51 protein-coding genes and 2 pseudogenes (1 of these 53 cut by a window edge) are annotated in these 56098 nt (G+C 65.8%); 27 read left to right on the top strand and 26 right to left on the bottom strand.

Going from position 1 to position 56098, the window contains the following annotated elements:
• From AC6CH3_RS21280 to AC6CH3_RS21265, 4 genes are all read left to right on the top strand, one after another.
• Positions 1–450: the 3' portion of a GntR family transcriptional regulator gene (locus AC6CH3_RS21280; RefSeq protein ID WP_498134309.1), read on the top strand. 207 nt of this gene lie to the left of the window's left edge; 450 of the gene's 657 nt are visible here — the last part of the coding sequence; its start codon lies beyond the left edge, outside the window; it ends in the stop codon at positions 448–450.
• 53 nt (positions 451–503) lie between these two features.
• On the top strand, positions 504–3485 hold the full coding sequence (locus AC6CH3_RS21275; RefSeq protein ID WP_498134308.1) for an FAD-binding and (Fe-S)-binding domain-containing protein: 2982 nt from the start codon (positions 504–506) through the stop codon (positions 3483–3485).
• 203 nt (positions 3486–3688) lie between these two features.
• Positions 3689–5287: a serine hydrolase domain-containing protein gene (locus AC6CH3_RS21270; protein ID WP_498134307.1), complete on the top strand. Its 1599-nt coding sequence runs from the start codon at positions 3689–3691 to the stop codon at positions 5285–5287.
• 78 nt (positions 5288–5365) lie between these two features.
• The gene (locus AC6CH3_RS21265) at positions 5366–5692 is read left to right on the top strand and encodes a DUF6457 domain-containing protein (protein WP_498134306.1); all 327 of its coding nucleotides are present in this window, start codon (positions 5366–5368) and stop codon (positions 5690–5692) included.
• Here the strand turns inward: AC6CH3_RS21265 and AC6CH3_RS21260 are convergent.
• A complete protein-coding gene (locus AC6CH3_RS21260; protein ID WP_498134305.1) occupies positions 5588–6394 on the bottom strand; it encodes a YncE family protein in 807 nt (268 codons plus the stop codon). The genes AC6CH3_RS21265 and AC6CH3_RS21260 overlap by 105 nt on opposite strands.
• Before the next feature lie 90 nt (positions 6395–6484).
• Here AC6CH3_RS21260 and AC6CH3_RS21255 point away from each other — a divergent pair, with 90 nt between their 5' ends.
• A complete protein-coding gene (locus tag AC6CH3_RS21255) occupies positions 6485–7570 on the top strand; it encodes a glycerophosphodiester phosphodiesterase family protein (RefSeq protein WP_498134304.1) in 1086 nt (361 codons plus the stop codon).
• 119 nt (positions 7571–7689) lie between these two features.
• Here the strand turns inward: AC6CH3_RS21255 and AC6CH3_RS21250 are convergent.
• The 6 genes and pseudogenes from AC6CH3_RS21250 to AC6CH3_RS21225 form a co-directional block, all read right to left on the bottom strand.
• Positions 7690–8004, bottom strand: a pseudogene (locus tag AC6CH3_RS21250) (ester cyclase); the annotation flags it as partial.
• Positions 8005–8031: 27 nt separating this feature from the next.
• Positions 8032–8790, bottom strand: coding sequence for a DUF2182 domain-containing protein (locus AC6CH3_RS21245; protein WP_498134303.1), 759 nt, complete (start codon positions 8788–8790; stop codon positions 8032–8034).
• Between the two features lie 127 nt (positions 8791–8917).
• Entirely contained in the window at positions 8918–9526 is a 609-nt protein-coding gene (locus tag AC6CH3_RS21240) for a DUF1326 domain-containing protein (RefSeq protein WP_498134316.1), read from the bottom strand.
• Between the two features lie 143 nt (positions 9527–9669).
• Positions 9670–10014, bottom strand: coding sequence for a DUF6176 family protein (locus AC6CH3_RS21235; protein WP_498134302.1), 345 nt, complete (start codon positions 10012–10014; stop codon positions 9670–9672).
• A gap of 373 nt (positions 10015–10387) precedes the next feature.
• Positions 10388–10903: a hypothetical protein gene (locus AC6CH3_RS21230; RefSeq protein ID WP_498134301.1), complete on the bottom strand. Its 516-nt coding sequence runs from the start codon at positions 10901–10903 to the stop codon at positions 10388–10390.
• Positions 10900–12189, bottom strand: a complete 1290-nt coding sequence (locus AC6CH3_RS21225) for a serine/threonine-protein kinase (RefSeq protein WP_498134300.1) — start codon at positions 12187–12189, stop codon at positions 10900–10902. Before AC6CH3_RS21225 ends, AC6CH3_RS21230 begins: the two co-directional genes overlap by 4 nt.
• 136 nt (positions 12190–12325) lie before the next feature.
• Here AC6CH3_RS21225 and AC6CH3_RS21220 point away from each other — a divergent pair, with 136 nt between their 5' ends.
• Positions 12326–13012: a haloacid dehalogenase type II gene (locus AC6CH3_RS21220; RefSeq protein ID WP_498134299.1), complete on the top strand. Its 687-nt coding sequence runs from the start codon at positions 12326–12328 to the stop codon at positions 13010–13012.
• 108 nt (positions 13013–13120) lie between these two features.
• On the opposite strand, the gene AC6CH3_RS21215 is transcribed toward AC6CH3_RS21220, so the two are convergent.
• Together AC6CH3_RS21215 and AC6CH3_RS21210 are read right to left on the bottom strand one after the other, a co-directional pair.
• On the bottom strand, positions 13121–14218 hold the full coding sequence (locus tag AC6CH3_RS21215) for a TM2 domain-containing protein (RefSeq protein WP_498134298.1): 1098 nt from the start codon (positions 14216–14218) through the stop codon (positions 13121–13123).
• Positions 14219–14609: 391 nt separating this feature from the next.
• Positions 14610–14945, bottom strand: a complete 336-nt coding sequence (locus AC6CH3_RS21210) for a cupin domain-containing protein (protein WP_400580796.1) — start codon at positions 14943–14945, stop codon at positions 14610–14612.
• A 131-nt stretch (positions 14946–15076) separates the two neighbouring features.
• Between AC6CH3_RS21210 and AC6CH3_RS21205 the strand changes: the two genes are divergently transcribed.
• The 4 genes from AC6CH3_RS21205 (at position 15077) to AC6CH3_RS21190 (ending at position 18718) form a co-directional block, all read left to right on the top strand.
• On the top strand, positions 15077–15367 hold the full coding sequence (locus tag AC6CH3_RS21205; RefSeq protein ID WP_498134297.1) for a YegP family protein: 291 nt from the start codon (positions 15077–15079) through the stop codon (positions 15365–15367).
• Positions 15368–15434: 67 nt separating this feature from the next.
• Positions 15435–17144 (top strand): RecQ family ATP-dependent DNA helicase, encoded by a 1710-nt coding sequence (locus AC6CH3_RS21200; RefSeq protein WP_498134296.1) that lies wholly within the window; start codon positions 15435–15437, stop codon positions 17142–17144.
• Positions 17145–17221: 77 nt separating this feature from the next.
• Positions 17222–17932 carry a FadR/GntR family transcriptional regulator gene (locus tag AC6CH3_RS21195; protein WP_498134295.1) on the top strand — a complete coding sequence of 237 codons (711 nt, stop codon included), beginning with the start codon at positions 17222–17224 and terminating at the stop codon, positions 17930–17932.
• 474 nt (positions 17933–18406) lie between these two features.
• Positions 18407–18718, top strand: coding sequence for a FaeA/PapI family transcriptional regulator (locus AC6CH3_RS21190; RefSeq protein WP_498134294.1), 312 nt, complete (start codon positions 18407–18409; stop codon positions 18716–18718).
• On the opposite strand, the gene AC6CH3_RS21185 is transcribed toward AC6CH3_RS21190, so the two are convergent.
• On the bottom strand, positions 18711–19298 hold the full coding sequence (locus AC6CH3_RS21185) for a dihydrofolate reductase family protein (RefSeq protein ID WP_498134293.1): 588 nt from the start codon (positions 19296–19298) through the stop codon (positions 18711–18713). The genes AC6CH3_RS21190 and AC6CH3_RS21185 overlap by 8 nt on opposite strands.
• Positions 19299–19366: 68 nt before the next feature.
• Complete coding sequence (locus AC6CH3_RS21180) at positions 19367–20284, bottom strand: proline iminopeptidase-family hydrolase (protein ID WP_498134292.1); 918 nt, start codon at positions 20282–20284, stop codon at positions 19367–19369.
• A gap of 145 nt (positions 20285–20429) precedes the next feature.
• On the opposite strand from AC6CH3_RS21180, the gene AC6CH3_RS21175 reads away from it, so the two are divergent.
• Together AC6CH3_RS21175 and AC6CH3_RS21170 are read left to right on the top strand one after the other, a co-directional pair.
• A complete protein-coding gene (locus tag AC6CH3_RS21175) occupies positions 20430–21179 on the top strand; it encodes an ArsR/SmtB family transcription factor (RefSeq protein WP_498134291.1) in 750 nt (249 codons plus the stop codon).
• A gap of 155 nt (positions 21180–21334) precedes the next feature.
• On the top strand, positions 21335–22531 hold the full coding sequence (locus AC6CH3_RS21170; RefSeq protein WP_498134290.1) for a TerC family protein: 1197 nt from the start codon (positions 21335–21337) through the stop codon (positions 22529–22531).
• Between the two features lie 565 nt (positions 22532–23096).
• Here AC6CH3_RS21170 and eda read toward each other — a convergent pair.
• The 6 genes from eda to AC6CH3_RS21140 all read right to left on the bottom strand — a co-directional run bounded on the left by eda (position 23097) and on the right by AC6CH3_RS21140 (position 29855).
• Positions 23097–23723, bottom strand: coding sequence for a bifunctional 4-hydroxy-2-oxoglutarate aldolase/2-dehydro-3-deoxy-phosphogluconate aldolase (eda, locus tag AC6CH3_RS21165; RefSeq protein ID WP_498134289.1), 627 nt, complete (start codon positions 23721–23723; stop codon positions 23097–23099).
• Positions 23716–25095: a mannitol dehydrogenase family protein gene (locus tag AC6CH3_RS21160; protein ID WP_498134315.1), complete on the bottom strand. Its 1380-nt coding sequence runs from the start codon at positions 25093–25095 to the stop codon at positions 23716–23718. The genes eda and AC6CH3_RS21160 overlap by 8 nt, the downstream gene beginning before the upstream one ends.
• A gap of 77 nt (positions 25096–25172) precedes the next feature.
• The gene (locus AC6CH3_RS21155) at positions 25173–26108 is read right to left on the bottom strand and encodes a PfkB family carbohydrate kinase (RefSeq protein ID WP_498134314.1); all 936 of its coding nucleotides are present in this window, start codon (positions 26106–26108) and stop codon (positions 25173–25175) included.
• A gap of 44 nt (positions 26109–26152) precedes the next feature.
• Positions 26153–27364, bottom strand: a complete 1212-nt coding sequence (gene manD, locus AC6CH3_RS21150) for a D-mannonate dehydratase ManD (protein WP_498134288.1) — start codon at positions 27362–27364, stop codon at positions 26153–26155.
• Between the two features lie 62 nt (positions 27365–27426).
• Positions 27427–28452, bottom strand: a complete 1026-nt coding sequence (locus tag AC6CH3_RS21145; protein WP_498134287.1) for an L-idonate 5-dehydrogenase — start codon at positions 28450–28452, stop codon at positions 27427–27429.
• A complete protein-coding gene (locus AC6CH3_RS21140) occupies positions 28449–29855 on the bottom strand; it encodes an MFS transporter (RefSeq protein WP_498134286.1) in 1407 nt (468 codons plus the stop codon). Before AC6CH3_RS21140 ends, AC6CH3_RS21145 begins: the two co-directional genes overlap by 4 nt.
• A 177-nt stretch (positions 29856–30032) precedes the next feature.
• On the opposite strand from AC6CH3_RS21140, the gene AC6CH3_RS21135 reads away from it, so the two are divergent.
• Positions 30033–30764, top strand: a complete 732-nt coding sequence (locus tag AC6CH3_RS21135) for a GntR family transcriptional regulator (RefSeq protein ID WP_498134285.1) — start codon at positions 30033–30035, stop codon at positions 30762–30764.
• A gap of 61 nt (positions 30765–30825) precedes the next feature.
• Here AC6CH3_RS21135 and AC6CH3_RS21130 read toward each other — a convergent pair whose 3' ends face one another.
• A complete protein-coding gene (locus AC6CH3_RS21130) occupies positions 30826–31422 on the bottom strand; it encodes a YceI family protein (protein WP_498134284.1) in 597 nt (198 codons plus the stop codon).
• A 411-nt stretch (positions 31423–31833) separates the two neighbouring features.
• On the opposite strand from AC6CH3_RS21130, the gene AC6CH3_RS21125 reads away from it, so the two are divergent.
• Complete coding sequence (locus tag AC6CH3_RS21125; RefSeq protein ID WP_498134283.1) at positions 31834–32886, top strand: GmrSD restriction endonuclease domain-containing protein; 1053 nt, start codon at positions 31834–31836, stop codon at positions 32884–32886.
• A gap of 14 nt (positions 32887–32900) precedes the next feature.
• Here AC6CH3_RS21125 and AC6CH3_RS21120 read toward each other — a convergent pair whose 3' ends face one another.
• Positions 32901–33170 (bottom strand): Rv3202a family protein, encoded by a 270-nt coding sequence (locus AC6CH3_RS21120; protein ID WP_498134282.1) that lies wholly within the window; start codon positions 33168–33170, stop codon positions 32901–32903.
• 290 nt (positions 33171–33460) lie between these two features.
• On the opposite strand from AC6CH3_RS21120, the gene AC6CH3_RS21115 reads away from it, so the two are divergent.
• Positions 33461–33745, top strand: a complete 285-nt coding sequence (locus tag AC6CH3_RS21115; protein WP_498134281.1) for a DUF1540 domain-containing protein — start codon at positions 33461–33463, stop codon at positions 33743–33745.
• Positions 33746–33939: 194 nt separating this feature from the next.
• Positions 33940–37620, top strand: a complete 3681-nt coding sequence (locus AC6CH3_RS21110) for a TM0106 family RecB-like putative nuclease (protein ID WP_498134280.1) — start codon at positions 33940–33942, stop codon at positions 37618–37620.
• Between the two features lie 24 nt (positions 37621–37644).
• Here AC6CH3_RS21110 and AC6CH3_RS21105 read toward each other — a convergent pair whose 3' ends face one another.
• From AC6CH3_RS21105 to AC6CH3_RS21095, 3 genes are all read right to left on the bottom strand, one after another.
• Entirely contained in the window at positions 37645–37947 is a 303-nt protein-coding gene (locus AC6CH3_RS21105; protein ID WP_498134279.1) for an acylphosphatase, read from the bottom strand.
• 88 nt (positions 37948–38035) lie between these two features.
• Positions 38036–38728 (bottom strand): hypothetical protein, encoded by a 693-nt coding sequence (locus tag AC6CH3_RS21100; RefSeq protein WP_498134278.1) that lies wholly within the window; start codon positions 38726–38728, stop codon positions 38036–38038.
• Between the two features lie 210 nt (positions 38729–38938).
• Positions 38939–39802, bottom strand: a complete 864-nt coding sequence (locus tag AC6CH3_RS21095; protein WP_498134277.1) for a pullulanase X25 domain-containing protein — start codon at positions 39800–39802, stop codon at positions 38939–38941.
• A 265-nt stretch (positions 39803–40067) separates the two neighbouring features.
• Here AC6CH3_RS21095 and AC6CH3_RS21090 point away from each other — a divergent pair, with 265 nt between their 5' ends.
• Together AC6CH3_RS21090 and AC6CH3_RS21085 are read left to right on the top strand one after the other, a co-directional pair.
• Entirely contained in the window at positions 40068–40373 is a 306-nt protein-coding gene (locus AC6CH3_RS21090) for a hypothetical protein (RefSeq protein WP_498134276.1), read from the top strand.
• Between the two features lie 88 nt (positions 40374–40461).
• Complete coding sequence (locus AC6CH3_RS21085) at positions 40462–41355, top strand: glucose 1-dehydrogenase (RefSeq protein ID WP_498134275.1); 894 nt, start codon at positions 40462–40464, stop codon at positions 41353–41355.
• Positions 41356–41596: 241 nt separating this feature from the next.
• On the opposite strand, the gene AC6CH3_RS21080 is transcribed toward AC6CH3_RS21085, so the two are convergent.
• Entirely contained in the window at positions 41597–43894 is a 2298-nt protein-coding gene (locus tag AC6CH3_RS21080) for an FdhF/YdeP family oxidoreductase (RefSeq protein ID WP_498134274.1), read from the bottom strand.
• A 204-nt stretch (positions 43895–44098) separates the two neighbouring features.
• On the opposite strand from AC6CH3_RS21080, the gene AC6CH3_RS21075 reads away from it, so the two are divergent.
• Complete coding sequence (locus tag AC6CH3_RS21075) at positions 44099–44575, top strand: CPBP family intramembrane glutamic endopeptidase (RefSeq protein ID WP_498134273.1); 477 nt, start codon at positions 44099–44101, stop codon at positions 44573–44575.
• Positions 44576–44600: 25 nt separating this feature from the next.
• A complete protein-coding gene (locus tag AC6CH3_RS21070) occupies positions 44601–45200 on the top strand; it encodes a hypothetical protein (protein WP_498134272.1) in 600 nt (199 codons plus the stop codon).
• On the opposite strand, the gene AC6CH3_RS21065 is transcribed toward AC6CH3_RS21070, so the two are convergent.
• The gene (locus AC6CH3_RS21065) at positions 45189–45839 is read right to left on the bottom strand and encodes a hypothetical protein (RefSeq protein ID WP_498134271.1); all 651 of its coding nucleotides are present in this window, start codon (positions 45837–45839) and stop codon (positions 45189–45191) included. The two genes, AC6CH3_RS21070 and AC6CH3_RS21065, sit on opposite strands and share 12 nt — an antisense overlap.
• Positions 45840–46105: 266 nt before the next feature.
• Entirely contained in the window at positions 46106–47158 is a 1053-nt protein-coding gene (locus AC6CH3_RS21060; RefSeq protein WP_498134270.1) for an adenosine deaminase, read from the bottom strand.
• 99 nt (positions 47159–47257) lie between these two features.
• Between AC6CH3_RS21060 and AC6CH3_RS21055 the strand changes: the two genes are divergently transcribed.
• Both AC6CH3_RS21055 and AC6CH3_RS21050 read left to right on the top strand, forming a co-directional pair.
• Entirely contained in the window at positions 47258–50002 is a 2745-nt protein-coding gene (locus AC6CH3_RS21055) for an excinuclease ABC subunit UvrA (protein WP_498134313.1), read from the top strand.
• A gap of 260 nt (positions 50003–50262) precedes the next feature.
• Complete coding sequence (locus AC6CH3_RS21050) at positions 50263–50961, top strand: transglycosylase family protein (RefSeq protein ID WP_498134269.1); 699 nt, start codon at positions 50263–50265, stop codon at positions 50959–50961.
• A gap of 347 nt (positions 50962–51308) precedes the next feature.
• Here AC6CH3_RS21050 and AC6CH3_RS21045 read toward each other — a convergent pair whose 3' ends face one another.
• Complete coding sequence (locus AC6CH3_RS21045) at positions 51309–51836, bottom strand: hypothetical protein (RefSeq protein ID WP_498134312.1); 528 nt, start codon at positions 51834–51836, stop codon at positions 51309–51311.
• A 269-nt stretch (positions 51837–52105) separates the two neighbouring features.
• Here AC6CH3_RS21045 and AC6CH3_RS21040 point away from each other — a divergent pair, with 269 nt between their 5' ends.
• The 5 genes and pseudogenes from AC6CH3_RS21040 to AC6CH3_RS21020 form a co-directional block, all read left to right on the top strand.
• Entirely contained in the window at positions 52106–53020 is a 915-nt protein-coding gene (locus tag AC6CH3_RS21040) for an MSMEG_6728 family protein (protein WP_498134268.1), read from the top strand.
• A 101-nt stretch (positions 53021–53121) separates the two neighbouring features.
• Positions 53122–54009, top strand: a complete 888-nt coding sequence (locus AC6CH3_RS21035) for a nuclease-related domain-containing protein (protein WP_498134267.1) — start codon at positions 53122–53124, stop codon at positions 54007–54009.
• Positions 54010–54075: 66 nt separating this feature from the next.
• Positions 54076–54936: an NAD-dependent epimerase/dehydratase family protein gene (locus AC6CH3_RS21030; protein ID WP_498134266.1), complete on the top strand. Its 861-nt coding sequence runs from the start codon at positions 54076–54078 to the stop codon at positions 54934–54936.
• A gap of 105 nt (positions 54937–55041) precedes the next feature.
• Complete coding sequence (locus AC6CH3_RS21025; RefSeq protein WP_498134311.1) at positions 55042–55464, top strand: DUF1622 domain-containing protein; 423 nt, start codon at positions 55042–55044, stop codon at positions 55462–55464.
• Positions 55465–55554: 90 nt separating this feature from the next.
• Positions 55555–56098, top strand: a pseudogene (locus tag AC6CH3_RS21020) (HNH endonuclease signature motif containing protein); the annotation flags it as partial.

Below are 56098 nucleotides of genomic sequence, written 5' to 3'. Positions count from 1 at the left end.
GTCCGTCGCTTCTCCGTCCAGGACGTCGCCGACATATTTCTGGTACGCCGACTCATCGAATTCGAGGCAGTCCGCGCGGTCTGTCACGGTGGTGACACGGGACCCATCCGGGAATCGCTGGCGAGGTTTTCAGAGGTCAGCGATGACCAGGACTGGGAAACTGCGGCACAGGCTGACATGGGCTTTCATTCGGCGGTCGTGGGGGCTGCCGACTCGCCACGGCTCAGCAGGCTTTTTCAGACGATTTCCACAGAGATCCGCCTCCTGATGGCACTCCTTCGCCCCAGGTACTTGCATGTATCCACGCTTCACGATGAACACACTGAGCTCCTGAATGCGCTGGTCGCCGGCAACGCGGAGAAGGCATTGAAGCTTTGGGCCGCCCATTTGGACGACGCCGAAGCGTTCCTCAGCACGAGAACCCAGGAAGAACTCTCCCGGGAGCACTAGTACGGCAACACAACTCGAAACCGTTCCATGACACTCCAAGTGGAAAGCGCAGCATGCATTCAAAGATCACAGCCCCGGAACGTGCATCGATTCTGGCAAAGCTTCAGGCCGCGGGCGTGCCCGTGGAAGCCTCGGGTCACCGGCTGGCCGCATACTCCTATGACGCGTCCAACTACCGGGTCCCGCCTCTCGGCGTTGTGTTCCCGCGCAGCGTCGACGACGTCCGCGCGGTCATGGCGGCATGCCGGGAAACCGGAACTGCCCTGATCAGCCGGGGCGGGGGGACGTCCATGGCTGGAAACGCGATCGGCCCGGGAATTGTGCTGGACTTCTCGCGCCATATGAACCGGATCATCACCGTCGATGAGGCGGCAGGAACGGCGGACGTCGAGGCCGGCGTCGTGCTTGCCCAGCTCACCCGCGAAACTGAACGGGCAACCGGCGGGAGCCTCACGTTCGCCCCCGACCCGTCCTCAAAAAACCGTGCCACCATCGGCGGCGCCATCGGCAACGACGCCTGCGGCAACCATTCGGTGCGTTATGGACGGACCTCCGATCACGTCCACGAGATCGACGTCGTCACCTCCGACGGCGCCCTGCTCACCGCATCGGACAGCGGCGTCCGGGCCACCGACCCGTCTGACGCTTACTCCGTTTCCCGCGCGTTCCAGTTGGGCGAAGACCTCAAGAAGCTCGCCCAGGACAATCTGTCTGCTTTCCGCCTTGAACTCGGCCGCATTCAGCGCCAGGTTTCCGGCTACCACCTTGCCAATCTCCTGCCGGAAAACGGCCTGCACGTTGCCAGGGCACTGGTCGGTACCGAAGGAACCTGCGCCGTCGTCGTCCGCGCGCGCATGAAACTCGTCCCCAAGCCATCCAGTGCACTGCTGGTTTGCCTCGGCTATGCCGACGTGGTCGATGCCGCGAAGGACATCGAGACCATCCTTGACTTCTCCCCGGCAGCGGTCGAAGGCATCGACGAGGCCATCGTTGACACCATGCGGCTGCGCCGCGGAGACGACTCCGTCCTGGGGCTGCCCCAGGGCAAGGCGTTCCTGTATGTGGACCTCGACGGCGACGACCCGGACGAAGTCGCCCGGCAGGCCGCCCTGCTGCTGGAGCGGCTCGCCGCGAACGGCCGCCTGGTCGATGGGTGTGCCGTTCCGGACTCTGCTGAACGCGCTACGTTGTGGCGGGTCAGGGAAGACGGCGCGGGCCTGTCATCGAGGCCCGCCGGTGGCGGAGAATCCCAGGCCGGCTGGGAGGACTCCGCCGTCGCCCCGCAGAACCTTGCAGCCTACCTGGCGGACTTCCGGACGCTCCTGGACGACTATGGACTGACCGGAATCATGTACGGGCACTTCGGGGCCGGATGCATGCACATCCGGATCACGTACGACCTGCGCAGCGAAGAGGGCCGCAGCGTCTTCCGCAAGTTCACGCAGGCCGCCGCCGAACTTGTTGTCCGCCATGGAGGCTCCCTGTCCGGGGAACACGGCGACGGGCGTGCCCGCTCAGCACTGCTTTCGCACATGTATTCCCCCGGCATGCTCGCCGCGTTCGAGGAATACCGCACGCTGTGGGATGGGGCAGGGATCCTGAATCCGGGGTCGATTACCGATCCGGATCCGTTTGACGACAATTTGGCCCTCGAGGGCGTCCCCGAGCGTGAGTGGAGGACGCACTTCGAGCTCCGGCCCGTAGAGGCCGCCGCGGCCGGAGCCGACCCCTGGGTGCATGCCGTCCAGGCCTGCATCGGCGTCGGCAGGTGCCGTTCGGACTCCGGCGGAGTGATGTGCCCGAGCTACCGGGCCACAGGGGACGAGAAAGACTCGACGCGCGGACGGTCCAGGGTGCTCCAGGACATGGTCCGGGGCGCGCGGACCGTCGACGAAGGCTGGAAGTCGGAAGACGTCCGCGAGGCGTTGGACCTCTGCCTGTCCTGCAAAGCCTGTTCCAACGACTGTCCCGCCGGCGTGGACATGGCGAGCTACAAGTCGGAGTTCTTCTCCCACTACTACGAGGGCAGGCTCCGGCCGATGTCGCACTTCTCGCTCGGGTGGCTGCCCAGGTGGCTGAAGCTCACGTCCCGCATCAGCCCGCTGGTCAATGCAGTCCTGGCAAGCCCGCTTGGGAAGGTGGTGGCAGCAGCAGGTGGTCTCACCACCAAGCGGGCCATGCCGAAATTCGCCTCCGGAAAGATGCTCAGCGATGCCCTCGCAGATTTCGCAAAGACGCCGGCTGCCGCGGACACGGTGCTCTTCGTCGACTCCTTCACCAAGGGTTTCCGACCGGAGGTGGCCGGAGCCGCTGCACGGGTCATCGAAGGGACCGGAAGGCAGGTCTCCTGCGAGACAGACGCTTGCTGCGGCCTGACCTGGATCTCAACGGGGCAGCTCGACGCAGCCAAGAAGATGTTGGGCAAGACCGTCGCCAAACTGGATGACGGCAGCGATGCCCCCATCGTCGTCATCGAACCCAGCTGTGCAGCAGCCCTGAAAAAGGACGGCCCCGAGCTTCTCGGCACCGAAGCCGCCGAACGCGTCTCACACCGGATCCAGAGCTTTGCCGAAGCCGTTAAGCAATGGGTGGACGGCGGCTGGACGCCCCCGGCCGTGCCGTCCGCGGTAACAGTGCAGACACATTGCCACGAGTACTCCACCTTTGGGGCGACGGTACAGCGGAAGGCACTGGCGGCCCTGGGAGTAGCCAATGTCGCGGAGGCCACAGGTTGCTGCGGAGTCGCGGGAAACTTCGGGTTCGAAGCCAACCACTACGACATCTCCATGAAGGTGGCACAGCAGGCACTGGCTCCTGCCCTTGAAAGCACTGCGGCAGAGACACCGGTCCTTGCCGACGGCTTCAGCTGTGCAATGCAGGTCAAGCAGCTGGAACCGGAGCGCAAGAGCCTCCATCTGGCCGAACTCCTTGATCCCCGGAACACCATCCCGGAGAACACCGTCCCGAAGGACACCCCGGAGAACGCCCAGGGACCGGAAGGACCCGCCTCACGGCGCGGGCGTCGGCGCGCCTGAACAAGGCTGCGTTACGCATAGACCGCGGACCGTGCCGGCCAGACAGGACTCCAAGTACGGGCCGGCACGGTTCGCATTTCCCCGGCAGATGATCCGGCGGGCCCGGTCCATTCACGTGCAGCCAACGCGCCCGGGATGATGCATTGTTTTCCCGCCTGCCCGGTCCTACCGTGGAGGGACGGTAGGGCGAAGCAGGTGCGGGCATGCGAGAAATTTCCTGGTCATCGCGCTGGATTCTGTCATGCTTCCTGGTGGCTGGCGTTCTCTGCGGGTTCACCACCCCGGCCACTGCCGCCGTCGGCACCCAGCCGCCTGCCGCCGTCGAAAGGCCAGCTGCCGGACCTGCCATCCCCGATGAGACATTTGAGGCGGTGGACGCCTTCATGCGGGAGCAGATTAGCGCGATTGGGCTTCCGGGAGCCGCCATCGTCGTCGTCAAGGATGGCGTCCAGGTGCATTCCGCCGCGTTTGGCCGTGCCGACAGCTCGGGGCGCCCCATGACGCCCCAGACTCCGGTGCTGCTGGCGTCCACCACTAAGTCCCTCACGGCCATTGCCGTGATGCAGCAGGTCGAGGCCGGCAGGCTCCGGCTGGATGAGCCCGTGCGGTCCTACCTGCCCTGGTTCACTCTGCGGGACAGCCGCTCATCGGAGATCACCGTCCGACATTTGCTCCACCAGGCCAGCGGCATGGCGGCCAAGGACACGGCCTTCGAAGGCTATGACGCGCAGGGCCCGGAGGCCATCGAAGAAGGTGTGCGCGCCCTGTCAGGCTCGCCACTGGCCGGGGTTCCGGGGGAAGCATTCGGGTACGCCAATGCCAACTTCAACATCCTGGGCCTTCTGGTGCAGACGGTCTCCGGCCAGCCGTTCGGGGATTACATGCAGCAGCACCTGTTCGAGCCCCTGGAGATGCTCCACAGCCATCCCACGCGCGCCTCCGCCCGCACAGACAGTGCAGCCGCCGGACATTCCCTGTGGTTCGGCACGTTCTGGCAGCAAACCGAGGTGCCCGCACCCACCACCGGCATGCCGTCCACCACCATGTACGCCTCCGCGGAGGACAAGAGCCACGAACTGATCGCCCTGCTGAACAACGGCCTGTACCGTGACCAGCGCATTCTCCGGCCCGACAGCGTGAAGGCCCTGCTCGAGCCCCGGGTCCGGGTGGACGAGTCCAAGGGCTACGCCATGGGCTGGTTCACCCGTCCGCTCGTGGAATCCGCCGCCCCTGGCGAACCGCCCCGCCCGGATACCTTGCCGCTGCTCGCGGAGCATCAGGGGGAATGGGGGAATTCGCACACCTACCAGGCGTTGGTTCCCAGCTCCGGCCTCGGCGTCGCCATGGTCATCAACGCGAATGACACCTCGGCCCCGTCACGGCTCAAAGCCATCGACACTAACATCCTGCGGATCCTCCACGGCCAGCCGCCGGCGCCGGCGGTGGTGCAGGAGGACTGGCTTCAGCGCTACAGCTGGGCCGTCTCGCTGGCACTGCTGCTCGCGGAACTGCTGAGCCTGTGGCTGGCGCTCTCCGCCCTCCGGCGAAGCCGCGCCGCGGCCGGCAGGCGGTGGGCGCTGTGGGCTGTGGGCCTCGCAGCGCTCGCCCTCGACGGGTTCGCGCTGTGGCTGTGCCTCATCTACGCACCCGCCAAGTTCGACACCAACCTGGCCGTCATCGTCCGCCAGTTCCCCGACGTCGGCGTCATGCTGGTGCCCGTGCTCGCGCTGGCCATCATCTGGCCGGTCCCCCGCACTTGGCTGCTCGTCAGGATGCGGGCACGTCCAGACATTCACCGGTGACTTACGCCGGAAAGCCTTGTAGTGTCGTGGCCACCGGGCGGGAGGCACCGCCACAATGGCCGCTATCAAGGAGAGAACATGGCTGTCGACGACGACGAGGCACAGATCCTGGCGCAGTGGAGCAACCGGCTGGCGCAGGCCCTGCAGCTCCTGGACCTCGAATTCGACCAGGAAATGGTTCTGGACCTCGCCAGGAAATCGGCGCGGTCAGTGACCCACGCCGCCGCGCCGATCACCTCGCTCATGGTGGGCTATGCCGCCGGACTCGCTGCCGGCAGCGGCAGTGAAGGCTCCAAGGCCTCAGCAGCGGCGATCGCGCAGGCCGCCGGGGTCGCGGCGCAGCTCTGTGAGGACGGGGCCTACGGCGGTCCGGCTAACCAAGGCTGGGCGGACACCGCCCAGTAAGACGACGGCGCTTACGCTGCCTTGCGCCTGGCTCTTTGGCGGAGCCAGAATCCGACACCCACGAGGACACCAAAAAAAGACCGCTCCACCGGCAACGAAGAAGCTCACTTCGGCTTTGTTGGAGCTGTCCTGAAAGGTCTCCGGTCCCGCCGCCGGTCCCGCCTGAGGCGTCGCCGATCCCGCCTTCACAGGGGTTGCTTCCGGCGAGAGGACCGAAACGGAGTTGGCCGCACGGTTTGCCACGTAGACGGTGCCGTCCGGGGTCGCAGCGAGACGTCCCGGCTCCTTTCCCACGGGGACGGTCCGTGTGACCTCGGATTCTCCTGGTCCGATCACAGAGACCGTGCGGTCCACATTATTGGTGACGTAGATGGAGCCGTCCGGGCCGGCTGAGACTTCCTGCGGGGAACGGCCTACAGGAATTCGCCGTGCCACGGCCGACGTCTTCGGCTCGATGACCACGACTTCGTCCGTGAGGACGTTGGTGATGTACACCGTGCCGTCAGGGGCGGCGGCAATTCCGTGAGGATTCGACTTGCGGCCGACGTCAATCGTTCCGGAGGCACTGCTCGAACCCGCAGGGATGACTGAGACCGTGCCGGAATGCTCGTTGGTGACGAATGCAGTTGCCGGCAGCAAGCGTCCCGACGGGTTGAAGTCTGCCGGCGGGCGAGGCCGCAGCCGCAGCTGTTCACCTCCCATCCAACTCCCCACACACAGCCGTCCATCTGGCCTTCCTATGGTGAACGGGTCGGCGGCTCAGCGCCGACCACCGACCACCCGGGAGGAACCATGACCATGCGCACAGTCCTGACCGCCGCGGCCGCCGCCGCGCTCATCGCCGCAATGGCGAGCCCTGCCGTCGCCGCCCCGACCGCGGACGCCGGCACGCCGTCGTCGAACGCTGCCGGAACCGCACCGTCGCCAGACACCAACCTGGTTAAAACCCGGGAACGCAACGGTTCCTTTGACCTGCAGTCCCACCGCGGGGGCCGCGGGGAATGGACCGAGGAATCCCTGGCAGCGTTCGCTAAGTCATTGGAGCTTGGCGTGACCACGCTGGAGCTGGACACCCATCTGACCGAGGACGGCAGCGTCGTCGTCTGGCACGACGACTCCATCCAGGCGAACAAGTGCCGCGACACCGCCCCCGCCATCCCCGGCGACGCCGAATTCCCGTACGTGGGCGACCGCGTCGCGGACCTGACCCTCGACCAGGTCAAGACCCTGGACTGCGGCTTCGTGCAGTTGCCCGGCTACCCGGAGCAGGAGGTGATCGACGGCAACAGGATCGCCGAACTCAAGGACGTCTTTGAGCTGGCAGCCAGCTTCAACGCCCGGAAGGTCCGCTTCAACGTCGAGACCAAAGTGGAGGACGGCAAGGCCGGCAGCGAGGGCATGGAGGCGCTCACCAAGGCCGTGGTCATCGAGATCTACAAGGCCGGCATGTCCCACCGCACCACGCTGCAGTCCTTCGACTGGTCCTCGCTGAACTACACCAGGAAGATCGCCCCGCAGCTCCCGCTCGTGGCCCTCTCCAGCGGCGACGACTGGCTCGAAGTCGGCCAGCCCGGCGCCAGCCCGAACCTGGGCGGGATCGATATCGACGACTACAACGGATCCCTCGCCAAAGCCGCCAAAGCCCAGGGGTACGACGTCATCTCCCCCGCCTTCCGCTCCGTCACCCCGCAGATGATCACCGAAGCCCACGAGTTCGGCCTACCCGTCATCCCGTGGACCGTCAACACCACCGCGGACATGGCCCGCCTGATGGACCTTGGCGTGGACGGCATCATCACCGACTACCCCACCCGCCTGCGCACCCTCATGGACCAGCGCGGCCTCAAGCTCCCGAAGCCGTACACGCTGAACAGCTGATCCTCACCTTTAGAAAGTACGACGGCGGCCGTCCCCACTTTGGGGGCGGCCGCCGCGCCGTTGAGCTACCGCCCTTTTGGACGGCTGCCGCAGACAACGCTTCGGTATTCAGCTCGGCGCTATCCGGGAATTGCGCCAATCTGCTGCATGAGCCTCAGGTTGTCGGTGGTACCCCAGTGCTCGGCCACCTTGCCGCCCTCGACACGGATGATGTCAGTCCCGCCGAATTCGACACTCTTACCACTTGCCGGCATGCCGGCCAGTTCCCCACGGTGGGTACCCGTGAGGGTGACGTGGCACGCCTCCATGTTCCCGTCCGAAAATGACGGCTCGAGCGACTTGACCCTGACATCCGGGAACGCCGTCCGCAGCGCATTCACGAAGAAACGGACGCCCTCCTTTCCTGGCGGCTGTCCGGGAAGAGCCTCCTCGTGATCCGTGTAGTCGTAACAAACGCCCTGCTACATCGTCATCCCGTCCGTCGCCGCGGGCGACAGGGCAATGGCCAGCGCAATCACAGCCAGCGCCACCGCAACGGACAGGTTTGCGAGCCGCTTCCATGGGAGCATCTTCTCGCCGGCGATGAATGCCCCGATCACCGCCATCCACCCGATGCTCATCACACCGAGCGCGAACAGTGCCGTCATCAGCGCCCAGCAGCACGCAACGCACCACGCGCCGTGCTCGACTCCCATCCGCAGCGCACCGCCGTACCCGTGCCGCATGCGGTGCAGGATGAAATCCATGGGCGTCCGGCATTTCATCAGACTGACGTTCTTGGCCGGCGTCAGTTGGTAAACGGCCGCCACCATAATCACTCCGGCGGCCAGATAACGGCCTCCCTGGTCAGAGGCGAAGAGTCCCGGAGACTGCGCCGCGACCAGCGCGTACAGCGAGTAGGCCACCAGGCCGAAGGCCGTCCACGAGATCAGGTAACCGGCCACGAAAACAGCGGTGCTCCCCGGCGGGGCGTGGCGTCCCATCCGGCGGCGGTGATGATGTATCCGGTCGTAGGCAACCACCATCGGCGCGACCGACGGGAACATCATGGCCGCCAGCATCACCACCCAGGTGGAGACGAAGAAGCCCAGCGGGCCAGGGTCGGTCCAGCGGCCCATGTCCATCCCGCTCATCTGTGCTGAATTGAACACCCAACTCGCAGCCGCGAGCCCGAGCAGGACCGCGATGAGGCCGGCCTCGCTTGCATCGATCCTGGACAAGGATGGACGCGGAAGAGACGCTGCGCCCGAAGAGCCGGACGGCGCGGCAGCAGAAACGGCGGCGCGCACAGGGCCGTGCGTGCCGCCTCTCGTGAAGAGCTTCCTGAGCAGCATGAGCTGCCGGCGCTCAGACCCGGCCCCTGGGGGCGTCCTCGGCCATCTCGCTGGCGAAGGTGAAGTCCGCGGTCTCGCCGTAGAAGCCCTCGAACTCCATCCCGAAGAGGTCCGAGTGTCCGGGCGCCTTGCCGATCCGGAATTCCGGGGCGAAGCCGAACATCGCGTTCTTGACAGTGGTCACGCCGCTGCCCCCGATTCCGGGAAGCGGCTCGAAGGTGAAGCTCGCCTTCCCTGCTACTGAGGCGGACGGATTGTCACCGTCCGAGAACGTGACGCTGCCACGCTCCACGCCCAGCCATTCCCCATACAAGGCCGCAAACTCCTCGAACGGCCCACCGGCCTCGCCGTGAAGGATGCTTTCCAGGGCCTTGGCCTGCGCATCCGAGGCGCCTACGTCCACGACGACTCCCACCTTCCAGCCGCCTGCGGTGAGGTTCGAAGGGAACCAGTTGCAGAAGGCGAAGTCGACGCCCGACAGATCGGTACTGTCGAGCCGTCCATTCGCGATATGGAAGACATTCACGCCGCGGCATTGGCCGTCCCGTCCGGTGGGCACTCCGTCGACCGGGCACGGACAAATCAACTGGCAACTGCAGTTGCCAACATACGATCCGGACATTTCCCAAGACATGAGGACTCCTTGCAGGCGCCCTCGCCAAGCAGAAGCGGCCCAGTGCTGACGCCGAGATACTTAGAAACGGGGCGGAAAACCCCGTTAAGGCAGACGGTATTCCCGGGTGATCCGCCTGTCAATATGTCGAATTATCGCTCGTCGCTACGGTAGTCGACGGTGACGATCGCCGGCGGGGGTCCCTGCAACATTTCCAGTGTCAGTCCATGGATCTCTTTGATTTTCTCCCGGAACCACACGTCGTAGGGATCGTCCGACTCGGAGACCACCTGGAAGGCCTTGGCCAAATCCTTTGCCTCTTGAAAGATGCACGCGAAGTCCCCTTCCGGGGTCTGCATCAGTGATACAACTTCCCGAACCACTCCCATGCGCTTCCGGGAGCGGTCATATTCCTCCCCCTTCGTGTTCTCGGCGAATGCCTTCCACGCCTCCAGCTTGCCGGGCAGAATCGGGACGGACCAAACGATGCACTCCATGACAGTTTCCTTCCGTGCCGTAAGTTACGGCCCGATCCTAGTTCTTACGGGGGACGCGGTAAATGGCACATTGCATCGCCGATGAATCCGCCCCCGGACGTCTGTGACAGTTTCGGCTAGGACTGCTCTGCCGGCTGTTCTTGCGCCACCCACTTAGCCACGGCCTCAGTTGGGTCGGGTTCTTGACTTGCATGCCTGAAGGTCAAGTCGTAGCTGCCCCCAGGAAGTTCTATCGGGAACTCCGATAATTCCCGAAGCTCAGACTTACTGTCCTTGTCTCCACCTTGGTAGGTTACGTGCAGCCTCATAGCCGCAACCCTAGAACAACTGCTGGCTCTTAGAAAGGCCTGGCGCAGACGCCAAGCAGCGGTTATCAACCGTCGCCTTTGTCATGTTCTCTGTCGTGGTCTTTGTCCTGGTCTTTCTTCTTTTTTTCGGCGTCCTTCTTCACCTCCTCCTGCTGCTTCTCGGCCTCCTTTTTCGCCTCCTCCTGCTGCTTCTCGGCCTCCTTTTTCGCGTCTTCGTCCTGCTCCTCTCCGTTCTTGCTGTCCGAAGGATCAGCCGTAGGAGTCGTTGGGAGCGGTGGCGGCGTGGGTGTCATGGCTGCTTCAAGGTCGTCCTTGATTGTGCTGATGGCGGCCTCGATCCGGGCTTTTCGCTGCTGTGACACCTGGCGCTGCTCTGCAGCCGTTGCCACGTCCTGGCCAAGCTGTTCGAGCTCAGCCAGCGCTGCGGGGAAGTTCTGCTGCGCGGCGAATTGTTTCGCTTCGACCACACGGGCCTGCAGTTTCTCTGCGACTCCGGCGTCCAGCTCGGGCGCAGCCGAGCACGCAGTCACCAGTGAAAGGCCGAAGCAGGCGGCCAGAACAGAGGTAAGCAGTTGATTCATGGTGTGACGCTTTCTTCCAGTTCTTTAAAGTGTTCGCCCATCTGCCCAGGGATAACCGGCGACGGTGTTTCCACCGGTGCCGGAGCCGGCCGCTGGATGGATGTCAGCAGCACCCCCACCAGGACCACGGCGAGAGCTGCGACGGCAACCAAGACCCAAAGCCGGCGGCCCCGGATGCTTCTGAGTTTCTTCCAGGAACGCTGCGGGGCCGGTTTTGGCTCCGCGGAGGCCGGTTGGCGCGCCGGCATCTCCGGGGCACGGTGCCACGAGGTGGCGTTGGTTACCTCGCTGGCCGAGAGGGCAGGCAGCCGGGCACCGCCCTGCGGCCCTGCCCTGCCTTCGGACTGACGAATCCTGGGACCGCCCGCGCTCAGCACCCGGGTTGCCGGGGGAAGTGCTTCCGCCGCGGTTTTCGCCTCACGTGGATATTTGGCTGGCACGGTCCATTCACCGGCCAGGCCCAGTGTTGTTGCGATACTTACGGCGTCCGGCCGGTCTTGTGGATCCCGGGCAGTCATCGCAGCAAGCAGGGATTTCCACTGCGGGCCCAGGGCATCCGGGATGTCCGGAACCCGGGAGAGACGGGCCACCGCGGATTCCATCGGAGGTCCGGGGAAAGCCACGGTCCCGGTGAGAGCCTCCAGCAGCACCAGGCCCAGCGAGTAGATGTCTGCCGGCGGTCCCACGTTTTCTCCGCTGGCCTGCTCCGGGCTCAGGTAGGCCGCTGTCCCGGGAATCATGTTGGTTGCGGTGAGCCGGGCCCCATCGAGCATTCGTGCGATTCCAAAGTCCGCGAGCTTAGGCCTAAGCGGGGAATCCTCCGCATAACGGGTCAGCAGGATGTTGGCCGGCTTTACATCGCGGTGCACCACGCCGCGATCGTGGATGTAGTGCAGGGCTTCAGCCAGTTCTGCTCCTAGCCGGGCCGTTTCGGCCGAAGTCAGCGGCCCGACTGCGAGGTGGCGGCGAAGATCAGTTCCACTGACAAGTTCCATGACCAGAAAGGGCACTTCCCTTTGGCCGCGGAGCAGAGTCCCGGTGTCGAAGAGCGTGACCAAGCCGTGGTGGTTCAGCCTGGCCAGCGTCCGGGCTTCTGTCTGCTGCCTCGCCAGTTCCTCCGGGTCGGTGATGTCGGCACGGAAGATCTTCAGGGCGACGTCCCGGTTGAGGACCAGGTCAGTTCCCCGGTAGACGCTTCCCATGCCGCCCTGGCCAAGCACTTCTTCGACCCTGTAACGCTCCCGCAGGACCGTTCCAGCCATCCCGGTTTCCGTGTCTTCGGTCATGGGCACCTGCCTTCCACTTATTTCCACTCTAGCCATGTCACCGCCGCCCCGCCCGCCCCTGCGTACCGGGATCTACCGCTCAGGCTCTCCGCGCGGAAGACTGGGCATGACCAGCCGCTGGAGAAGGAGCCATTCCGTGAGAACCGCCCCGTCCGTCATCGTCTTCGACGTCAACGAAACCCTGTCCGACATGTCCCCCCTGGCTGACCGTTTCGCGGAGACCGGTGCGCCGGCGTCGCTCGCCAAACTGTGGTTCACCACCCTGCTGCGCGACGGTTTCGCCCTCACAGCGGCCGGAGACAACAGCGCCTTTGCCGAGATCGGGGCGGAGGCACTGCGCGGGCTGCTCACCGGCCTGGACCTGAGGATGGGGGCGGACGCGGCCGTGGAACACATCATGCAAGGCATGGCCGGGCTGGAACTCCATGCCGACGTGCCGGACGGTGTCGCGTCCCTTAAGGCGGCCGGCTACCGGCTTGCCACGCTGACGAACGGCTCCACCGACGTCGCGGAGAATCTCTTCACCACCGCCGGGATCCGGGACAGCTTCGATCTCCTGCTGTCCGTCGACGACGCCCCCGCCTGGAAGCCCGCCCGCGGGGCCTACGACTTTGCGGCCGCGGCCTGCGGAACCGACCCGGAACAGATGCTCCTGGTGGCGGTCCACCCCTGGGACATCCACGGCGCCGCGCGTGCGGGCCTCGGCACCGCATGGATCAACCGTTCCGGAGCCCCCTATCCGGCTTATTTCGCGGAACCCGAGTACACGGTGCCATCACTGCCTGAGCTGGCGCGCACGCTTGCAGGTGCCCGACCTGACTAAAGCACTCAAACAGCGCTTAAACAGACGGCCCCGCCGGACGCTACGTCCGGCGGGGCCGTCTGCCAGTCAGTGCGGTAGCCACCCCAGGCAACCTCCCACCCAAGGCTCCTACTTCGCGGTCAGCGTCCAGTCACCGTCGGACTTGACCTGCACAAAGCCGGGCGTCAGCCGGACCGTGCTGCTGTAGGTGCCCTCCTCGTCGACGGGCAGTTCCGGAATCTCGGACCCGAAGCCCTCCACCAGGAACTGCCCCTCGCCATTGTTGGTGATGGCAGCCTGGTCGCTCGGAGCATCCCAGTAAATAACGGCGTCGCCATGTCCGCGGGCCTTGCCGGCTGCCGTGGGTACAGCGTCAACATCCTCCACCTTCAGGGTCCAGGCCGCATCGGCACTGATGCTGAACTGGGACGTGACAGAACCGGTGCTGGTGTCCACAAGGTGGGAGCCGGCGTAGCCGCCAACGGTGTTGACCAGCATGATCTCTGCACCGTCGGTCTCCAACACCGTTTCGCCGGTGCACGCCTTGCAGGTGAAGGTCACCAGCGCAGGCAGGCCCTGCAGGTCCACCGACTTGATCGCGTCGCCGGTTCCTGTGAAGGACCGGGCGGCCAGGCGCGGGCGGTCGTCACCGGCTATCGCTTCCTGGGACGCGGCGGGTGCCGATTCGGACGGTGCCGAAGCAATGGGCTCCTCCGTGAGGGGTGCGGCGGAGACGATCGGCGACGTGGCCGCGCTTTGGATGGCCAAGGCAGCCGCGGCCCCGGTGACCGCGCCAACAATCATTCCGCCCACCACGAGCACGGCCGAGACCGCGATCGCGAGCACCCTGTGCTGCACATACCCCGCCAGCGGCCGGCCGCTCTTGTCCGTCTGCTTTCCCGCCAGGGTGATGATCAGGTCCACAAGCGCCCAGACGCCGAGACCGCCAAGGGTAAGCAGCTTGGCGATGCCCGTACCGATCTTGCCGAGGTAGAAGCGGTCCACGCCGAGGCTTCCGAGGAACAGTGAGAACAGCCAGGTGGCCAGGAAGGACTTCTGTGGAGCCACGCCGAACTGCCAGCCCGAGTCAGGCTGCTGGCCTGCGACATAAGGGCTCACGCCATATTGCGGGCCTGAGCCATAGTGCTGCCCGGGAAACCCTGGCGCGCCGTAGGTGGTGTAGTCGGCCGGCGGGGGTGGTGGCGGGGTTTGGCCGGGCTGGCTCATGGCGGTCCTTTCGGGCTGGTGACGGCAGGGGTCACCGAGGAGGGCTGGGATGGCGGGGGTGCGTCGATTTGACGCGGGTGGGTGCAGAGCCGTTGGGGCGACCACTGGCTCGGCGGGAAGGGCAGGCTACAGGTAGCGCTGGGAAACTGTCCGGTTTCCGGCCTTGAGGGCTGGCGATTCCGGAGGGCACGGTAAGTTCACACGGGTGGTCTCACAGAGCGATCCCACATGAGTGATTTCATGGCTGATTTCACACAGCTTTTATCGCTTGCACATGCCTGATATCCCCCAGTTTGACGCTGCGGCGTCGCCGCCTCCTGAAGGGATAGTACACGTGCCCGGACAGTCAAAACAGCACTGTCCATCCCGGTGCGGCGAAGGTCACCGCCGGCTACGATGTGATCTTCGCCACCGTCATCAGAAAGGCCGAATCCTCCTCCGCATCCAGGCTGTGCAGTCCGTCTGGAATGATCAGCAAATCCCCGGATTTGCCCTGCCAGGATTCCCCTCCGGCGCGCAGCCAGAGCGAGCCGCGGAGCACAAAAATGGTTGCCTCCCCCGGGTTTCGGTGCTCGCTGAGACTGGTGCCGGCTTTCAGCGCCATGACTGTTTGACGCATCACCTTCTCGTGCCCACCGAATACTGTGTCGGCAGCGCGCCCGCTGCCGACCGAACGCGCAGCCTCGAGTTGCTGCGTTGCCAGTGCCTCAATCGAAATCTTCTGCATGTGGTCACCGTACCCATCCGCGGAGCGCAATGAAACGGGCCCGGGGAAACCGCCGCCGCGCCACCAGGGCCGAAAAGGCGCAAAATAGAATTGGGACATACGAAGACGCATCATGAACGGAGGGATTTGTCATGGCTGGACACTTTGAACTCATCGACGCTCCGGAGGGTGGCTTCCGCGTTCGGCTCCTGGACGGGATGGGACGCCTGGTGGCGACCTCGGTGCCCTACCCGTCGAAGCAGGCAGCCGTCGCGGGGATTTCCGTAACCAGGGAGATTGCCGGAACCGGCCTCATCCGCGACATGAGCCGTGGAGGCCACGGGGAAGTCATCATCCCCAAGTCCAGGCCCGCCCAGGCCACCATGAGGATTCACACCCCCACGCGGTTCCCGGGCGCAGACCGGGGCCTGCACTCCATCTGACCGGCAGGTAGGCTAGAATCCACGGCTGAAGACACCCGGCCATCGGACCGCCCCACGGAGCTGCCCCATGACCGAGGCCCTCGCCCCATCAGCCGCCGACACCAGCACAGATCCCGACGCCGGCCTCCGACGGCTCGCAGCCGGAACCTTGGGTCTCTCTAATCTCCGGGACGGCCAGCTTTCCGGCATGCGTGCCCTGGTGCAGGGCCGCGACGTGTTAGCCGTCATGCCCACGGGCTATGGCAAATCGGCCATCTACCAGGTGGCCGCCCTGTACCTGCACCGGCACGCTGACAGCGCACGGCGCGGTCCCGCCGTCGTCGTTTCCCCGCTGATAGCACTGCAGGAGGACCAGCTCGACGGTCTGCTGGAGGACCTCGGCGGGGAGGCCGCCGTCGCCATCAACTCCGGCCGCAGCGATGCGGATGTGGACGACGCGTGGGCAGCGGCCGAACGCGGTGACGCCGTCTTCCTCTTCCTGGCGCCAGAGCAGCTTGCCAAGGCGGAGACCATGGAGCGGCTCGCCGCCCTGGATGTCGTGCTGTTCGTGGTGGATGAGGCCCACTGCGTCTCCTCGTGGGGCCACGACTTCCGCCCTGACTATTTGCGCCTGGGCGAGGTCCGCGGGCAGCTGGGAAACCCGCCGGTCGTCGGCCTCACCGCGACGGCCTCTCCCCCGGTCCGCGACGAAATCCAGCAGCGTCTGCGCATGCGGGACCCGCTGGTCCTGGTCCACGGATTCGACCGTGCCAACATCCGGCTCGACGTGGTCCGCCACCTCGAGGACAGGGACAAGCGCCGCGCCGTGGTGGAGCAGATTGCCGCGATCAAAGGTCCGGGCCTGCTTTACGCCGCCACCCGCAAGGACACCGAAACGTATGCCGCTGAACTCGCCGAAGGCGGCCTGAGGGCCGAGGCGTACCACGCCGGCCGGAAGCAGCCCGAGCGGGACAGCGTCCACGACCGGTTCCTCGACGACGAGCTTGACGTCGTCGTCGCCACCACCGCGTTCGGCATGGGCATCGACAAACCCAACGTCCGCTTCGTCATCCACGCCGACATCCCCGAGTCCCTGGACGCCTACTACCAGGAGATCGGCCGCTCCGGGCGCGACGGCCAGCCTGCCGCAGCCGTTCTCCACTACCGGCCCGAGGACCTTGGGCTGCGCAGGTTCTTCGGCACGCACGCCCCGGATGAGGAGTCGCTGCTGGCTGTCCTCACAGCCCTGCGGGCGGCCGACGGCCCGCTCACGCAGAAAGCGCTCGCCGGGCAGACCGGCATGTCCCCGCGCAGGCTGACCGGGCTGCTGAACCAGCTGCAGGAAACCCGCGCGGTCAAGGCCGGCAAGCGCGGCATCCGGCTGGAAGCGGGCGCCGAACTGCCCACTGTGGTGGAACGCGCCGTCGAACTCGCCGAAGCACGACAGCGCGTGGACCGCTCGCGCATCGAGATGATGCGCGGCTACGCCGAGACGGACGCCTGCCGCCGGCAGTTCCTGCTCGGTTACTTCGGCGAGGACATGCCCGAGCCATGCGGCAACTGCGATACCTGCACCGACGGTTCGGCCCAGGAGGAGGATTACGACGGCGGCGCCGCGGCCGCCGCGGGCGGGGAACCTTTCCCGCTCCAGGCCGCCGTGGTGCACAAGGAATGGGGCCCCGGCATCGTGATGCGGCACGAGGAGGACGTGATCACCGTGCTGTTCGAGCAGGAGGGCTACAAGACCCTGTCCCGCCAGGCCGTAACCGAGGGAAAGCTGCTCACGCTCGCGACGTGACCGGCCGGCCGGCAGGCCGGCCGGCTGGCCGGCCGTAACACGTTGACAGGGCGAGTGACCCATGTCATATTTACTGCATGGACAACCTGTTGGACAGCTGGACAGCTGGACAAGATAAAGTGATACGGGTCGGCGCCGCCGAAGCCGTATTCGCGTCCCTTCGAAACGCCATCGAAGCAGGCAAGATCCCCATGGGTGCACGGCTGGATTCGGAGGCATCGCTGGCCCAGCAGTACGGCGTCAGCCGGTCGATGGTCCGGGAAGCGCTGAAGTCTTGCAACGCCCTTGGTCTGACGGCTACCTTCACCGGCAAGGGAACCTTCGTCATCGCGGACCGTGTTGCCCAGGATCTGAAGCTCGGCAAGTATTCGGCCCGTGACCTGGTGGAGGCACGCCCGCACATCGAGGTGCCCGCCGCTGCCCTTGCCGCCGAGCGCCGGACTGTTGAAGACGTGGAGGCGCTTCGCGAAATTCTCGAGGCAATGTCCGATGAGGATGACCTCCAGCAGTGGATCCTTCTGAATGCTGAATTTCACGCCGCCATCGCCCGGTGCAGCGGCAACGGGGTGTTTGTGGGGGTTCTGACGGACATCCGCGAGGCCATGGGTGATCAGTCGAACACCCTGAACCTCGTAGCTGATCGGCGGAAGGAATCCGACCGCGAGCATGCCCGAATTTTCGCTGCCATTGAACGCGGGTCCGCTCAAGAAGCGTCCAGAGCCATGAGACGCCACCTGCACGGGGTGGAGTGTGCTTTGGGCAGCCTCGTGCCCGGAGGAGGGAACTGACTACGATCCTGCCTCTCTGATACATCCCGGCTGCCCAACCGGATACCAGCCGCCCCCGGTTCAGCCTGCCCACTAACGGCCGCCCACCTGTCGCCGCCCCCATGCCCGGCCAGCCTGCAACGCGAACAATGGTGTTCGCCCCTTTGCACACGGCAGGCATCAGGCCGATCCGTCTAACCCACTCCCGTCAACGAAGCCGTGAGGACCCCCTTTGACCATCATCAGCACAGACCCGGACGTCCGGTCCGAGCGCCTGGCCAACCTCAGCAAGTAAATCCCACCGCGGGTTGAGCCTGCCCAACCAGGCCTCTCCAACCCAACCGGCACCACCGCCCTGCCCGCAACGTGTTCAGGGCTGCGCCGTCATGCCCTGGCCGCCCGGCTACAGAGCACCCGATTCGCTAGAGGCTGCCCGAGAGCAGGACGTGCAGGAGGCCACGGCCTCATAGCCGCCCCGATTGAAAGGAAATTATTGTGACTGAAGTAGTTAGCCCAAACAGACAAGTGGCGAGCGCCGCGGGTAATCGCCGGCACAAAGTTCGGCCCAACCAGATCAGGTCGCGGATCGTCGAATTTCTGGGGACCAACGGGGCAAGCAAGGTGGCCGACATCAGCACCGCTCTTGGCTTTTCCAGAGACGTCGTCCGCTACCACCTCACGTCCCTTGAGGCGGCGTCGATCGTCCGGTCCGATATGTCCCCCGGGATGAGGGCCAGGTTCACCCCCTTCTATTCACTCGTCCCTGCAGACACCCGCCGAATGCAGCTCCTCACGGCTGCTAAGTAGCAGCCCGCCGCGCCCGGAGTCCGTAAACGAGCTCGGTCAGCCCTTGGTCATACGTTGTTGCGCTGAGAAGATTCAGCACGTTCGGATCCTGCCCTGCGGGAAACACGCCCCGCCCCTCGCCCAAGGCGATGGGCATCACGAGGAGCCTCACCTGGTCCACCTCGCCTGCGGCCAGGAGCGTCCCGGCCAGGGTGAGGCTGCCCCAGAGCACTATGTCGCCGTCGGTCTCCCGCTTGATCCTCCGGATCGCCCCGATGGCGTCACCGGATTCGATGGCCGCCTCCGGCAGCTCTCCCCAGGGGGCCGTCGTGAGGTGGCGGGAGAAAATGACGCGGCGGAGCCCGTTGAGTGCGGGTGCAATGATTTCATCCTTTGATGCCGGCGTTGGCCAGTACTCGACGAACATCCGGTAGGTGTTTGCGCCGAGGACCATCGTGTCGACGGTGTCCAGCCACCTCAACTGGCTGCGGTCGAACTCGGCCGTGCCCCCGTCCAGCAGTTCATAGAAGGTGAATTCGTTGTTGGCGTCCGCCGCGAACCCGTCGGCGCTTACGAACTCCTGGACCACCAGTTGCCCCATGGTGCGCTCCTCGCTCCCTGTGATTTCGAAGGACTCACAGGCCCTCCCGCTTACCGAAACTTTCCCGCTCAGGACCCTGCAGAACCAGCGCCGCCCGTGGAAGCGGTCTCCTCGGCCCGCTGCAGGAAGTCCCGGAGCACCTGCAGGTAGGGGCCAGGTTCCTCAAGGTGCGGAACGTGGCTGCTTTCTTCGAAGATCACCAGTTCCGATCCCGGTGTCATGGAGTGGTAGAGCGTGGTTTCCTCGGGCCGCGTTTCACCGTGGCGGCCGCAGATGAAGAGCGTGGGAACGCCGATTTCTCCAAGGCTGCCGGTGATGTCGTAGTCCTTGTGGATGCCGGTAATCACGAACTCGTTGGGGCCTTGCATCCGCTCGTAGATGGTCCCGTTCAGCTGGCCGAAGGAGCGCATCAGGGGCTCGGGCCACGGGTCCAGACGGCAGACGTGACGCCTGTAGAACTCCATCGCCGCGTCCTGGTACTCCTCGGAATCCAAGGTGCCGGCCTCCTCATGGCGGTCCAGCACCTCACGAACCGCTTCGGGAAGTGCGGCACGCAGGGCGGCGGTGCCAGCGGCGAAGAGTGGCATGCTGAGCAGTGGGTCCGACAGAACGAGGCTGGCCACCCGTCCAGGGGCCCGCAGCGCGAACTCGGCGGCAATCATGGTTCCCCAGGACTGGCCGAGCAGATGGACCCGGTCAAGCCCAGCGGCGTCGAGGACAGGTTGCAACTCGTCGACCAAGCGGTCATTCGTCCAAAGCCCGACGTCGTCGGGTGCGTCCGACTTGCCGGCACCGAGCTGGTCATAAAAGAGGACCGGCCGGTCGGTGGCCAGCGCTTCCAGCGGCTCCAGATAGTCGTGCGTGGCACCGGGGCCGCCGTGGACGGTGACGAGCGGCATGGCAGGTCCATTGCCAACGATCCGGTACCAGACCCGCCCGCCAGTGACGTCTGCATGGCCCTCGTTCACTGCTAAATCCGGCGCCATTGCCATCCTCCGGTCTGTTCGTCGAGGTGGAGAGGAGACCTCGATGTTCCGATTAGACTGCGGGGACTGCGAGGGGTCAATGCCGGTTGGACGCGGCCTCTTCCAGCCCTTTACATGTGACCAAATGGTCACCTATTCTGAACGTGTGGACGCCGTATTCAAGGCCCTGGCCGACCCTATCCGCAGGGAACTGCTGGACGGGCTTTTCCGCGAAGACGGCCAGACGCTCAGCGCCCTCGAGGCACGCTTCGACATCACCCGCTTCGGTGTCATGAAGCACCTGAAAATCCTGGAAGAGGCGGGCCTCGTGGTCACACGGCGCCGCGGCCGCGAGAAGCTGCACTTCCTGAATCCGGTGCCCATCAGGCTCGTCCACGACCGCTGGGTGAGCAAATATGCAGAACCATGGGCCGCTGTGCTCAGCGACCTCAAATCCCGATTGGAAAGCCCCATGGAAAAGATCTTCGAAATCTACATCAAGACCACGCCTGAACGGCTCTGGGAAGCCATCACGGACAGCGAGATCCGCAGCAAATACCAGTTCGGCGTGCGCATCACCTCGGACTGGACGCCGGGGTCGCGGTTCGAGATGGCGCCCGACGGCGGGGATCCCCTCGGCGAAGGCGAGAACCTGGAAGTCGATCCGCCCCGCCGCCTCGTCCAGACCATGCGGGCGCTCTGGGGCGACGACGTCAAGGCCGAGGGCACGTCCCGGATCACCTGGGAGATTGAACCGGTGGCCGATTCCTGCCGGCTGACCGTCACGCACGACCAGCTCCGCGAAGGCGCCAACGAGCAGCTCTACGGCGGCTGGCCGATGATCCTCTCCGGCCTGAAGACATGGCTGGAGACCGGTCAGACCCTCACCACGCCCGGCTCCCTGATGTACACCTGAACGGCCCCGGTCCCGAGGCCGGGGCCGTTCAGGTGAGACGCGCCCGCACACCGTTCGGTAGGGTAATTCCTAGACCGATGCGGCGTTGCGGGTTCCGTCAAACCGGCTGAGCCCTCTCACTGCATGCGACTTTCACTTGGGAAGAGGCACGCAGCATGGAAGTCCCCCTCATAGTCTGGATCGCGACCGTAGCCGGGATCCTGGGCCTGCTGGCCTTCGACTTCTTTTTCCATGTCCGGAAGGCCCACACCCCCAAGCTCAAGGAATCCGCGTTCTGGTCCGCCCTTTATGTCGGCATCGCGCTCCTGTTCGGCCTGGGCGTCTGGATGTTCGGCGGCTCCACCATGGGCACGGAGTACTTCGCCGGCTACGTGACCGAAAAGGCGCTGTCGGTGGACAACCTGTTTGTCTTCCTGATCATCATGGCCAGCTTCAGGGTGCCCCGCAAAGACCAGCAAAAAGTGCTGCTGTTCGGCATCGTCTTCTCGCTGATCGCCCGCACCGGCTTCATCTTCCTCGGCGCCGCCCTCATCAACAGCTTCGCCTGGGTGTTCTACATCTTCGGTCTCATCCTGCTGATCACGGCCGGGAACCTGCTCCGGCCCGATTCGCACGACGAGGAGAGAGAAGGACTGGTGGTCCGGCTGGCCAGGAAGTTCCTGCCGGCCACCGAGCACTACGACGGCGACAAGCTCTTCACAACTGTGGACGGCAAACGGGTCCTTACCCCGATGCTCCTGGTGATGGTGGCCATCGGCGGAACTGACATCCTGTTCGCCCTCGACTCCATTCCGGCCATCTTCGGCCTGACCCAGAACGTATTCATCGTCTTCACCGCAACAGTCTTTTCATTGCTGGGTCTGCGCCAACTGTTCTTCCTCATCGACGAACTGCTTGACCGCCTCATTTACCTCTCCTTCGGCCTTGCCGCCATCCTCGGTTTCATCGGCGTCAAGCTGTTCCTGCACGCCCTGCATGAGAACACCCTGCCGTTCATCAACGACGGCGAGCACGTGAACGTTGTCGAAATCAGCACCGGAATCTCACTTACGGTCATCCTCGGCGTCCTGATCGTCACGATCCTTGGCTCGATCTACAGCCCCAAGGGCAAGGCCAAGAACATGGTCTCCGGCGCCAAGCGCCACGCCACCGAATACGTGGACCTCAACTACGAAACGGACATCGCCGAGCGCGAGGTGATCTTCAACAAGATGCTCCGCGAGGAAGCCGCACTCAAGAGACTGCCGGAAAAGTACAAGCGGCTCATCCGCAACGAAACCGAGTTCATGAACCTCCTCCGGCAGGCCCACGCCGAGCACGACGAGGCTCTCCAGCGGGCCAACGGGCACTGATCCCGGCACGCCCCCTGGAACAGCCCCTGCGGGCTGCGCCGTTCCCGATGTGACCCGTTCCCATGCAGCAGCCCGGTGATCCCTTTCGAGACGGATCCGATCTCATAATCGGCGTCGAGCGGCGCGCCGATGCTGGCCACTGAAAGCTCCCCGGGCAAAACGGTGGCGGCGGCAACCAATGGTTGCCGCCGCCCTGGACCGCTCTGCAGCAGAGATCCCAGCGTTGCGTCGCCGTGAACCTCCGCGTACAGGTCAGTGCCTCCTCAGGAAGCTGCGGATCCTGTCGCCGATGTGGCCGGTAGCTCCATGGCCTGCGCCGGTAGCCCGGGGCCGGGCAGGGCGTGCGGGTCCGCCGGCAGCGTGGGTCCTCCCACTTAGACGTTCTGCGGCATTCCTGATCTTATGTCCCAAGTTCATGGTGAACTCCTCAGTTCAGATTGCGGCTATTCAGTCAGTGACCGTTAGTCCGGTCCTTCCCGACTCTACGCGCGTCTGCGGGCCACGGCTACGGGGTTCTGCACCATTGCGTTCACGCAGCGGGCGAGGCTCAGGCTGCCGGCATGGGTCAGGCAGCGAGCACCGCCGCTTCCCGCGCAAGCCGTGTGATCTGTGCCCAGTCCCTGTCCCCCACCGCACGTCGGGGAGTGAGCCAGCTGCCGCCGATGCACGAGACGTTCGGGAGCTTCAGGTAATCCGGGGCTGTTGCGAGGCTGATGCCGCCGGTGGGGCAGAAGTGTACGTTCGGGATGGGGGCGCCGATGGCCGCCAGGTACGTGGGGCCCCCGGCAGGACCTGCCGGGAAGAACTTCATCGCTTCCAGCCCGCTTTCCAGGACCGCCATCACCTCGCCCACTGTGGCCACGCCCGGCAGGACCGGGACGTTGAGCGCCAGCATGTGGCCCAGCAGGGACGGCGTCACGCCGGGACTGACCAGGAACTGGGCGCCTGCCGTCACGGCCGCATCGGCCTGGCCGGGCCTGAGGATGGTGCCGGCGCCTACCAGGATGTCCGGCACCTCGTTGGCGATGAGCTTCAGGGAGGTGAGGGCAGTCTCGGTCCGCAGCGTGAGCTCGATGATCCGGATGCCGCCGTCGGCCAGTGCCTGCGCCACCGGAACCGCATCCTGCGGGTCATCGATGGTGACCACCGGGATGACCGGGGAAACGTTCAGGACGCTCGTTGCGTCAGCCATGGTTGATCTCTTTTCTCAGGCCGTCCAGCCCGTGGGTGTCGATGATGCGGTACCAGTGCGTGAGCAGCCCGGCAAAGCGGGTGTCCGCCGCCAGCCCGGCGTCGAAGATGCTGCGGCAGCCCAGCAGCGCCGGAACCACGGATTCAGCGCTGCGCGCCGCGGGAAGGGCCGCGTGGAGTTCCCCGGCAAGGGGATCGTTCAGCTCTGCGGCTGGCGTGGAGGCCACGTGGCGCATCCAAGCGGCGACCGCCAGTGCGGCCCAGCGCGGCTCGCGGCCGGCAGCCAGGGTGCTGCGGATCGTGCTCAGCAGCCGCAGCCCGATCTTCTGCGATCCGTCGCTTCCCACCTTGGCCGTGGTGTGGCCCAGGGCGGGATTCGCGAACCGGCTGAGTACCTGGGCGCAGTACGCTTCCCCGTCCAGCCCCTCGGGCAGGCTGATGGTGGGCAGGGCATCCTCGGCCATCATGCGCCGGCACGCGGTGAGGAACGCGCCCTCCTCCACGGCGTCGCTGATGGTCGCCTTGCCCGCGGCCAGCCCCAGATACGCCAGCATGGAGTGGCTCGCGTTGAGCAGGCGCAGCTTGGCATCCTCCCACGCGGCGACGTCGGTGCTGAACAGCGCCCCGGCCTCCTCCCAGCGCGGCCGGCCCGCCGCGAAATTGTCCTCGATCACCCACTGCATGAACGGCTCGGCCACCACGGCGGCCTCGTCACGCAGCCCCAGCTCACGTTCGACGGCGTCCAGGTCACCTGCCGCGGTGGCCGGCACCATCCGGTCCACCATCGTGTTGGGGAACGTGACATTCGCAGCGAGCCAGGCCAGCAGCGGCTCGGCCTCCCCGGCCGGGAGTGCGGCGGCGAAGGCGCGCACGAGTTCCCTGGTCAGTTCGCCATTGCCCGGCAGGTTGTCGCACGAGACTACGGTGATCGGTCCGGCATCGGTTTGTGACCGCTGCTGGAGGCCACGGGTGATCTGCCCGATCGCCGTCTGCGGCGCCTGCCCGGCAAGGTCGGCCCGCACCTGTTCATCGTCCATGTTGAGCGACCCGGTATGCGGATCGATCCGGTACCCCTTCTCCGTGACGGTGAGCGTCACCACCTTGGTCGCGTCCGCGGCGATCCGGTCCACCACCGTCGCAGGGTTGTCCCGTCCCGAGATGGCCTCCACGACGCTGGAGACCACACGCAGCGGTGCGGCGCCCTCGCCCCGTTCTGCCACCGTGAACAGTCCGTCCTGCGGCGCGAGCTGCCGGGCTACCGTGTCCGAACGCTGGGTGACTCCGACGATCCCCCAATGTGAATCGCCGGAGGCCAGCATCGCGTTTTCGGTGTACACGGCGGTATGCGCCCGGGCGAAGGCGCCCAGGCCCAGATGGACTATTCCGGGCTGCAGCCTTCCCCGCTGCAGCAGGGCCCGGTGGTCTCCGCTGGCAGCCAGTGAAGCTTCGCTTAGGCGTGCGATGACACTGCTCCTTCCGGTTCGGCGTGCGCCCGGGTCTGTTCGAAGGTGGGGATGAAGCCGGTCCCGCCTTTGCCGCCCACCACCAGCGATGCCGCGGCCGCGCCGTACCGGGCCGCCACAGGAAGGCTGTCGCCCAGCACCATCCGGGCGGTCAGCGTGCCCACGAAGGCGTCGCCGGCGCCGGTCTGGTCCACCACCGAGGGCGCCGGAACCGAGTCGATCCAGGCGGAGTCCGCAGAAGCGTCCAGCCCTTCTCCGTCGAGCTGGATTCCGTCCGCCCCGCATGTCACGGCGACGTTCACGGCACCGAGGCCGCGGAGCTTCGCGGCGGCCTCCTTGGGTGTCGGGCATCCGAGGAGGGCGGATGTTTCGCCGGGGTAGGACGGGGTGATCAGGAAGGCCTGCGGCGCCAGTTCGGTGAGGGCCGCCATCGCGTACTCCACCGAGGTGAGCCGGGGCCGGAAGTTGGGGTCGAACACGAAGCGTCCGGCGAGCGCAGCGGCCTTGAGGACGGCGGCCCGGGACGAGCCGGAGATTGCACAGGCGATCCCGCCGGCAACGACGGCACCGGCCGCCGAGAAGACGGCGGGGTCGACGTCGTCCGGTCCGAGCGTGGAGCCCACGCTGCCGCTGCGGGCGTAGGAAAATTCGCGCTGCCCGTCGGGGTCGCAGTGCACCAGGTACACGCCCTGCTGCCCGGTCCGGAACTTCAGCAGGTCCGTGGATATGCCGAGTTCCCGGATCCTGGCGGCGATCGCCTTGCCGAGGTCATCGTCGGTCAGGACGGACAGCAGCCCCACGCGGGCACCGGCCGCCGCGGCAGCCGCCGCGACGTTCAGCGCGTCGCCGGAGATCCCCAGCTGGGCCGGCACGCCGTGCCCGAACGCGACGTCGGTGGCCACCTCAACGAGGATCTCCCCCATCACCACGACGTCGAAAGGGGTCTGGTTGTGTTTGGTTGGGTTGCTCACCAGTCATGCACCGATCCGTCGAGCCGCCGGTTGATGGGCAGGTACTTCGGGTCGAACGGGAACGCGGCGGCCGCCTCCTCGTTGAACTCCACGCCGAGGCCCGGGGCATCGCCGGGATGCATGTAACCGTCCGTGAAGGTGTACGACGTCCTGAAGACCTCGCCGGCAGGTTCACGGTGGCCCATGTACTCCTGGACCCCGAAGTTGGGGATGCTCATGTCCACATGCAGCGCCGCCGCGAAGGACACCGGGGAAAGGTCACCCGCGCCGTGCGAACCGGACCGGACCCCGTACAGATCCGCCAGCGAGAAGATGCGGCGCAGGTGCGTGATGCCGCCCGAGTGCGACACGGAGGTGCGGATGTAGTCGATCAGACGCTCGGTGATCAGCTGCTGGCAGTCCCAGATCGAGTTGAACACCTCCCCCACCGCAATGGGCGTGGTGGTGTGCTGCCGGATCAGGCGGAACGCGGACTGGTCCTCCGCCGGCGTGGGGTCCTCGATCCAGAACGGCCGGAACGGTTCGAGGGACGCCCCAAGCCGCCCGGCCTCGATCGGGGTCAGCCGGTGGTGGACATCGTGAAGGACGTGAACGCCATAGCCGAACTGTTCGCGCACATGTGCCATCATCTTCGGTGCGAAGTGCAGGTAGGATGTGGTCTCCCACATGTCCTCCTGCGGGACGTTGCCGCTGGCCGGCTCATACGTCCGGCCGTCCACCGGCCCGATCCCGTAGGTCTTCTCGAGCCCCGGAACAGCTGCCTGCGCCCGGATGGCCTTGTAGCCAAGGTCCAGGTGGTGCTGGAAGTCTGCGCTGAGGTCCTCGAGAGTGGAGCCGCTCGCGTGGCCGTAGACCATGACACCCTCTCGGGCTGCGCCGCCCAGGAGCTCGTACACGGGCATGCCGGCCGCCTTGCCCTTGATGTCCCAAAGCGCGACGTCGATCGCGGCGATCGCGGTCATGGTCACCGGCCCGCGGCGCCAGTACGCGCCCTTGTAGAAGTACTGCCAGGTGTCCTCGATCCGGCGGGCATCGCGGCCGATCAGCAGCGGGCACAGGTGCTCGGACAGGTAGGACGCCACGGCCAGCTCGCGGCCGTTGAGGGTGGCGTCGCCGATGCCGGTGATGCCGTCCTCGGTTTCAATAACGAGCGTCACGTAATTCCGTCCGGGCGACGAAACCACTACCCGTGCGTCGGTGATCTTCACTGGTGGGTCCTTTGAATGTTGAATGTCTTGAAAGGGTGCGGGGCTTGGTGGTTTGACGTGCCTCAGCTGAGGCGGAGCATGACCTTGCTGCTGCCGGAGCCGGGATCAGCCGCGACGCTCATGGCTTCCGCAGCCTCGTCGATGCCGAACTTGTGGGTGATGACCGGGGAAACGTCGAGGCCTTCGGCCATGGCGCGGAGGGCGTCGGTGATCTCGTCCGCGAACCGGTACGAGCCGATCCACGTAATTTCCCGGGTCACCAGGTCACCCAGGGCTGCCGGGGCCGGAGCGCCGGGCAGGTTCCCCACTTGGACGATGGTTCCGCCGCGTGCCGTCGCCCGCAGGACGCCGCCGAGTACCGCGGGGATACCGGTGGCTTCGAACACCAGTTCCATGTCCTCCGGGAGGCTGCCACCGTTGGAGACGTTCACGAGCTCGTCGGCGCCCATGGCCTTGGCGATCCGCAGCGACGCATCATTGATGTCCGTGGCGATCACGGTCCTGGCGCCGGCGTACTTTGCCGCCGCGACCACCAGGGAGCCGATCGGACCAGCGCCGTTGACCAGCACGTCCCGGCCGGCGAGCGAACCCGCCCGGCTCACGGCGTGCATGGCGACGGCGAGCGGTTCCGCGAGCGCCCCGTGAAGCGTGTCCACTCCTGCGGGCAGCGGCCGGATCTGCGAGGCCCTGGCGAGCTTGCGTTCGCTGAAGCCGCCGTCCGTGTGGGGAGTGAAGGCTGCCGAACCGAAGTACCGGATGTGCGGGTAGAGGTTCGTCCTCCCCTTGAGCCGTTCCGGCATCACGCCGTCCCCCACCAGTTCCGCAGGGTGCACGGTCACCGGCTGGCCGACGTCGAGATTTTCGACGCCGGCACCCAACTGGGCGATCCGGCCGGCAACCTCGTGGCCGAGGACGAGCGGCGACTTCAACGCCGCCGTCCCCGAGGCGCCGTGGCGCCAGTACGAAAGATCGGATCCGCAGATGCCGCCCCATTCGACGTCGAGCACTACCTCGCCGGGGCCGGCAACGGGCTCGGGGCGTTCGTCGATGCGCAGGTCGTTGGCGCCGTGGACGACTACGGCTTTCATACTGCGTCCTCCAGGCGGACCATGTCGCGGCCACGGACCTCGGGTCCCACAGCGGCAGAAATGAGGGTGATCAGCGAGTAGCCGATGAGCATCGCGGCCAGCGGCCACCAGTGGCCGGTGACTGCCGTGAGCGTCGCGGCGAGCAGCGGGCCGATTGCGGTGGCGAGGATGCCGCCGATTTCCTTGGCCAGGGCCAGCTGGGTGAAGCGGGTACGGGCTCCGAAGAACTCGGCCATGGTGACGCTTTCCATTGAGAAAAGGCTCAGCACGCCCAGGTTCAGGCCGACGACGACGGCAATGGTGACGAGCGTGGGGTTGCCGCTGGTGACCATCATCATCATGGGGATCGCAAACAGGGCCGTGAGGGTGCTCAGCGTGAGGTAAAGGGGCTTCCGGCCGAAGCGGTCACCCAGGATGCCGATAAGCGGAATGGTGGCGAAGCCCAGGATGGAGCCGTACATGATGGCCGTGGTGCCAACGGTCTTGTCCATGAGCAGGACCGTGGCCAGGTAACCGACAAGGAAGGTCTGGATGAGTCCGGAGTTCCCGGCCTGTCCGAAGCGCAGGCCAAGGGCGATCAGGAAGGCCTTGCCCTTGCGCTGGTGCAGCGCGGCTTCGATGGTGCTGGTGCCGGCGGCAGCCGCAGGGGCCTCACGCTTGGCGGCGTCCTTCTTGGCAATCTCCTCCTTGGACAACGCGACGCCATCAACAACGTCCGCGCGCTGTTCGAAGACAGGGCTTTCCTTGAGTGAACGCCGGATCCACACGGCGAAGATCATCAGCAGGAAGCTGGCCAGGAACGGAATGCGCCAGCCCCAGCTGAGCAGCTGCTCCTCGGACAGCACGGCCACGAGAATGGCCCACAGCGCCGACGCGGCAAGGGTGCCCGAGTTGGTGCCGAGGCAGACAAGCGAGGAGATCAGGCCGCGGCGGCGGGCCGGGGCGTATTCCGCGAGCATGACGGTGGCTCCGGCGATTTCAGCGCCGGCGCCGAACCCCTGGATGAGTCGCAGGGCAACGAGCAGGATCGGAGCCCAGATGCCGATCATGGCGTACGTGGGAAGGATGCCGATGAGGGTGGTTGAGGCACCCATCAGGGCGATCGTGATGAAGAGGACCTTCTTGCGGCCGATCCTGTCACCCATCCGGCCAAAGTAGACGGCGCCCACGAGGCGGGCAACGTACCCGACGCCGTAGGTGGCCATGGCGGCGATGAGGCCGATCACCGGGCTGACATCGGGGAAAAAGATCTTGTTGAAGACGATGGCCGCGGCCAGCGAGTAGAGCTGGAAGTCCATGAATTCCATGGCGGTTCCGAGCCAGCCGGACACGGCAACCTTGGCCAGGTCTCGGGTGGTCCGGGACTCCGCCTTGGTGGTGGGCGGCGCGATGCTCTCGGTCATCAGTTGCTCCTTTGCAGGCGATGAAAAAGGGAGGGTGCGGAATGGGTGCGGTGCGAGGGTCACCGCTCTTTGGATTTAGCAGGCGTTGAAGCCGCTAACCTTGGGATTTCCGGCGGCGTTCTGACTACCATACAAGCACTACCATTCTAGTTTGTCAACGGTGACTACACTGGATGCATGGCAACCGGCAAACCCGTCAAAGTACAGGCACCACGGCTCTCCGTGCGTGACCAGACACTGGAAACCCTCCGGCGCAGGATCATCTCCCTGCAGCTCCCGCCCGGAGAGCCGCTGTCCGAAAACGAGCTCGCCCAGGAACTGGGAGTCAGCCGAACACCCGTGCGCGAAAGCCTGATCCTGCTCCGCGAGGAGGGCCTGGTTCAGGTGTTCCCCCAGATCGGCTCGTTCGTGTCCTTGGTGGACCTGGGGCGGGTGGCCGAAGCCCAGTTCGTCCGGGAAGCCATCGAATGCGCATCCCTCAACGACCTCGCCGTTGATGCTGCGGGAATCGCCGGCCTTCGGGACATTCTGGCCAGCCAGCAGGATGCGGAAGCCAAGGGGGACGTGGAGGAGTTCTTCCGGCTGGACGAGGATTTCCACCGTGAACTCCTCCGGCTGGCGGGCCACGAATCGGCGTGGACGGCCGTCAACTCAGCCAAGGCGCACCTGGACCGGGCGCGGCGGCTGAGCCTTATCGACACCCGGCCCGTGTCCACGCTGATTGAGCAGCACACGGCCGTGGTGGACGCCCTGGAAGGCAACAATCTCGCCGACGCCGACAACTCCTTGCGCGTCCACCTCCGGGGCGTCTTCGAAGACGTCAAGCGGATCCAGGCGTCATCGCCGGACCTGTTTTCGGACGGCACGGCTTCGCGCCCCGTCAGGCGCAGCATCGCGCGGCTGTCGTAAATCCGCGGCTGCCCCAAAATCTGCTGGCTCTTCTAAATCCGCTAGTGAGCTGTTGCCCTAACTAGGGCGCGGCAGTTTCCGTTGCGCCCTGCTGCCCCGGTTCCTGATGCCCCTGATCCACCCTGACGAGTGCGGCCTCGAGGTTGATTTTCACCTTGTCGCTTACCAGGAACCCGCCGGTCTCCAAGGCAGCGTTCCAGGTGAGCCCGAATTCCTTGCGGCTGATTTCCGTCTCCGCCGAGAATCCGGCACGGGTGGCCCCGAACGGATCCACAGCCACGCCCGTGAACTCGACTTCCAGCTCCACGGGCTTGGTGATGCCCCGGATGGTGAGGTCACCCGTGAGCGTGTAGTCGTCGCCGTCGCCTTCCACGCCAGTGGCGCGGAAGGTCATCTCGGGATACTCCGCTACATCGAAGAAGTCGGCTCCTTTCACGTGGGCGTCGCGGTTGACGTCCCCCGAGTCGAAGCTGGCAGTTTGCACGGTCGCGTGGAGCGAGGACTCGGCGAGGGAGTCCCGGACCCGGGCTTCTGCGGACGCCTCCCGGAACCGGCCCCGAACCTTGCTGATGCCGGCATGCCGGACTGTAAAACCGATCTCGCTGTGGGACATATCCAGGGTCCAGATGCCCGGAGTCAGGCCTGCGGGAAGCGTCATGGCACATCTCCTAAAGGGGGAAAATCCAGCTGAAACGGTGCGTTTTCCACACTGGTTCAGCCTGCGGGTGAAGTCAAGAACCCGCGGAAACGTCCTGGCCGCCGCACCGATTTACCGGCTTTTCCGCACTTCCTGTGAGGCTCCTCGAAAGAAAATATTAAGGTGTGGCTAAAACTCCTAGCTATTCTTCAGGAATCACCCTTATCGTTGTTCTTAGGCCCGCCGCATCCCCCAAGTTGCGGTGGTCCTGCCGCTAGGAGGAGCCCCGCACACCGCAAGGTGGGCGGGGCCCTCTGCGTATTGGGCCGTGACACAGCGTTCGCCAAGTATTGGCTCAAGTTCCGCGGTTCGGTCCGCCTCCACAGGTAGGCTCGTTGAACGCACAACCAACGCCACGGGGGCATAAAGAAGTTGAAGAGAGCACGTCCGCTGCCGGGCCGGCAGAACACAGGGTCGCCCGGCATTGTCGACTGGATGGGCCGGATGGCGGGTGGCGCCGGGTTAATCAAAGGCAGCATCGTCGCCATCGTTCTGGCAACCACCGCATGCGGCGGCACCCTCAGCGCAACGCAAGAACCGCCGTCGGACGTTCAGCCCAGTGTCTCAGCGGACGTGCGGGAATCCGCACCGCCAACCGCCGCGCCGATTCCCGCGGCCCGCCCCGGGGGTTCGGCCACTGCGCCGCCTCCCGTCGCCGCCAAAGCCCTGGACCTGCTGGGCACCCTGGCTATCAAGGGGCGCGCCCCGAAGACCGGCTATGACCGGGCCGAGTTCGGCCAGGCCTGGGCGGACACGGACCACAACGGCTGCGACACCCGCAACGACATCCTTTTCCGGGATCTGACGGCAAAATCGCTGAAACCGGGAACCCAGGGCTGCGTGGTCCTCTCCGGAACACTGGCCGACCCGTACACCGCCACCTCTATCGCATTCAAGCGCGGAGCCAGCACCAGCAGCGCTGTGCAGATCGACCACGTCGTGGCCCTGAGCGACGCCTGGCAGAAGGGCGCCCAGCAGCTGACCGAGGCGCAGCGCGCCGCTTTCGCCAACGACCCCCTGAACCTCCTCGCCGTTTCCGGCCCGGCCAACCAGCAAAAGAGCGACGGCGACGCCGCCACCTGGCTGCCCGGCAACAAGGCCTATCGCTGTGCTTACGTCGCCCGGCAGATTTCGGTCAAAGCCAAGTACAAGCTCTGGGTCACGCGGGCGGAACATGACGCGATGGCCACTGTCCTTGGCGCGTGCGTCGGCACGCCGGCCCCAACGACACAGAGCGCCCCGGCGAAACAGACCGTTCCAGCGACGGCTGCGGCCGAGGCAGCACCGGCGGAGGCAGCACCGGCAATGGCCCCCTACGCCAACTGCGCGGAGGTCCGGGCCGCAGGCGCCGCGCCTATTTACGCGGGCCAGCCCGGCTACAGCGGGAAACTGGACCGCGACGGCGACGGCGTGGGCTGCGAGTAACCGGTCCCGCCGCCCTACTCCGGCACCTCACCCGCGAACGGGTAGTCCTCCTCATCGATTCCGGGGGTTCCCGCCGCCTGCTCAATGGCATCCGCCTCGGCAGCTTCCTCGGCCGAGAGGTCAGGGCCCGCCAGGTCGGCCGGATCCCCGGACACCAGAGGGGTCCGTTGCTCCAGCACGTCCGCTTCGGGGGCGTCCTCGGGCAGCGGATCCTCCTCGTGCGTCTCCGAGCCCGGCACGGCCGGCAGCCGCTGCTCAAAGGCGTCGGCTTCCGGGACTTCCATCGGAGTTTCTTCAGGCTGACTGTTCATCATCTACCTCGGCTCCAGGTCAGGGTTCGTCGGTGCAACAATTCTCCCACCTGCCACGGTTCAGACAATGGATTCAGGCGGACAGCGGAGCGTCTATAACATTCCCTTGGCGGTGCACGCCGGATTCTGGCTGCGGAGGCGTCGGGCCCGGGCGCCGGATAAATACGCAACAGTATTGGGTCTTTTTGATTCGGCCGGACGGGCCTAGGTTTGGAACAAGCGGGCGTCCAGCCGGGACGGCCACAACCATGGAGGAACCTCATATGAGCACGCAAGTCGCAGACTGCAGCGTCACCAATTGCTCCTTCAACGATCACACCCACTGCAATGCCGCAGCCATCACGGTTGGCGGCAGCACGGACCATGCCTCGTGCGCCACGTTCATCGAGACTGGCATGCACGGCGGGCTGCCGAAGGTCCTGGCCAACATTGGTGCCTGCCAGCGCTCCGAGTGCGTCCATAATGACCATCTGATGTGCAACGCCCCGGAAGTCCACGTGGGCCCCGGCGCGGACAACGCCGACTGCCTCACCTACTCCCACACGTAGGAACAGCGGCTTCGCACACACAGCACGACGGCCGGGCGGCCTTGCCGCCCGGCCGTCGTGCTGTCGGCTCCGGGTCCTGACGCTGCATCCGGCTCCACCCGCTGCGCCGCCCTTTCTTTGTCATAGCCTCTTGCTAGATTCGAATCAGCGCACCGGGAGCCCTCCCGGCGCGAGGCTGCCGATAGGGAGGCCCCATGTTCCTGCTCGATCCACTGACGCCGGAAGCGCCCGCTGACCTGGTGTTCTCGGCCAGCGACCTTGTGGCAGCGAGCGAGTGTGAATACCGCACGCTCCGTGCCCTGGACGAGAAGCTCGGCCGCTCGCCCAAGGCCGACTTTCCGCCGGACGAGATGCAGGCGCGCGCAGGGAAGCTCGGCGACCTCCATGAGCACAAGGTCCTGGATAAGCTCATCGCAGAGTACGGTGCGTGGGATGCCTCCTGCGGCACAGGCGTCTACAGCGTGGAGCGCGGAACCACGGATCGCGCGGACCTGACAAGCAAGCATCTCGAAACCACCTTGGCCCTCCAGTCCGGTGCGGACGTCGTCTTCCAGGCCACCTTTTTCGACGGCGAATTCCTCGGCTATGCGGACTTCCTGGTTAAGGAGGGCGCGTCCGGTGAAGCCCCCGGCCGCTACGCGGTGTGGGACACGAAGCTGGCCCGGCACGCCAAGGTCGGCGCTTTGCTGCAGCTCGCTGCGTACGGGGACCAGCTGATCAAACTCGGACTCGATCCTGCGCCCCGCGTCACCCTGGTGCTGGGCAACCTCGAACGCAGCATCCACTCCCTCACCGATCTGCTGCCCGTGTACCGCGAGCGCCGCGACCGTTTCCGCGAACTGACAGCAGCCCATCGGGCCGCCGGTTCGCCTGTCCGGTGGCAGCAGCCCGGTATTGGATACTGCGGGCGGTGCGACTACTGCGCCGAGCAGGTGACCATGCACCGCGATCTGCTGATGGTGGGAGGCATGACCTCCGTCCAGCGGAAGAAGCTGATTGCCGAGGGCATCACCACCATCGACGCCCTGGCGGAACTGCCGCCGGAAAAAGCAACAGGGTCACGGCGCCGCCTGCGCGAGCAGGCCAGGATGCAGACCGGGCGCGAGCGTCCCGACGGATCGCGTACCTTCGCCAAGGAGGGCGAGGACCACACCGTCACCTTCAAGGTACTGGCGGAGAATGCATTGGCCAGCGTTCCGGCCCCCTCGGCCGGCGATATCTTTTTCGACTTCGAGGGCGATCCCCTGTGGCAGGATCCCGCCACAGGCACGTGGGGGCTGGAATACCTCTTCGGAGTCATCGAGGCGCCGCTGCCCGGGGATCCGCCCGGCGCCGCACCGGTGTTCCGGCCTTTCTGGGCGCATTCCCGCGCGGGTGAGCGGCAGGCATTCCTGGACTTCCTCTCCTACGTCGAGGAACGCCGCAGCCGGTATCCGGACATGCATGTGTACCACTACGCACCGTACGAAAAAACCGCCCTCCGGAACCTCTCCCTGACGCACGTCGCGGGCGAGGACACGGTTGATTCCTGGCTCCGCGAGGGCGTGCTCGTGGATCTTTACGCCACGGTGCGGCATTCGCTCAGGATCTCCGAGGCGTCCTACTCCATCAAGAAACTCGAGCCCCTGTACATGGGCGATAACCTGCGGTCCGGAGACGTCAAGGACGCCGGGGCCTCCGTCGTGGCCTACGCTGCCTACTGCACGGCCCGCGACGGCGGGCCCGAGACGCAGGCAGAGGCCAATGCCATCCTCGCTTCCATCTCCGACTACAACCAATACGACTGCCTCTCCACCCTGCGCCTCCGTGACTGGCTGCTGCAGTTGGGCAGCGGTCCCGCGGCTCCAGGGCTGCCCCAGCCGGCCTCCCCGGATGCCCGGGAACCCGAAGACACGACGGCGGGTGCAGAACCGACGGCTGAGGAGGAAACCCTTCGCGGGTACCTGGATTCCATTCCCGACACCCGGGGGTTCACCCCAGACGAACAGGCCGTGGCCATGGTCGCCGCGGCCACGGGCTACCACCGCCGGGAAGCCAAGCAGTTCTGGTGGGAACATTTCGACCGCCTTGAATCCGAAGTGGACAGCTGGTCGGACCAGCGCAATGTCTTCGTGGTCGAGGACGCCTCCGTCGTGTCCGACTGGGCACCACCCACCCGCCGCGCCCGCACCGAATCGCGGACCCTGCGCCTGACCGGAACCATGAGCGAAGGCTCGGAGTTCCGTGCCGGCTCCACGTGGTTCCGGATGTTCGAGGACCCCCTCCCGGACGGTCTCGGAGAGGTCGACGGCGAACGCACCCCGCGGCCGCCGCACACCGGCCCGGCCGCGCACCCGGCCGCAACAGAGTCCGTGTCCCGGGACGGCATCTTCGGCACACTGGTTGAAGCCGTTGAAGACCACCCCGACCAGCCCGGCAAGACCATCATCACCATCACCGAGAAGTCCACCGGCAAGGTTCCGCCGTACTATCAGCTGCCGATGGCGCTGACGCCGGACCGTCCCATTCCCACAGCAAGCATCGAGGCATCCCTAGCCGAGCTGGCCCGGCTCGTGGCGTCCGCCCTGCCAGATCTGCCGAAGCACCCCGGTCTCGACGTACTGCGCCGTGTGCCTCCACGGCTGGCCACGCTGGAGTCACTTCCTGCGGTCACCCACGACGATTCGGGCGCTGCAGACTATGTTTCGGCCATCGCGGAAGCCATCGAGGACCTGGACCGGTCATACATCGCCGTCCAGGGACCCCCGGGCACGGGAAAGACGTACGTCGGCTCCCACGTCATCGCCCGCCTGGTACAGCGCGGCTGGAAAGTTGGCGTCGTTGCCCAGTCGCACGCCGTCGTGGAGAACATGCTCTGCACGGCCATCGCGAAGGCAGGAGTGGACCCCCGGGTCGTGGCCAAGGACGTCAAAGCTCCCCGCACCGGCTCCGATGTCCCGTGGGCTCTGACCACTGACAATGATGTGGCGCGGGTCCTTGACGCCGAAGGTGGCTGCCTGGTCGGAGGGACGGCCTGGACCATGACCGGAAAGTGTGTGCCGCCCGGCTCACTCGACCTGCTGGTCATCGACGAGGCAGGGCAGTACTCGCTGGCCAACACCCTTGCCGTCGCCCGCTCCGCAAAGCGTCTGCTGCTGCTCGGCGACCCCCAGCAACTGCCACAGGTTACCCAGGGGTCCCATCCCCAGCCCGTCGACGAATCAGCCCTCGGCTGGCTGTCCGCCGGACACGCCACCATGCCTGCCGAGCTCGGCTACTTCCTTGCGGATTCCTGGCGCATGCACCCGCAGCTCTGCCAAGCCGTGTCCGTGCTGAGCTACGACGGCAAGCTTGAGGCGGCCCCCGCTGCCACGTACCGCCACCTTGACGGCGTTCCCGCCGGGGTAGAGACGGTAGCTGTGGAGCACAGCGGCAACACCACAAGCTCCAAAGAGGAAGCGGCAAGGATCGTCCAACTCGCCAACAACCATGTCGGGCTGAAATGGACGCCTGGCCGGGATGAGCCCCTTCGGAGGCTGGAGGCCAACGACATCCTGGTAGTGGCCGCATACAACGCCCAGGTCCAAACCATCCGGCGGGCCCTCGACCAGGCGGGCCTGTCCGGAGTGCGCGTGGGAACGGTCGACAAGTTCCAAGGCCAGGAAGCCCCCGTGGTGCTCGTATCCATGGCATGCTCGGCCATCTCCGAAGCACCCCGCGGCGCCGAATTCCTCTTGAACCGCAACCGCCTCAACGTCGCCGTTTCCCGCGGGCAGTGGCGCGCAGTGATCGTCCGGTCCCCCGAGCTGACCAACTACATGCCCCACAAACCGTCGGCCCTTGAAGAACTGGGTGCGTTCATCGGACTCAGTCCGCGCCCTCTCCTCGAAGAATAAACGGCGGAGGATGAACGGCGGCCGTCAGACCACGACGTCGAAGCTGCTGAACTCGCCCTCGGCCGGCGAGAGCTTCTCGTCAACGTGGGACACCCGGCCTGGCGCTTCACCGGATCCCAGCCACCGCCGGAACTCCACGATCACCGGCTGGGGGCCCTCCGCCACAACGGTGACTGACCCGTCGTCGTCGTTCCTTACCGAGCCGGTGATTCCCAACTCGTCAGCCTTCCGCGCCGTCCAGTAGCGGAAACCGACGCCTTGGACGGCACCGGTCACGCGGGCTGTCAGGCGTACGCTATCGGCGTCGGCGGCATTCACGTCAGTCATGACTCCAATGTAGCGCCGGGGCCGAGTGCCTCGACAGATTCGGCAAGCGCGGACACGCTGCCGGCGCATACCGTCGCCAGCGTACCTGTCAGCCCGCCGGGCGCAGGGACGTGATCATCCTGCGAATGTTCTTGTATTCCGCCGTCTCCTTGTACGCCTCGGGCGTGTCCACGTGCGGCTCGTTCCCCGGCGATGTGTCGAAGGGGTTGTAGACCCCTCCGAACATCGCCCCGCTGGGCGTCCAGGTGAAGAAGTGGGCGATGGGGCACGCCTCCGGCCCAGTCGGTTCGGGCGCGGATGTGATGCCGTAGGCCAGGACAGTCGCCTTCATCGGGTCAGTTGCTTCGGGGTCTGTGCGGGACTCGAAGGTGAACCGGGGCGTCGTTCCGGCCTGGGCAAGGGCGGGCAGGGGCTGGGAGTCCAACATTCCATAAGGCTGCTTCTTGGTGCATTCAGCGCCCGTGACCATATTGGTGCGCAGGGTGGCCATGGACTTGCCGTCGGCCTTTGCCACTTCCACGAAAACGCCGCCTCCCGCGGGCGCCTGCCCGGCCGGATCCTTGATGGTCCAGTCGGCCGGATAGTCGAAGGCAAGTGACCCGTCCTTCGCAGTGAAAGTCTTCCAGCCTTCAGCCGGAGTGGCGGAGGCGGTGGTGGCCGGCGATCCTGTTGCCGTGCCGCTGGCCGAAGCCGTCGGGGCGTCGGCCGGGGAACTCGTGGTCGGCGAACTGGTGGCCGGGGCCGAGCCCGACGACCCGCAGGACGCGAGCATCAGAGCCATGACCATTCCCGAGATTGCCGTAACTGCTGGTGATGCGATCGGCGCATCAAGCCCTCCCTCTGCAGGTTAAGAAAAGACGATGGACTAATAGTGCATCGTCGGACCTTGGGAATTCCTTGGGAAGGCTCGAACAGCGAAGCCCCGCTGCCGCAGAGTTGCGGCAGCGGGGCTTCGTGGCTGGATGACTGGCTAATTAGCAGCCGGTACCGCTTAGTTGACGGTGATGTCCCTGGTGCGGTGGTCATAGCGGATGGTGAGCTGGCCGCCGTCGTGGTGCAGTTCGTGGTTGGGGCCGTCGAATGCACCGAAAGCGCCGTAGTTCTCGTCCCACGAGCGGTTCAGCGCGATCTTGAAGGTGTAGTAGCCGGCCGGAATGTCGGCGGTCAGCTTCCACAGCTGGTCGATGGCGTCGAGCTCCATCTGGGCTTCGTCGTACTGCGGCGCCCAGTTCTCCGGAGCGCCCAGCAGTGTGTTGAAATCACCCGCGACTGCCACCGCTCCCGGCTGCGGGACGGACTCGACGGCGGAGGCTTCAGCTTCGGCCTTCTTGCCACGCACCGCCTTGGCAACCGGAGCCACGGCATCCTCGATCAGCTGAGCGGCTTTGTCCACAACCTTCGCAGCCTTGGACGGAGCCTTTTCCGCCTTGGATGCTGCTTTCTCAGCCTTGGCAGCGGGCGCCTTCTTGGCGGCCGGCTTGGCAGGAGCCGCGACCGGAAGGGGCGTGTCGGCAGGAACCGGAGTTCCGGCGTCGAGCGCTGCCGCGAAGCTCGCGGGATCCGCGAAAGCGACCGTGGCCTTCAGTCCGTCTTCGGTGATGGTCCAGCCGGAGCGGCCCTTGACCAGCCAGCCGGCCTTGACGAGCTTCGCCGTGGCAGTGGTGAGTGACTTGTGGCCGCGCGGAATGCCTCCGCTAAGGAGCTCCGCCTCGTAGGCGTTCAGCGGAACCCGCACGAGAGCCTCAGCCAGCACCTCGCCGGCGTTCTGAGACTCGCCAGTCAACACCCCCTCTGCCAGCACGTCCAGCACGGCCTTAAGCCGGAAGTTGGTGTTTTCTGCGGCAGTCTTGCGCATGGTTCCCCTTTTAGAGCGATTGTTCCCTCAGTAGTTTGCCGTGTGGAGGTTAAATCTGGCCACTTGAAACGGTTAATACTGCGTGTCGTGGCTGACTATGACGCCGATTACACCGGAAATGAGACTGGAGCCCCAGATGCAGGCCGCTGAAATTGGCTTGAGAACCAGCATTTCCCGCCGTCCATAATAGAAAGTAGGCTTATCATATGCGCCCGGGAATCGAGCCGAGTACAGGGCGCCCGCATGTAGTGGAAAGGATGAACCGATGAGTGAACAGAACCCGAGTGAGCAGAACTCCCAGGACGAAGGCTTCATAGTTCCGGACCCTTCAAAGCTCCGCGACGACACCCCCGGCGACGCCGGTGACGACGCCAACGCCATCCGCTTCAGCGAAGAACAGGCACTCATCGAGGAGCAGTCCCACGGCATCCGGCCCGAGCGCTACGACGTCCCGTCCGGCGGCCCAACCATGGCCGAAGCACGCGGAAACATGGACCTTTCCGATGACACCGGCGAGGCAGCCTCGGGCGACAGCAGCGACGACGGACTCCACGGCGGCGCCGAACAGTAGCCGAGCAGCCGCAAACCGAGGACTAACAAACCGAGCAGCAGCACTGTGACCCTGTCCGTGTTCAACCCCGATAATCAGGAGGAGCACCATGACCGATCAGTACACCTTCAAGAATCCCGTCACTGCCTACGAGCACATCGAGCCGCCAAAGCAGCACCAGCCCGAACCGGGCCTCGACGCGAAGCTGACTCCCAAGGCTGATTTGGGCGAGGACAGCTACCGCGGGACCGGCCGGCTCGACGGGCGCAAAGCCATCGTCACCGGAGCAGACTCGGGGATCGGCGCCGCCACGGCGATCGCGTTCGCACGTGAGGGGGCCGACGTCGTCATGTCCTACCTTCCCGAAGAGGAAGAGGACGCAGCCAGGATCGCCAATCTCATCGAGAAAGCCGGCCGCAAGGCCGTGAAGGTTCCGGGCGACCTCAAGGACTCTGACACCTGCCGCGAGCTTGTGGACACAGCCATCCGCGAGCTGGGCGGCCTGGACATCCTGGTGAACAACGCGGGCAAGCAGGTAGCCCAGGACGACATCGGGGAAATCAGCGATGAACAGTTCGACCACACCCTGAAGACCAACGTCTACGCCATGTTCTGGCTGACCAGGGCCGCGGTGCCGCATCTGCCGGCTGGTTCCACCATTATCAATACGACGTCCGTCCAGGCGTACAACCCGTCGCCCACCCTGCTGGATTACGCCACCACAAAGGCCAGCATCAACAACTTCACCAAGGGGCTCGCCCAGCAACTGGCGCCCAAGGGAATCCGGGTCAATGCCGTGGCGCCCGGGCCCATCTGGACGCCGCTGCAGGTCAGCAGCGGCCAGCCGAAGGAAGCCCTGCCCGAGTTCGGCAAGAGCACACCGCTGGGCCGGGCCGGGCAGCCCGCGGAACTGGCACCGGCTTACGTGTTCCTGGCCTCAGCGGAGTCAAGCTTCGTCGTGGGCGAAACGCTGAACGTCAACGGCGGCAGCCCGACACCTTAGCAATCCACGAACCGATGCCGCGCGCGTTTGTGCAGCCCGTTTCTGCACCACCCCGCATTTCTGCACCACTTTGAGCCGCGGCGCAGCCGCCGGACCCCTCGCAGACCCCGCCAACCCGCGGAAGCAGCAGGTCCGGCGGCGGCCTGGCCCCGCGAAAGTGGAGCAGAAATGCGCGCCTCCCGAGTTCTCTGGAGCTCACCCGGGTTCTCCGGACTACCGGAGGGCCCGTTTCACACCGTTTTCACACCGTGCTGGGCTCCAGCCTCACAATCACCGCTTTCGACGCCGGCGTGTTGCTGCCCTCCGCCACGCTGCCGAGCGGGACCAGTACGTTGGCTTCGGGATAGTATGTGGCGGCGCAGCCCGGGGCCGTGGGGTAGGAGACCACACGCAGCTTGCGCATCACGCGCTCCACGTTGTCCTCATAGACACCATGAAGGTCGACGAACTGGCCGTCGCTCAGGCCCAGCTCCGCGATGTCGTCGGGGCAGACGAAGACCACATCCCGGCCCTTCTTGATGCCGCGGTACCGGTCGTTGTAGCCGTAAATGGTGGTGTTGAACTGGTCGTGGGAGCGCACGGACTGCAGGATCAGGGTTCCCGCCGGCCGCTCCACGTGTTCCAGCCGGTTGACCGTCAGCATGGCCTTGCCCGTTGGCGTGGGGAACGTGCGCGAGTCCCGCGGACCGTTCGGGAGGACGAAGCCGCCCTTCTGCCGGATCTTGTCGTTGTAATTTTCGCATCCGGCCACCACATGGGAAATGTGGTCGCGGATGAGGTCGTAGTTCTTTTCGAAGCCTTCCCAGTCAGCACTCGTCTTTCCAGCCACTGTTTCCCGTGCGAGGCGGCACACGATGGCCACTTCGGACAGCAGGTCCGGCGCCACCGGCTTCACCTTGCCCTCGGAGGCGTGCACGGCGCAGACGGTGTCCTCCACGGATACGAACTGTGGCCCCGAGGCCTGCATATCGATCTCCGTCCGCCCCATGGTGGGCAGGATGAGTGCCTCTTTGCCGGTCACGGTGTGTGAGCGGTTGAGCTTGGTGGAGATCTGCACCGTCAGGTCAGTGTTTTCCATGGCTGCCGCGGCGGCGTGGGTGTCTGAGATGGCGCCTACAAGGTTTCCTCCCAGTGCCACGAAAACCTTGATCCCGCCGTCGCGCATCTTTTCAATGGTCTGCACGGCGTCAACGCCGGGCTCGCGTGGCGGATCGAAATCGAACTCCCTTCCGAGGGCGTCCAGGAAGGCCGGGGGCATCTGCTCCCAAATGCCCATGGTGCGGTCCCCCTGGACGTTGCTGTGGCCGCGGATGGGCGAGGCGCCGGCACCCGGTTTGCCGATATTGCCGCGCAGCAACAGCAGGTTGATGATCTCCTTGATGGTGGCGACAGCTTTTTTGTGCTGGGTGATGCCCATGGCCCAGGTGATGATGACCCTGTCCGCCTTCAAATAGCGGGCAGCCAGTTCGTCGATCTCATCTCTGCGCAGCCCGGTGGCTTCGAGGACTGTTTCCTCGTCGAGCTCCGCCAAATGCGCCTTCAGTTCCTCCAGCCCCTGGCAGTGTGCCTCCAGGAACTCGTGGTCCAGCACTGTTCCGGGGTTCTTGGCCTCGGCTTCGAAGGCCCGCTTGGAGATGGCTTGCAGCAGGGCCATGTCCCCGCCGACGCGGATCTGCAGGTACTGGTCCGCCAAGTCCGTGCCGTGCCCGATGATTCCCTTGACCTTCTGCGGATTCTTGTACCGCATGAGTCCGGCTTCCGGAAGCGGATTAACCGCCGCGATTGTGCACCCGGCTTCCTTGGCTTCCTCTAGTGCGGTGAGCATCCGCGGATGGTTGGTGCCCGGATTCTGGCCCATGATGATGATCAGCTGCGCCTTGGCGAAATCGTCGTAGGAGATCGTGGCCTTGCCGATGCCGATGGTCTGTCCCATCGCCCACCCCGACGATTCGTGGCACATATTGGAGCAGTCCGGCAGGTTGTTGGTGCCGGACGCCCGCACGAACAGCTGGTAGATGAAGGCGGCTTCATTGGACGTCCGGCCGCTCGTGTAGAAGGCAGCCTCATCCGGACTCTCGAGGCCCTTCAGCTTGTCGCCGAGGATCCTGAACGCCTCGTCCCAGCTGACCGGCCGATAGTGGTCCTCCCCTGCCGGCTTATAGACCGGTTCCGTGAGGCGGCCCTGCATCCCCAGCCAGTACTCGGGCTTTTGCCGCAATTCGCTGACCGGGTGCTCTGCCCAGAATTCCGAGGCCACCACCACCGGTGTGGCTTCCCAGGTGACCGCCTTGGCTCCGTTCTCACAAAACTCGAAGGTCTTGCGGTGCCCAGGGTCCGGCCAGGCACAGCTCATGCAGTCAAAGCCGTCCTTCTGGTTCAGTGCCAGAAGCGTTTTCTCGGTCCGGCCCACGCCCATGTGCTTCAGTGCAGGCTGGATGGAGTGCAGGACGCCGGGAATGCCCGCTGCCCAGTCCTTCGGCTTGCCCACCTCAAGGTCGTTTTCGTCAGCCTCTTCCACCCGCGGGTTTTTGCGCGGCATGCTGCACTCTCCTCGACTCGCTCATATAGTCTGGGTCCTGCTGCTTAGGGCCCGGCACCACACCTTCGAGGCGCCTCTTTCTTCAGGACTAGCAGGTATGGGAAGCCGCTGCAAGCATTCTGCCGCCGGCCCGCCACGCCGCTGGCGCCCTGGCGCAGAACGGGCGGACGATGGAGCACCACGCACTGTTCGTTTGGAGCCGCCATGCGTCGTTCAAGCACCTGGCTCAAGAACCACAGGCTGGACGGGCCGCTGGGTGAAGAACCGGGCTTCCGCGGCTACGCCCTTCCCCTGCTGCAGGCCACCCGGCCACCGCTCGTCTCGGCGGCGATCCTGGGCGTCCTGGTGGCGTTGTGGCATCTGCCGCTCGTCCTCTTCAACGGCCTGAGCCCCATGGGACTGCCGACGACGTTCATCATCACCTTCGTCTACGTCTGGCTCTTCAACCGCACGGGCGGCAGCGTCTTGCTGACCTACCTTTTCCACAACAGCCAGGGCACCTTCACCGTCGGTTCCTTCGGCTTCACCGGTGCAGCCGCAGGCCGCGCCGAAGTGATCTATTTCGCGGTCGTGCTGGCAGCGGTCCCGGCCACCGTCTTCTTCGATCGCACAGCCTGGCGCAAGGCACCCCGCTCGGCCACCGCCGTCAGGCGCTTCTCCCGCAAGATGCGCCCCCTGTGAGGGTGCCCAGCGCCGAGGAGGAAAGATGTCCTCACCACTCGCTTCAGCCGCCGGCCCGATCGCCCTCGCCGCCGGGCTCGCTTTCGCTGCCGTGGACGTGGCCCGTCTGCTCACCGCCGACCTGGAGCGGATCGACATGATGCGCCAGACGCCGTTCGTGGTGGCCAACGCACTGTATTGGGTGGTCTTCGTCGGGCTCGTCCTCGCCCTCGTGTCCGTCTACCTCCGCTATGCAGCGCAGACCGGCGGCATCGGCGCCATCGGCTTCTGCTTCGCGCTCGTCGGCACTCTGGACATGGCCGGCAATGTGTGGTTCGACGGGTTCGCTGGCCCCTGGATTGCTGACGTCGCGCCCGGCGCCATTCTCGCGGGCGGGTCCGGGATGCTGGCGGTCGGCGGCCTGTCCAGCTACGTGCTGTTTGCCCTCGGCTGGATAGTTTTCGGCATCGCAGGCTGGCGGGCGCGCATGTTCCCGGCGTGGGCAGGCATTGCGTTCATCGTGGCCGGCGTCCTTGGCTTCAACGCGGGCCTGCCGCCCTACGGAATCCCGATCGGGCTCGCCGTGGCCGCCCTTGGCTGGTGGATCTGGCGCGGAACGCCGCACCGGCTGCCCTCAGCCCGATAGTTCCGCCAGCAGCTCAAACGGTGCCAAGACGGAGTTGGGATCCGTGGGGGTTACCTTCCGCAGCTCGGGAACCGTGGGGGTTACCTTCCGCAGTTCGGGAACCGTGGGGGTTACCTTCCGCAGATCGGAAACGGTAGGGGGTACCTCCCCCAGCTTCGGAACATTAGGCGGTACAACCGGCAGCTTCGGAACTTTGGGGGTTACGACAGGAGGCTTCGGAACCGTCACGGGCGCCTTGCCGGGTCCCGGCTTCTTGGCTGCAGCCTCCCCAGCTGCCTTCTTGGCTGCGGCTTTCTTCTTGGCTGCGGCAATCTTGGCCTTCTCCGCCGCCGCTTGCTTCTTGGCTGCGGCAACCTTGGCCTTCTCCGCCGGCGCACCCTTTCCGGTCGCGTCAACCTTGGCCTTCTTCGCCGCAGCTTCCTTAGCCTTGGCGGCAATTTTGGCCTTCTCGGCTGCCGCCCTCTGGGAAACGCCTACCTCCGACGATATGTCGGTGTACGTGGAACCGGAATTGGCCTGGGCACGGGTGCTGGCCTCGCCCGATGATCGCGAGGGTTGAGCATCGGCCCCGGCACTGCATGCCGGCGTGGCGAGTAGGACCGAGAGCATGCTGATGGCCAGCAGATTTTTCCTAGGCATGGTGATAAAAGCCTCTGTGGGGAGTGCGGAAACGGCAGTCCGATGGGGGGACAAAGTCCTGCCGATGTCTGTTACGGTCTGCGGCCACGCCTGGCAATGCCGCCTGGGGACTTACCACACAAGACGGCGTTCAGGACCCTCTGAAGGGCGTGGCGCCAACCGGTGACCTAAACGTAACATTGCCCGACGCGGGGAGGCCAATTCACTGCGTGCCGCTTCAATCGGGGACGTCACATGGGATTACATGCCCCCTCCTCCCAGAGACCTCAGCCCGAGAGTTCCGCCAGCAGCTCCGCCTTGCGCTCATCGCTGGCAAACGAGGAGCCGATCGAGTTGGCGGCCAGCCGGACGCGGTCGAATTCTGAGAGCCCCAGCACCGACTCCAGCTGCGCAAAGTTGTCATCGACATACCCGCCGAAATATGCCGGATCATCCGAGTTCACGGACACGTTCAGGCCGGCAGCCAGCATCGCCGGCAGCGGGTGGTCGGCCAGCACATCCACCGCCCGGAGCCTGACGTTGGAGAGCGGGCAAACCGTCAGCGGCACGCGGTCCGCCACCAGCCGCTCCACCAGCTCGGGGTCCTCCATGCACCGGATGCCGTGGTCAACGCGTTCCACGCCCAGGACGTCGAGCGCTTCAATGATGTACGACGGCGGGCCCTCCTCGCCTGCGTGGGCGATCCTCCGCAGGCCTGCTTCGCCGGCCCGCGCAAACAGCCGCTCGAATTTGGCCGGCGGATGGCCTACCTCCGCGGAATCCAGTCCAATGCCGGCAATTGGCGCGTTCATCGCCAACAGCGCTTCGAGAACCTCCAGCGCCGATTCCTCGGGCAGGTCCCGCAGGAACGCCGCGATCAGCAGCGTGGAAATCCCAAACTCGTCCTGCGACGAGGCGAGGACGGAGGCCACCCCGTTGACGCAGGTCTCCAGCGAAACCCCGCGGGACAGATGTGCCTGGGGATCCAGCATGATTTCCGCGTGCCGCACCCCGGCCGCGGCCGCCCGGCGCAGATAGGCACGGGTCATGTCCGCGAAGTCCTCCGCCGTCCGCAGCACCGCCATGTTGGCGTAGTACAGGTCCAGGAACGACTGCAGGTCCGTAAATTCGTACCGCGCCCGCAGCTCGTCCAGATCTGCATAGGGAAGCTCAATGCCGTTGCGCTCGGCGAGCGCGAAGATCAGTTCCGGTTCCAGGGTCCCCTCAATGTGCAGGTGCAATTCAGCCACGGGGAGGAGCGGCGGTGCTGCCTGGCCGTCCGGTTCGCTGGAAAGTGGGGCTGGATCGGCCGGTTCGGCGGCGCCGTCGTAAGTGTTCACACCGCCAGAATAGTCCCCGGCCCAGCCATCACCGCTAGAGTCGATTGGATGCGAAGTGACCAGCACGCTGCTCCTCTGCCGGATCTGGCGACAGAGCTCATGCCCGACCACCCAACGGACGGCTTTGTCCGGGTGCGCGGCGCCCGCGAAAACAACCTGCGAAATGTGGACGTGGACGTGCCGCGCGATGCCATCGTCGCCTTCACCGGGGTTTCCGGCTCCGGCAAGTCCTCACTGGCGTTCGGGACCATTTACGCCGAAGCCCAGCGCCGATACTTCGAATCCGTGGCGCCGTACGCCCGCCGCCTCATCCAGCAGGGGCACAACCCCAAGGTGGAGATGATCACCGGGCTGCCGCCCGCCGTCGCACTTCAGCAGCGCCGCGGCACTCCCAGCAGCCGTTCGACGGTGGGCACCGTCACGACCCTTTCGAACTCCCTGCGCATGCTGTTCTCCCGCGCCGGGACGTATCCGGCCGGGGCGGCCCAGCTGGACTCGGACGCCTTCTCCCCCAACACGGCTGCCGGCGCCTGCCCCGAATGCCACGGCCTCGGAATCGCCCACACCGTCAGCGAAGCTTCGCTCGTTCCGGACACCTCGCTCAGCATCCGTGACGGCGCCGTCGCCGCATGGCCCGGAGCATGGCAGGGCAAGAACCTGCGCGACATCCTCACGCACCTCGGCTATGACGTTGACACGCCCTGGCGGAAGCTCCCCAAGAAGCACCGCGACTGGATCCTCTTCACCGAGGAACAGCCCGTGGTGGAAGTGACGCCCCAGCGCGACCGCGTGGCCAAGCCGTACAAGGGACGGTTCTGGAGTGCGAGGAGCTACGTCCTGCACACCCTGGCCGATTCCAAGAGCAACACGATGCGCGAACGGGTCCTCGCCTACATGGAAACGGGGCCGTGTCCCCGGTGCGGCGGCACCGGCCTGACCCCGGACGCGCTGGCCGTGACCTTTGCCGGGCACACGATTGCCGACCTGAACGCCGTGCCTATGGCCGAACTCGCGGAAATCATCAGGCCCACCACTGAACTGACAGAGTCAGCCACCGCATCGCGCATGCAGACGTCCGGCGAGAACAATGAGGTGGCGGTCGCGATCACCCGTGACTTGCTCCAGCGGATCACGGTGCTGCTGGACCTCGGCCTCGGCTACCTGGCGCTCGGACGCTCCACGCCAACCCTCTCCCCCGGCGAAATGCAGCGGCTCCGCATCGCGACGCAACTGCGCTCCGGACTGTTCGGCGTGATCTACGTTCTGGACGAACCTTCTGCCGGACTGCATCCTGCCGACGCCGAACCGTTGCTTGCCGTCCTCGACCAGCTCAAGTCTTCCGGCAACTCGGTGTTCGTCGTGGAGCACAACATGGACGTGGTGCGTCGTGCCGACTGGCTGGTGGATGTGGGCCCGCGTGCCGGCGAGGGCGGCGGCGAAGTGCTTTACAGCGGCCCCGTGGCCGGCCTGGCCGACGTCGAGGAGTCCGTCACCCGGCCCTTCCTGTTCGGCACCGGTTCCGCCGGGGTCGGATCACTGCTGGGGATGGGGGTCGACGGCGGCACTGACGACGGCGGCCCGCGCGGCGGCGGCACTGACGACGGCGGCCCGCGCGGCGGCGGCACTGACGACGGCGGCCCGCGCGGCGGCGGCACTGACGACGGCGGCCCGCGCGGCGGCGGCATTGACGACGGCGGCCCGCGCGGCGGGGCTCGCCGCCGGGAGCCGGAAGGCTGGCTGGAACTGCGCGGCATCAGCCGCCACAACCTGCGCGAACTCGATGCCGACTTCCCGCTGGGCGTCCTGACCGCCGTTACCGGGGTCTCCGGCTCGGGCAAGTCCACCCTGGTCAGCCACGTGCTCGCCGAGGTGGTCGGAGCCCGGCTGCACCCGGACACCGCGGCCGCAGCCGGCGCGGGCTCCGGCGCTGCAGCCGGCACCGGTACCGGCTCCGAATCCGCCACCGACTCCGGCGCGGGGCGGCCGGACCCGCTGGGTGAAGACGCCGCCGAACTCACCGCGCCGCTGACGGTGGGGCCGGTCTCCGGCCTGGACCAGGTGGACCGGCTGGTGAAGGTGGACCAGAAACCGATCGGCCGCACACCGCGCTCCAACCTCGCCACCTACACCGGACTCTTCGACGCGGTCCGCAGGGAGTTCGCCGCGACGGACGAGGCCAAGTCCCGCGGTTTCGGCGCCGGACGATTCTCCTTCAACGTGGCCGGCGGACGCTGCGAAACCTGCCAGGGCGAGGGGTTCGTGGCCGTGGAACTGCTGTTCCTGCCCGGCAGCTACGGCCCCTGCCCGGAATGCCACGGTTCCCGCTACAACCCCGAAACCCTGGAGGTGACGTACCGCGGCAAGAACGTCGCGGAGGTCCTGGGCATGACGGTGAATGCAGCCTCCGAGTTCCTGAACGACGTTCCGGCCGCCGCTCGCAGCCTGCAGACCTTGCGGGAAGTGGGCTTGGGCTACCTCCGGCTCGGCCAGCCTGCCACCGAGCTCTCGGGCGGCGAGGCCCAGCGCATCAAACTCGCCACCGAACTCCAGCGGGCCCGCCGGGGACACACGCTCTATGTGCTGGACGAACCCACCACCGGACTGCACCCGGCGGATGTCCAGCTGCTCATGGCGCAACTCCACCGCCTGGTCGATGCCGGCAACACCGTCGTCGTCGTGGAACACGAAATGGACGTCGTGGCAGCCGCGGACTGGGTGATCGATCTGGGCCCGGCCGGAGGCGATGCCGGCGGTGAGATCGTCGCGGCCGGAACGGCGGCCGCCGTCGCGAGCGCCCAAGGCAGCCGGACGGCGCCATATCTGGCTTCAGCCCTGAAATCCTGAGCGAAGCCGGACGCATTTATCCGGCCTCACCTCTGGCGGCTGGACGGTCAAGAATGATCTCGATTTGATAACGGAGCCCGGCTGCCTTACCGTTGAACACATGCCCGCGCGAAGCGGGCCCATGAATGCCCGGTGCCGCCTCCACCAATTACTGCCCGGCCGGCGGACACCGAAATGACCTCTAGTTTGTCAGGGGCGGGCGGTAGCGCGACAACGTCCGGGGACGGACCGAGCGCGGGTGGCCTCAGGAGCATCCCACAATGAAGAAATCCACTTTCACTACTGCCGCGCGCCGCGGCGCAACTCTTGTGGCCGTTTCCGCTGCTGGCCTGGCTCTTTCCGCCACCGCTGCCAACGCCGCAACCCCCACCGCCACCAGCGGCTCCACCTGGGACGCACTTGCCCAGTGTGAGAGCGGCGGCAACTGGGCCATCAACACCGGCAACGGCTTCTCCGGCGGCCTGCAGTTCACCCCGCAGACCTGGGCCGGCTTCGGCGGCACGGGTGCACCTGAAAACGCCTCCCGCGCCCAGCAGATCGCTGTAGCCGAGAAGGTCCAGGCCACGCAGGGCTGGGGCGCCTGGCCCGCCTGCGCCGCCAAGTTGGGCCTGAGCGGTGGCGGCGGCGCCCCTGCTCCGCAGATCCAGCCGCAGAGCGCGCCGGTTCAGGCCGCTCCCGTTCAGGCCGCTGCACCCGTTGCCCAGGCCCCGGTAGCCACCCAGGTCCCCGTCCAGGCTCCTGTGCAGGCACCGGCTCCCGTGGAGACCCAGGCCAAGCACGTGGCTCCCGTCGCACTGAGCGGCGAGACCTACACGATTCAGGCCGGCGACACCTTGAGCAAGATCGCCGAAAAGCTCGGCGTGAAGGGCGGCTGGCAGAGCCTTGCCGACGCCAACGCCGACTCGATCTCCGATCCGGACCTGGTGTTCGTTGGCCAGGTCCTGCAGCTTCCCGCCTAGTCAGCAGGCCTGCTGACAGTAACTGGCTGCCTGTAGAACAGTGCCGGGCGCCCCGTTTGCGGGGCGCCCGGCATTCTTCTTTAACTTGCCCTCACAGCAGTACGACGGCAGGGAACTGCCTGTTCGAGGTGGGGTTCCGGCGTCGCCGGTTAATCGGTGCCGCCTTATCGGTTGGTGGCTAGATCAGTTGTCGGCTGAATCAGTTGCCGTCTAATCAGAGCCGTCGCGCCAGCGCCACGCGCTTAAAGCAATACGACCGCTTAAAGCAGTAACGACGCCGGGACGCCCCCTTCGCGGAGGACGTCCCGGCGTCGCTGTATTTAAGTCGGTGTACTTTGAGCCGGCGCTCAGGCGGCCGACGGCAGTTCGCGGACGATGCGGACCTTCCATGCGGCGTCGTCGCTCGTGTCGAGCAGGGCAACGGTGCCTGAGGCCAGGTGAAGGGCGACGCGCTTGGCGTGGAGCAGCTCGAGGTAGAGGTGCTCGTTCATGCGGGAAGGCGTGTCAATGACGAACTTCACGGCGTCGCGGACTTTGCGGTAATTGGTGCTGCGCTCACGGTGCCGGTGGAGTTCCAGTTCGTGGCGCTGCTTCACGCGCGGCTCGTGGCGGTTCAGCCAGTTCACGGCCAAGTGCACTCCGATGACCACCGACAGTGAAACAGCGTAGATCCACCAGCCCGTCGACATCAGGAACAGTGGCAGATTAGCGATGGCCACGATGGCGATCACGAGGCGGAGAGCGACCAGTCGGCGCAGGGTCAACGAGACGGACGCAAGCGCGGCACGGAATCCATGCTGCTCCTTGCGGGCGGCGGCCGGATCCAGCGTGAACTCGTCCAGAACAAGGATGCCGTTCGCCTCGGGGCCAAGCATCTTGCCGTACTTCGGAACAAACGGCTGGGGTGCCTGTGACGCGTGGGATTCAGGTGCTGAGGCCGCGGTTACTGACGGCGCAGGGGAGGTAAGAGTCATGTGAAGGCTTCCAGACGCTATTCGGGTTTCGGCTATCTTAGTGGTTTACCGCCCCGCCTGTATGCATGGGTCCACATTGTGAACATGCAGCGGGGCACATGGCCCAGGAAATGGTTGTGGGCCGTGACACCGTAATTGGCACATCGGGCGCGGGGCCTCAGACTGAAAAGATGCAGACTTTCCTTCCCTATTCCGATTTCCAGCAAAGCGCCGCTGTGCTGGACCCTGCCAGGCTCGGCAAGCAGCGCGTCGAGGCGCTGCAAACACTCCGTGCGCTGGTGATCCCGGAGTACGGCTGGCAGTCGCATCCCGCCATCCGCATGTGGATGGGCTACGTCCCCGCCCTGACCATGTATGGCCTGGCCATGGCCGATGAATGGGAAAAGCGCGGATTCGCGGACAACACCCGCGACAACATCCGCGAGTTCGCCCCGCAGGCTGCCCACCCCGCGTACGCGGCCAAGATTCCCATGCCGCCGTGGTTGGGCGACCCCGAGCTGCACCTGAGTCACCGGTCCAACCTGATCAGGAAAGACCCGCGCTTCTACACGCCGGTTTTCCCCGACACGGAACCCGACCTTGAGTACGTCTGGCCTGAGCCGCGCCACGAGTTCCTCCCCGAGGATCCGGAAGGCGACGTCCTGTGGATCCTGCGCGAACACGTTGGCGACATCGACCCGGAGCGCCTGGACAAAGTCGGGCTGCCGGCCGTGGGCCGTGGAGCCGCAGTCACTGCGGAGAACCCGGAGGACGATTACCAGCCGGTCTACGCGGAGTCAGGCTCCCGCCGGCCGCTGAAGGTCGCCCGCAAGTTGCCTCCCAAGCAGCAAGTCAAAAAGCCGTCGCGGAAACGCCAGCGCCAAGAGGCCGCCTTCTCCACGCTTCCCGGCAAGTCCCCCGTAGCCGTCCCTCTTGAGGGTGGCAGCAGGTTCGCCGTCGGAATGGTGCTTGGGCGCCCCATCACCCTAGACGACGGCCGCTTCGGCCGGAACTTCAAAGTCACCGAGATCATCGACCGATCCGCCTTCGACTACCCCGCCCTGTTGCAGGACCCGCGGGTATTCTTCCCGGTCCCTGCGCTCTAAGCCGGGAGCCTGGTTGGCGTCCTAGGAGGCCTGTCCCCGGGACGTACTGATCGAATACAGTGGTCCTCGTGCGCCTCGTCGTCGTGGCGCACCCATGTGGATTGGGGACCAAATTGGGGGCAGGCGACGGAGCCGCAGAGCAGGCTCGACTGGCAGCGGAACGTGTGGCTAAGCTGCGCAGCCAACTCGATCATGCCGAACGGGCGGAGCGTGCCTGGGCAGCAGGGGCCGAGGGCGAGGCCCGCGTTGCGCGGATTCTGGAAGAACTACAGACGCACGGTTGGCGGGTTCTGCACGACGTCCGCTGGCCGGGACGGCCCAAAGCCAACCTGGACCATGTCCTCGTCGGTCCAGGTGGCGTGATAGTCGTAGATGCAAAGAACTGGACAGGCAACGTCCAACTCCGCGACGGCGTCCTCAGGCAGAATGGATACTCCCGAGAGCGCGAGGTTACCGGCGTCATCGAGCAAGGCGCCGCCGTTGCCGCACTGCTTGAACCGCAGCACCGCCGTTACGCCCAAGGGTGGTTCTGCATGGTGGGACAGCCGTCCATGCGGGGCCTCACCACCAGCGGCGCCAGGGTCGAAGGCCTCCATACTCTGCGCGACGCTCTTGGCGACCTCCCGGCAGTGCTGGACCCCATGACCGTAGAAGTCATCCACGACTACCTAAAGCAACTGTTGGCAGGAAACACGAATCCAACGCTGCTGACCACGAAGCACTTGCCCATTGGCGCCCCGGACTACTCGCCCGCCGCCCGGCCAGCGGTATCACTGGAACAGTGGCGAAGTGCACGTCAGATTCCCGTTCACCCGCCAACGCGCCCATGGCGCGGGAACCGCAAGGAGTCAACGAACTATCCGCGCCTGCTTCTGCCGTTGGTGGTGACAGTCTTTCTTCTTGGTGTTTTCTTCAACGTGCACTCTCAACTGCAGCAACCGACCCCGGCTCCTCGCCCCGCGCCTTCGGTGGCCAAAATTGTCCCGTAGGGGTCGTGCGTCAGGAGTGACGGTCCGGTTCACGGCTCCCGCGGGTGGACTGGCAGACTGGGAGGTATGACTATCCTTGTGGCCGGCTGCGGCGATCTGGGCACCGAAGCCGGTCTGCGGTTCGCCGCAGGCGGGCAGCGCGTTGTGGGCTGGCGGCGGTCGCCGGGGAAGCTCCCGGCACTGATCGAAGGAGTCGCGGCTGACCTGAGCTCCCCCGACCTTCCGCCGGTCCCGGCGGACACTACCGCCGTCGTCGTGGCTGTTGCCGCTGATTCGCCCACCGAGGAGGCGTACCGCGCCGCGTATGTGGACGGACTCTCCCACGTTCTGGACGCCCTCAAACGCGACGGCGTGACGCCGCACCGCGTTCTGTTCGTCTCCTCCACCGCTGTCTACGGCGACGCGGGCGGGGGTTGGATCGACGAAAACACGACGCCGATGCCGGGCAGTTTCTCCGGCCGCATCATCCGCGAGGCAGAGGATCTGCTCCACGAGCGCCTGCGCGAAACGCCAACGGCCGCAGTGGTTCTCCGTCTCGGAGGCATCTACGGCCCGGGGCGCACGAGGCTGATCGATCAGGTCCGCACCGGCACGGCCGTAGTCCCGACTGCACCGCGCTATACAAACCGCATCCACCGGGACGATGCGGCCGGCGCCATCGTTCAGCTGTGCACAATGGACGACGCACCTTCTCCCTTCTACCTGGGCGTGGACGACGACCCAGCCGAACTCGGCGACGTGCTGCGCTTCCTGGCGGCAGAACTGGGGCTGCAGGATCCGCCGTCGGGCAATATCGGCGACGGGCGCGGCGGCAACAAGCGGTGCAGCAACAAACTGCTGCGCGGAACGGGCTACTCCTTTGTCTATCCGACGTTCCGCGAGGGATATCGCGCGATCCTGGCGGGCGTTGGCGTGCGCCACCCGTAGGCTGATCTCAGGCGGCAGTTGGGGTCGAGAGGCGGGGCGGAGCGGGGACAGCCGCAACCGTAAGCGCGGATGGAGACGACCAAGACATTCGACGGGGGCACGGCGGTGGATTTTCAGCACATCATAGAAGCAGTCGGCAAGTTCGTGGACTTCGCGGGCGTGGCCGTGATGGTGATCGGCGCCGTCGTCTCGATCCCCATGGCATTGCGCGGCTACCAGCCCCGCCGCCTGCCCGCAGACGCCGAACGGATGTCCGTTTACCGCGCCTACCGCCAGCTGCTCGGCCGCTCCATTCTGCTCGGGCTGGAACTCCTCGTGGCGGCAGACATCATCCGCACCGTAGCCGTGGCGCCGACCTATGAAAGCGTCGGCGTGCTGGCGCTCATTGTGCTCATCCGTACCTTCCTGAGTTTCTCACTGGAACTGGAAATCACTGGTCGCTGGCCTTGGCAGAAAGAACCGTCATCGTCCCGCTCCGGTCCGGAGAGCGGCTCCGTGAACCGCGACTCCACCGTCCCCGAGGCGTAAGCAGGCTCCGCGTTTCCATCCCGATTCCTCCTTCCATCCGGGTTTCCCGGCCGCACTAAAAATGTCACACCCCTCTGAGAAAGTTTTCCTATGGAAGCCATGGGGGACAACGCAGCGGATCACACCGCGGGCCGGACGGTAACGTCCGGCTTCAGCGCGGCTTCCCTGCTGCGGAGCCGCCGGCTCTTCAGCGTTCCCGCTTCCATGTCAGATTCCGGGCTTGTGGACCGCGTGGTGTCCGACGCCGGTGCTCCCGGCGGGACTGAAACGGCTAGCGCCGTTGCGGACACTTTTTCGTCCGACGGCGGTGCTTCCGCTAATCTCAAAGCCTGCCTCGCGCTGGTGGAAGCGGCGGTGGAGTCCGCACCAGAGGAACTGGCCGCGGCCGGTTTCGGGGACGCTGCGGATTTCGCCGGCCTGGCGGAGGAGCTGTCCCGCCGGGTCGAGCACATCCAGCTGCTCGCCGCCGCCGCGGTCGAGCGGACCCGCACCGCAGCGATCAACACCGCCGGCCCGGCCAGCAAAACCACCGGCTGGACCACCGGCTGGCGCACCGAACCCGGCACCGAACCCACGACGGCGGCTTCCGCTCTCCCGGCCCCGGCCGCCCGGCTTGGGGCCGTGGATCCGGCCG

The organism is Arthrobacter sp. GQ119 (assembly GCF_059759125.1).
This window is presented reverse-complemented; position numbering and strand designations above follow the sequence as displayed.

What these genes read in the sequence shown, in the direction of transcription:
- AC6CH3_RS21120 (WP_498134282.1), bottom strand. Translation starts at nt 33,170, where the DNA reads ATGGAAGTCCCGGAAGCCGACGCCTTTGAGCAGCGGCTGCCGGCCGTG.
- AC6CH3_RS21030 (WP_498134266.1), top strand. Translation starts at nt 54,076, where the DNA reads ATGACTATCCTTGTGGCCGGCTGCGGCGATCTGGGCACCGAAGCCGGT.
- AC6CH3_RS21155 (WP_498134314.1), bottom strand. Translation starts at nt 26,108, where the DNA reads ATGGGGGAGATCCTCGTTGAGGTGGCCACCGACGTCGCGTTCGGGCAC.
- AC6CH3_RS21085 (WP_498134275.1), top strand. Translation starts at nt 40,462, where the DNA reads ATGACCGATCAGTACACCTTCAAGAATCCCGTCACTGCCTACGAGCAC.
- AC6CH3_RS21135 (WP_498134285.1), top strand. Translation starts at nt 30,033, where the DNA reads ATGGCAACCGGCAAACCCGTCAAAGTACAGGCACCACGGCTCTCCGTG.
- AC6CH3_RS21195 (WP_498134295.1), top strand. Translation starts at nt 17,222, where the DNA reads ATGGACAACCTGTTGGACAGCTGGACAGCTGGACAAGATAAAGTGATA.
- AC6CH3_RS21110 (WP_498134280.1), top strand. Translation starts at nt 33,940, where the DNA reads ATGTTCCTGCTCGATCCACTGACGCCGGAAGCGCCCGCTGACCTGGTG.
- AC6CH3_RS21075 (WP_498134273.1), top strand. Translation starts at nt 44,099, where the DNA reads ATGCGTCGTTCAAGCACCTGGCTCAAGAACCACAGGCTGGACGGGCCG.
- AC6CH3_RS21255 (WP_498134304.1), top strand. Translation starts at nt 6,485, where the DNA reads ATGACCATGCGCACAGTCCTGACCGCCGCGGCCGCCGCCGCGCTCATC.
- AC6CH3_RS21105 (WP_498134279.1), bottom strand. Translation starts at nt 37,947, where the DNA reads ATGACTGACGTGAATGCCGCCGACGCCGATAGCGTACGCCTGACAGCC.
- AC6CH3_RS21230 (WP_498134301.1), bottom strand. Translation starts at nt 10,903, where the DNA reads ATGAATCAACTGCTTACCTCTGTTCTGGCCGCCTGCTTCGGCCTTTCA.
- AC6CH3_RS21040 (WP_498134268.1), top strand. Translation starts at nt 52,106, where the DNA reads ATGCAGACTTTCCTTCCCTATTCCGATTTCCAGCAAAGCGCCGCTGTG.
- AC6CH3_RS21045 (WP_498134312.1), bottom strand. Translation starts at nt 51,836, where the DNA reads ATGCTTGGCCCCGAGGCGAACGGCATCCTTGTTCTGGACGAGTTCACG.
- AC6CH3_RS21240 (WP_498134316.1), bottom strand. Translation starts at nt 9,526, where the DNA reads ATGTCCGGATCGTATGTTGGCAACTGCAGTTGCCAGTTGATTTGTCCG.
- AC6CH3_RS21270 (WP_498134307.1), top strand. Translation starts at nt 3,689, where the DNA reads ATGCGAGAAATTTCCTGGTCATCGCGCTGGATTCTGTCATGCTTCCTG.
- AC6CH3_RS21185 (WP_498134293.1), bottom strand. Translation starts at nt 19,298, where the DNA reads ATGGGGCAACTGGTGGTCCAGGAGTTCGTAAGCGCCGACGGGTTCGCG.
- AC6CH3_RS21090 (WP_498134276.1), top strand. Translation starts at nt 40,068, where the DNA reads ATGAGTGAACAGAACCCGAGTGAGCAGAACTCCCAGGACGAAGGCTTC.
- AC6CH3_RS21145 (WP_498134287.1), bottom strand. Translation starts at nt 28,452, where the DNA reads ATGAAAGCCGTAGTCGTCCACGGCGCCAACGACCTGCGCATCGACGAA.
- AC6CH3_RS21100 (WP_498134278.1), bottom strand. Translation starts at nt 38,728, where the DNA reads ATGGCTCTGATGCTCGCGTCCTGCGGGTCGTCGGGCTCGGCCCCGGCC.
- AC6CH3_RS21130 (WP_498134284.1), bottom strand. Translation starts at nt 31,422, where the DNA reads ATGACGCTTCCCGCAGGCCTGACTCCGGGCATCTGGACCCTGGATATG.
- AC6CH3_RS21275 (WP_498134308.1), top strand. Translation starts at nt 504, where the DNA reads ATGCATTCAAAGATCACAGCCCCGGAACGTGCATCGATTCTGGCAAAG.
- AC6CH3_RS21215 (WP_498134298.1), bottom strand. Translation starts at nt 14,218, where the DNA reads ATGAGCCAGCCCGGCCAAACCCCGCCACCACCCCCGCCGGCCGACTAC.
- AC6CH3_RS21265 (WP_498134306.1), top strand. Translation starts at nt 5,366, where the DNA reads ATGGCTGTCGACGACGACGAGGCACAGATCCTGGCGCAGTGGAGCAAC.
- AC6CH3_RS21065 (WP_498134271.1), bottom strand. Translation starts at nt 45,839, where the DNA reads ATGCCTAGGAAAAATCTGCTGGCCATCAGCATGCTCTCGGTCCTACTC.
- eda (WP_498134289.1), bottom strand. Translation starts at nt 23,723, where the DNA reads ATGGCTGACGCAACGAGCGTCCTGAACGTTTCCCCGGTCATCCCGGTG.
- AC6CH3_RS21070 (WP_498134272.1), top strand. Translation starts at nt 44,601, where the DNA reads ATGTCCTCACCACTCGCTTCAGCCGCCGGCCCGATCGCCCTCGCCGCC.
- AC6CH3_RS21115 (WP_498134281.1), top strand. Translation starts at nt 33,461, where the DNA reads ATGAGCACGCAAGTCGCAGACTGCAGCGTCACCAATTGCTCCTTCAAC.
- AC6CH3_RS21210 (WP_400580796.1), bottom strand. Translation starts at nt 14,945, where the DNA reads ATGCAGAAGATTTCGATTGAGGCACTGGCAACGCAGCAACTCGAGGCT.
- AC6CH3_RS21095 (WP_498134277.1), bottom strand. Translation starts at nt 39,802, where the DNA reads ATGCGCAAGACTGCCGCAGAAAACACCAACTTCCGGCTTAAGGCCGTG.
- AC6CH3_RS21235 (WP_498134302.1), bottom strand. Translation starts at nt 10,014, where the DNA reads ATGGAGTGCATCGTTTGGTCCGTCCCGATTCTGCCCGGCAAGCTGGAG.
- AC6CH3_RS21055 (WP_498134313.1), top strand. Translation starts at nt 47,258, where the DNA reads ATGCCCGACCACCCAACGGACGGCTTTGTCCGGGTGCGCGGCGCCCGC.
- AC6CH3_RS21205 (WP_498134297.1), top strand. Translation starts at nt 15,077, where the DNA reads ATGGCTGGACACTTTGAACTCATCGACGCTCCGGAGGGTGGCTTCCGC.
- AC6CH3_RS21050 (WP_498134269.1), top strand. Translation starts at nt 50,263, where the DNA reads ATGAAGAAATCCACTTTCACTACTGCCGCGCGCCGCGGCGCAACTCTT.
- AC6CH3_RS21225 (WP_498134300.1), bottom strand. Translation starts at nt 12,189, where the DNA reads ATGACCGAAGACACGGAAACCGGGATGGCTGGAACGGTCCTGCGGGAG.
- AC6CH3_RS21260 (WP_498134305.1), bottom strand. Translation starts at nt 6,394, where the DNA reads ATGGGAGGTGAACAGCTGCGGCTGCGGCCTCGCCCGCCGGCAGACTTC.
- AC6CH3_RS21170 (WP_498134290.1), top strand. Translation starts at nt 21,335, where the DNA reads ATGGAAGTCCCCCTCATAGTCTGGATCGCGACCGTAGCCGGGATCCTG.
- AC6CH3_RS21200 (WP_498134296.1), top strand. Translation starts at nt 15,435, where the DNA reads ATGACCGAGGCCCTCGCCCCATCAGCCGCCGACACCAGCACAGATCCC.
- AC6CH3_RS21080 (WP_498134274.1), bottom strand. Translation starts at nt 43,894, where the DNA reads ATGCCGCGCAAAAACCCGCGGGTGGAAGAGGCTGACGAAAACGACCTT.
- AC6CH3_RS21180 (WP_498134292.1), bottom strand. Translation starts at nt 20,284, where the DNA reads ATGGCGCCGGATTTAGCAGTGAACGAGGGCCATGCAGACGTCACTGGC.
- AC6CH3_RS21140 (WP_498134286.1), bottom strand. Translation starts at nt 29,855, where the DNA reads ATGACCGAGAGCATCGCGCCGCCCACCACCAAGGCGGAGTCCCGGACC.